51 protein-coding genes and 2 tRNA genes (1 of these 53 cut by a window edge) are annotated in these 56,386 nt (G+C 65.4%); 23 read left to right on the top strand and 30 right to left on the bottom strand.

The window, feature by feature from the left end:
• A protein-coding gene (locus QX135_RS16440; protein ID WP_316176404.1) for a metallophosphoesterase crosses the window boundary here: on the top strand, positions 1 to 458 show its 3' portion. The gene continues 370 nt to the left of window position 1, outside the view; the window shows 458 of its 828 coding nt (coding positions 371-828); the start codon falls outside the window, past its left edge; its stop codon occupies positions 456 to 458.
• On the opposite strand, the gene QX135_RS16435 is transcribed toward QX135_RS16440, so the two are convergent.
• The 7 genes from QX135_RS16435 to QX135_RS16405 form a co-directional block, all read right to left on the bottom strand.
• Complete coding sequence (locus QX135_RS16435) at positions 397 to 882, bottom strand: cyclic nucleotide-binding domain-containing protein (RefSeq protein ID WP_315780256.1); 486 nt, start codon at positions 880 to 882, stop codon at positions 397 to 399. The genes QX135_RS16440 and QX135_RS16435 overlap by 62 nt on opposite strands.
• Positions 883 to 1,219: 337 nt before the next feature.
• Positions 1,220 to 1,296: transfer RNA gene (locus QX135_RS16430), tRNA-Val, on the bottom strand.
• Between the two features lie 185 nt (positions 1,297 to 1,481).
• Positions 1,482 to 3,905 (bottom strand): endopeptidase La, encoded by a 2,424-nt coding sequence (gene lon, locus QX135_RS16425; protein WP_315738279.1) that lies wholly within the window; start codon positions 3,903 to 3,905, stop codon positions 1,482 to 1,484.
• A 328-nt stretch (positions 3,906 to 4,233) separates the two neighbouring features.
• On the bottom strand, positions 4,234 to 5,508 hold the full coding sequence (clpX, locus tag QX135_RS16420) for an ATP-dependent Clp protease ATP-binding subunit ClpX (RefSeq protein WP_012044595.1): 1,275 nt from the start codon (positions 5,506 to 5,508) through the stop codon (positions 4,234 to 4,236).
• 443 nt (positions 5,509 to 5,951) lie between these two features.
• Positions 5,952 to 6,584: an ATP-dependent Clp protease proteolytic subunit gene (locus QX135_RS16415; protein WP_315738280.1), complete on the bottom strand. Its 633-nt coding sequence runs from the start codon at positions 6,582 to 6,584 to the stop codon at positions 5,952 to 5,954.
• A gap of 298 nt (positions 6,585 to 6,882) precedes the next feature.
• Positions 6,883 to 8,241 carry a trigger factor gene (gene tig, locus QX135_RS16410; RefSeq protein WP_315759189.1) on the bottom strand — a complete coding sequence of 453 codons (1,359 nt, stop codon included), beginning with the start codon at positions 8,239 to 8,241 and terminating at the stop codon, positions 6,883 to 6,885.
• 171 nt (positions 8,242 to 8,412) lie between these two features.
• Positions 8,413 to 8,497, bottom strand: a tRNA-Leu gene (locus QX135_RS16405).
• Between the two features lie 186 nt (positions 8,498 to 8,683).
• Between QX135_RS16405 and QX135_RS16400 the strand changes: the two genes are divergently transcribed.
• Both QX135_RS16400 and QX135_RS16395 read left to right on the top strand, forming a co-directional pair.
• The gene (locus QX135_RS16400) at positions 8,684 to 9,976 is read left to right on the top strand and encodes a multicopper oxidase family protein (protein WP_316176405.1); all 1,293 of its coding nucleotides are present in this window, start codon (positions 8,684 to 8,686) and stop codon (positions 9,974 to 9,976) included.
• Positions 9,977 to 10,003: 27 nt separating this feature from the next.
• Positions 10,004 to 11,086, top strand: coding sequence for an enolase C-terminal domain-like protein (locus QX135_RS16395; RefSeq protein WP_316176406.1), 1,083 nt, complete (start codon positions 10,004 to 10,006; stop codon positions 11,084 to 11,086).
• A gap of 14 nt (positions 11,087 to 11,100) precedes the next feature.
• On the opposite strand, the gene QX135_RS16390 is transcribed toward QX135_RS16395, so the two are convergent.
• A complete protein-coding gene (locus QX135_RS16390) occupies positions 11,101 to 11,961 on the bottom strand; it encodes a LysR family transcriptional regulator (protein ID WP_315738283.1) in 861 nt (286 codons plus the stop codon).
• 104 nt (positions 11,962 to 12,065) lie between these two features.
• On the opposite strand from QX135_RS16390, the gene QX135_RS16385 reads away from it, so the two are divergent.
• Positions 12,066 to 13,058 carry a zinc-dependent alcohol dehydrogenase family protein gene (locus tag QX135_RS16385; RefSeq protein ID WP_315810857.1) on the top strand — a complete coding sequence of 331 codons (993 nt, stop codon included), beginning with the start codon at positions 12,066 to 12,068 and terminating at the stop codon, positions 13,056 to 13,058.
• 10 nt (positions 13,059 to 13,068) lie between these two features.
• Here QX135_RS16385 and QX135_RS16380 read toward each other — a convergent pair whose 3' ends face one another.
• A complete protein-coding gene (locus QX135_RS16380; protein WP_316176407.1) occupies positions 13,069 to 14,568 on the bottom strand; it encodes an NAD(P)H-hydrate dehydratase in 1,500 nt (499 codons plus the stop codon).
• 539 nt (positions 14,569 to 15,107) lie between these two features.
• Between QX135_RS16380 and QX135_RS16375 the strand changes: the two genes are divergently transcribed.
• The 3 genes from QX135_RS16375 (at position 15,108) to QX135_RS16365 (ending at position 17,690) form a co-directional block, all read left to right on the top strand.
• Positions 15,108 to 15,446, top strand: a complete 339-nt coding sequence (locus QX135_RS16375; protein WP_009027873.1) for a P-II family nitrogen regulator — start codon at positions 15,108 to 15,110, stop codon at positions 15,444 to 15,446.
• Positions 15,447 to 15,668: 222 nt separating this feature from the next.
• Positions 15,669 to 17,078 (top strand): type I glutamate--ammonia ligase, encoded by a 1,410-nt coding sequence (gene glnA / locus QX135_RS16370; RefSeq protein WP_315738286.1) that lies wholly within the window; start codon positions 15,669 to 15,671, stop codon positions 17,076 to 17,078.
• Positions 17,079 to 17,297: 219 nt separating this feature from the next.
• The gene (locus QX135_RS16365; RefSeq protein ID WP_315738287.1) at positions 17,298 to 17,690 is read left to right on the top strand and encodes a hypothetical protein; all 393 of its coding nucleotides are present in this window, start codon (positions 17,298 to 17,300) and stop codon (positions 17,688 to 17,690) included.
• Between the two features lie 299 nt (positions 17,691 to 17,989).
• On the opposite strand, the gene QX135_RS16360 is transcribed toward QX135_RS16365, so the two are convergent.
• Both QX135_RS16360 and QX135_RS16355 read right to left on the bottom strand, forming a co-directional pair.
• Positions 17,990 to 18,550, bottom strand: coding sequence for a hypothetical protein (locus QX135_RS16360; protein ID WP_315810855.1), 561 nt, complete (start codon positions 18,548 to 18,550; stop codon positions 17,990 to 17,992).
• 124 nt (positions 18,551 to 18,674) lie between these two features.
• A complete protein-coding gene (locus QX135_RS16355; RefSeq protein WP_316176408.1) occupies positions 18,675 to 19,445 on the bottom strand; it encodes a gamma-glutamyl-gamma-aminobutyrate hydrolase family protein in 771 nt (256 codons plus the stop codon).
• 234 nt (positions 19,446 to 19,679) lie between these two features.
• Here QX135_RS16355 and QX135_RS16350 point away from each other — a divergent pair, with 234 nt between their 5' ends.
• Complete coding sequence (locus QX135_RS16350) at positions 19,680 to 20,828, top strand: AI-2E family transporter (protein ID WP_315711522.1); 1,149 nt, start codon at positions 19,680 to 19,682, stop codon at positions 20,826 to 20,828.
• Between the two features lie 18 nt (positions 20,829 to 20,846).
• On the opposite strand, the gene QX135_RS16345 is transcribed toward QX135_RS16350, so the two are convergent.
• From QX135_RS16345 to QX135_RS16330, 4 genes are all read right to left on the bottom strand, one after another.
• Positions 20,847 to 22,016 (bottom strand): M20 aminoacylase family protein, encoded by a 1,170-nt coding sequence (locus tag QX135_RS16345; protein WP_316176409.1) that lies wholly within the window; start codon positions 22,014 to 22,016, stop codon positions 20,847 to 20,849.
• Positions 22,017 to 22,177: 161 nt separating this feature from the next.
• Positions 22,178 to 22,726: a phosphohydrolase gene (locus QX135_RS16340; RefSeq protein ID WP_315775084.1), complete on the bottom strand. Its 549-nt coding sequence runs from the start codon at positions 22,724 to 22,726 to the stop codon at positions 22,178 to 22,180.
• Positions 22,727 to 22,761: 35 nt separating this feature from the next.
• Positions 22,762 to 23,064: an antibiotic biosynthesis monooxygenase family protein gene (locus QX135_RS16335; protein WP_006611040.1), complete on the bottom strand. Its 303-nt coding sequence runs from the start codon at positions 23,062 to 23,064 to the stop codon at positions 22,762 to 22,764.
• Positions 23,065 to 23,132: 68 nt separating this feature from the next.
• Entirely contained in the window at positions 23,133 to 24,350 is a 1,218-nt protein-coding gene (locus QX135_RS16330; RefSeq protein WP_315738293.1) for a GGDEF domain-containing protein, read from the bottom strand.
• 390 nt (positions 24,351 to 24,740) lie between these two features.
• Between QX135_RS16330 and QX135_RS16325 the strand changes: the two genes are divergently transcribed.
• Positions 24,741 to 26,840: a LamG-like jellyroll fold domain-containing protein gene (locus QX135_RS16325; RefSeq protein WP_316176410.1), complete on the top strand. Its 2,100-nt coding sequence runs from the start codon at positions 24,741 to 24,743 to the stop codon at positions 26,838 to 26,840.
• A gap of 96 nt (positions 26,841 to 26,936) precedes the next feature.
• Here QX135_RS16325 and rpsI read toward each other — a convergent pair whose 3' ends face one another.
• The 3 genes from rpsI to QX135_RS16310 all read right to left on the bottom strand — a co-directional run bounded on the left by rpsI (position 26,937) and on the right by QX135_RS16310 (position 28,472).
• Positions 26,937 to 27,419 carry a 30S ribosomal protein S9 gene (gene rpsI, locus QX135_RS16320; RefSeq protein ID WP_172109671.1) on the bottom strand — a complete coding sequence of 161 codons (483 nt, stop codon included), beginning with the start codon at positions 27,417 to 27,419 and terminating at the stop codon, positions 26,937 to 26,939.
• A gap of 1 nt (position 27,420) precedes the next feature.
• Positions 27,421 to 27,885 (bottom strand): 50S ribosomal protein L13, encoded by a 465-nt coding sequence (gene rplM / locus QX135_RS16315; protein WP_315711511.1) that lies wholly within the window; start codon positions 27,883 to 27,885, stop codon positions 27,421 to 27,423.
• Between the two features lie 158 nt (positions 27,886 to 28,043).
• The gene (locus QX135_RS16310) at positions 28,044 to 28,472 is read right to left on the bottom strand and encodes a PaaI family thioesterase (protein ID WP_315738295.1); all 429 of its coding nucleotides are present in this window, start codon (positions 28,470 to 28,472) and stop codon (positions 28,044 to 28,046) included.
• Positions 28,473 to 28,556: 84 nt separating this feature from the next.
• On the opposite strand from QX135_RS16310, the gene QX135_RS16305 reads away from it, so the two are divergent.
• The 3 genes from QX135_RS16305 to QX135_RS16295 all read left to right on the top strand — a co-directional run bounded on the left by QX135_RS16305 (position 28,557) and on the right by QX135_RS16295 (position 31,788).
• Positions 28,557 to 29,378, top strand: a complete 822-nt coding sequence (locus QX135_RS16305) for an enoyl-CoA hydratase (protein WP_316176411.1) — start codon at positions 28,557 to 28,559, stop codon at positions 29,376 to 29,378.
• Positions 29,379 to 29,693: 315 nt separating this feature from the next.
• On the top strand, positions 29,694 to 30,278 hold the full coding sequence (locus QX135_RS16300; protein WP_315738297.1) for a CoA-binding protein: 585 nt from the start codon (positions 29,694 to 29,696) through the stop codon (positions 30,276 to 30,278).
• 226 nt (positions 30,279 to 30,504) lie between these two features.
• The gene (locus QX135_RS16295; RefSeq protein ID WP_315775089.1) at positions 30,505 to 31,788 is read left to right on the top strand and encodes an O-acetylhomoserine aminocarboxypropyltransferase; all 1,284 of its coding nucleotides are present in this window, start codon (positions 30,505 to 30,507) and stop codon (positions 31,786 to 31,788) included.
• Positions 31,789 to 32,117: 329 nt separating this feature from the next.
• Here QX135_RS16295 and QX135_RS16290 read toward each other — a convergent pair whose 3' ends face one another.
• Positions 32,118 to 32,390, bottom strand: coding sequence for a hypothetical protein (locus QX135_RS16290; RefSeq protein WP_316234164.1), 273 nt, complete (start codon positions 32,388 to 32,390; stop codon positions 32,118 to 32,120).
• Positions 32,391 to 32,631: 241 nt separating this feature from the next.
• Here QX135_RS16290 and QX135_RS16285 point away from each other — a divergent pair, with 241 nt between their 5' ends.
• Together QX135_RS16285 and QX135_RS16280 are read left to right on the top strand one after the other, a co-directional pair.
• Positions 32,632 to 32,970 (top strand): hypothetical protein, encoded by a 339-nt coding sequence (locus QX135_RS16285; RefSeq protein ID WP_316176412.1) that lies wholly within the window; start codon positions 32,632 to 32,634, stop codon positions 32,968 to 32,970.
• Positions 32,971 to 33,183: 213 nt separating this feature from the next.
• Positions 33,184 to 34,092 carry an amino acid ABC transporter substrate-binding protein gene (locus tag QX135_RS16280; protein WP_315738303.1) on the top strand — a complete coding sequence of 303 codons (909 nt, stop codon included), beginning with the start codon at positions 33,184 to 33,186 and terminating at the stop codon, positions 34,090 to 34,092.
• A gap of 267 nt (positions 34,093 to 34,359) precedes the next feature.
• Here the strand turns inward: QX135_RS16280 and QX135_RS16275 are convergent, their stop codons facing one another.
• The 4 genes from QX135_RS16275 to QX135_RS16260 form a co-directional block, all read right to left on the bottom strand.
• Positions 34,360 to 34,512, bottom strand: a complete 153-nt coding sequence (locus QX135_RS16275; RefSeq protein ID WP_315738304.1) for a hypothetical protein — start codon at positions 34,510 to 34,512, stop codon at positions 34,360 to 34,362.
• A 200-nt stretch (positions 34,513 to 34,712) separates the two neighbouring features.
• Entirely contained in the window at positions 34,713 to 34,913 is a 201-nt protein-coding gene (locus QX135_RS16270; RefSeq protein WP_315738305.1) for a hypothetical protein, read from the bottom strand.
• 4 nt (positions 34,914 to 34,917) lie between these two features.
• Positions 34,918 to 35,211 (bottom strand): BrnT family toxin, encoded by a 294-nt coding sequence (locus QX135_RS16265; RefSeq protein WP_315738306.1) that lies wholly within the window; start codon positions 35,209 to 35,211, stop codon positions 34,918 to 34,920.
• A gap of 821 nt (positions 35,212 to 36,032) precedes the next feature.
• Complete coding sequence (locus tag QX135_RS16260; RefSeq protein WP_316176413.1) at positions 36,033 to 37,118, bottom strand: COX15/CtaA family protein; 1,086 nt, start codon at positions 37,116 to 37,118, stop codon at positions 36,033 to 36,035.
• Between the two features lie 102 nt (positions 37,119 to 37,220).
• Between QX135_RS16260 and QX135_RS16255 the strand changes: the two genes are divergently transcribed.
• Positions 37,221 to 37,442 (top strand): DUF2842 domain-containing protein, encoded by a 222-nt coding sequence (locus QX135_RS16255; RefSeq protein ID WP_315711497.1) that lies wholly within the window; start codon positions 37,221 to 37,223, stop codon positions 37,440 to 37,442.
• Here the strand turns inward: QX135_RS16255 and QX135_RS16250 are convergent, their stop codons facing one another.
• Positions 37,443 to 38,504: a polysaccharide deacetylase family protein gene (locus QX135_RS16250; protein WP_316176414.1), complete on the bottom strand. Its 1,062-nt coding sequence runs from the start codon at positions 38,502 to 38,504 to the stop codon at positions 37,443 to 37,445.
• Positions 38,505 to 38,779: 275 nt separating this feature from the next.
• On the opposite strand from QX135_RS16250, the gene QX135_RS16245 reads away from it, so the two are divergent.
• Positions 38,780 to 40,024 carry a GNAT family N-acetyltransferase gene (locus tag QX135_RS16245; RefSeq protein ID WP_316176415.1) on the top strand — a complete coding sequence of 415 codons (1,245 nt, stop codon included), beginning with the start codon at positions 38,780 to 38,782 and terminating at the stop codon, positions 40,022 to 40,024.
• Here the strand turns inward: QX135_RS16245 and QX135_RS16240 are convergent.
• Positions 40,021 to 42,291 (bottom strand): exopolysaccharide transport family protein, encoded by a 2,271-nt coding sequence (locus QX135_RS16240; RefSeq protein ID WP_316176416.1) that lies wholly within the window; start codon positions 42,289 to 42,291, stop codon positions 40,021 to 40,023. The genes QX135_RS16245 and QX135_RS16240 overlap by 4 nt on opposite strands.
• A gap of 364 nt (positions 42,292 to 42,655) precedes the next feature.
• On the opposite strand from QX135_RS16240, the gene QX135_RS16235 reads away from it, so the two are divergent.
• The 3 genes from QX135_RS16235 to QX135_RS16225 all read left to right on the top strand — a co-directional run bounded on the left by QX135_RS16235 (position 42,656) and on the right by QX135_RS16225 (position 46,831).
• Entirely contained in the window at positions 42,656 to 43,789 is a 1,134-nt protein-coding gene (locus QX135_RS16235) for a glycosyltransferase family 4 protein (RefSeq protein WP_316160232.1), read from the top strand.
• A gap of 153 nt (positions 43,790 to 43,942) precedes the next feature.
• A complete protein-coding gene (locus QX135_RS16230; protein WP_316176417.1) occupies positions 43,943 to 45,472 on the top strand; it encodes an undecaprenyl-phosphate glucose phosphotransferase in 1,530 nt (509 codons plus the stop codon).
• An 87-nt stretch (positions 45,473 to 45,559) separates the two neighbouring features.
• A complete protein-coding gene (locus QX135_RS16225; protein WP_316176418.1) occupies positions 45,560 to 46,831 on the top strand; it encodes an O-antigen ligase family protein in 1,272 nt (423 codons plus the stop codon).
• Here QX135_RS16225 and QX135_RS16220 read toward each other — a convergent pair.
• The 3 genes from QX135_RS16220 to QX135_RS16210 form a co-directional block, all read right to left on the bottom strand.
• Positions 46,828 to 48,006 (bottom strand): saccharopine dehydrogenase family protein, encoded by a 1,179-nt coding sequence (locus tag QX135_RS16220; RefSeq protein ID WP_316176419.1) that lies wholly within the window; start codon positions 48,004 to 48,006, stop codon positions 46,828 to 46,830. The two genes, QX135_RS16225 and QX135_RS16220, sit on opposite strands and share 4 nt — an antisense overlap.
• 48 nt (positions 48,007 to 48,054) lie before the next feature.
• The gene (locus QX135_RS16215; RefSeq protein ID WP_316234163.1) at positions 48,055 to 49,233 is read right to left on the bottom strand and encodes a saccharopine dehydrogenase family protein; all 1,179 of its coding nucleotides are present in this window, start codon (positions 49,231 to 49,233) and stop codon (positions 48,055 to 48,057) included.
• 127 nt (positions 49,234 to 49,360) lie between these two features.
• Positions 49,361 to 50,146: a DUF169 domain-containing protein gene (locus tag QX135_RS16210; RefSeq protein WP_316234162.1), complete on the bottom strand. Its 786-nt coding sequence runs from the start codon at positions 50,144 to 50,146 to the stop codon at positions 49,361 to 49,363.
• Positions 50,147 to 50,332: 186 nt separating this feature from the next.
• Here QX135_RS16210 and QX135_RS16205 point away from each other — a divergent pair, with 186 nt between their 5' ends.
• Positions 50,333 to 52,180 (top strand): tetratricopeptide repeat protein, encoded by a 1,848-nt coding sequence (locus QX135_RS16205; RefSeq protein ID WP_316234161.1) that lies wholly within the window; start codon positions 50,333 to 50,335, stop codon positions 52,178 to 52,180.
• Here QX135_RS16205 and QX135_RS16200 read toward each other — a convergent pair.
• Positions 52,177 to 52,965 carry a YdcF family protein gene (locus tag QX135_RS16200; protein ID WP_316160004.1) on the bottom strand — a complete coding sequence of 263 codons (789 nt, stop codon included), beginning with the start codon at positions 52,963 to 52,965 and terminating at the stop codon, positions 52,177 to 52,179. The genes QX135_RS16205 and QX135_RS16200 overlap by 4 nt on opposite strands.
• A 130-nt stretch (positions 52,966 to 53,095) precedes the next feature.
• Between QX135_RS16200 and QX135_RS16195 the strand changes: the two genes are divergently transcribed.
• The 3 genes from QX135_RS16195 to QX135_RS16185 all read left to right on the top strand — a co-directional run bounded on the left by QX135_RS16195 (position 53,096) and on the right by QX135_RS16185 (position 55,813).
• Complete coding sequence (locus QX135_RS16195; RefSeq protein WP_316160003.1) at positions 53,096 to 54,037, top strand: acetamidase/formamidase family protein; 942 nt, start codon at positions 53,096 to 53,098, stop codon at positions 54,035 to 54,037.
• Positions 54,038 to 55,051: 1,014 nt separating this feature from the next.
• The gene (locus tag QX135_RS16190) at positions 55,052 to 55,249 is read left to right on the top strand and encodes a hypothetical protein (RefSeq protein WP_006614936.1); all 198 of its coding nucleotides are present in this window, start codon (positions 55,052 to 55,054) and stop codon (positions 55,247 to 55,249) included.
• Between the two features lie 87 nt (positions 55,250 to 55,336).
• Positions 55,337 to 55,813 (top strand): GcrA family cell cycle regulator, encoded by a 477-nt coding sequence (locus QX135_RS16185; RefSeq protein WP_316234160.1) that lies wholly within the window; start codon positions 55,337 to 55,339, stop codon positions 55,811 to 55,813.
• A 17-nt stretch (positions 55,814 to 55,830) separates the two neighbouring features.
• Here QX135_RS16185 and QX135_RS16180 read toward each other — a convergent pair whose 3' ends face one another.
• Positions 55,831 to 56,277: an endonuclease domain-containing protein gene (locus tag QX135_RS16180; protein ID WP_316234159.1), complete on the bottom strand. Its 447-nt coding sequence runs from the start codon at positions 56,275 to 56,277 to the stop codon at positions 55,831 to 55,833.
• Between the last annotated feature and the right edge of the window lie 109 nt (positions 56,278 to 56,386).

Here is a 56,386-nt window from a genome sequence, read left to right as displayed (position 1 = left end):
TCGGACGCCAGCTCGATGCCGCCGCGACGCGCGACGCAGCCCGCTGGATCTGGGTGCATCATGCGCCGCCGGCCAACTCGCCGGTGAGCTGGGGCGGCAAGCGCTTCTTCGGCGACACCGAGCTCGAAGGCTTCATCGCGCGGCACCGCCCGGCGATGGTGATCTCCGGCCACGTCCACCAGTCGCCGTTCATCAAGGACGGGTCCTGGTTCGATCGCGTCGGTGAGACTTGGGTGTTCAACACCGGACGGCAGCCCGGGCGACCGCCGACCTACATGGTGCTCGACACCGATGAAGGGCGCGCCTTCTGGTTGGCGGCCGGGCAAGCCGAATGGATCGATCTCGCCGGCCCGCTGCAACGCCCGGCGCAACCCGTAACGGCGGCGCCGGACTGGCTCAGAGTCGTGGATCGGATTCCAGATCCGTTCCTGGCGAAACCTGCTGCGGCGGCAGGTTGATCATGCTCTGCAGCACCTCGCCGACCATCGAAAGATGGGTGCCATGGCCGGCATATTGCCGCTTCAGGTCGGCGAGATAGCTGTTGGCGACGTTCAGGCGCTGCGCCAGCATGCGCGCAATCGCGAGCGTCGCCTCGGGATTTTCAGCCAGGAAGCGCCGAGCGTCGGGAATTTCGTAGATCAGGCAATCCGCGGCGGCGCGCACGGTCGCCGTGTGAGGCTGCTCAAGCAGCAGCGACATTTCACCGAACAGCGCGCCCGGCTCCGACACGACCGCCACCGTGGCGCCGGCCTTGATCACCTCCAGCCGCCCCTCGAGCAGGATGTAGAGATGCCCGGTGCTATGCCCCTCCTCGAGCAGCATGGTGCCCGCCGGAATGGCACGCTCATGTCCGCCGGTGCAGTGGCGCAGGAAGTCGGTCATCGGTTCGCCCGCGATGTTTCACTCCGCGCGCCAAGCTAGCCGAAGAACGGTTCATCGCCACGCGAAATCGTCCGGGCGCTTCGCACCAGCTGTCGCAAAGGATTTTAAACCCCTGTCCGAATTGAGCACTCGGCGGCGCCATCATCGTGATCGGGACGTGGGTTTGGCTCAGCCGCCGAGGCTCGATGGCAAGGTGGCTCAGCTTTACGAGAGCAGCAGATCGATGAAACCCGACGCACAAACGCGCGTCTGGAGAGCATCGCCATCAGCTTGGAAAATCGACGCGCACGACAATAGCAGCGTCACCATTGCGAGGGTGCGTCCCAGCGGATGCTAATGGTAGGCGGCGAGAGATTCGAACTCCCGACCCTCTCGGTGTAAACGAGATGCTCTAACCAGCTGAGCTAGCCGCCCTCACGTCGCGCTTCTTTACCCCCTGCCCGATCCTCAATCAACGCCGGAACCACGCGGCGGCAGCGAGAAACCGCCCCAGCGAGAACGGTGGGGGCAGACCACGCACGCTCGAAGGGTCGGTGGTTCGATCTCCCAAACGAAAACGGCGCCCTTACGGGCGCCGTTTCCTTGGATCAGTTCGGACCTCAGTGGGCGGTCAGGCCGCCGGCGGCTTCGTCGCCGTCGGCCTTCACCGGCACCTTGGTGTCCTCTTCCCAGACGATCGGCACCGGCTTGCGGACCAGGGCCCGGGCGACGACGTCGTCTAGACGGGACACCGGGATGATGTCCATGCCGCCCTTGATCGCATCGGAGATCTCCGTGAGATCCTTGGCGTTGTCCTCGGGGATCAGCACCGTCTTGATGCCGCCGCGGGCCGCAGCCAGCAGCTTCTCCTTCAGACCGCCGATCGGCAGCACGCGACCACGCAAGGTGATCTCGCCGGTCATCGCGACGTCGTGACGGATCGGAATGCCCGTCATGACCGAGATGATTGCGGTTGCCATCGCGACGCCCGCCGACGGACCGTCCTTCGGGGTCGCCCCCTCCGGAACGTGGACGTGGATGTCGCGGCGGTCGAACATCGGCGGCTCGATGCCGTAGACGATCGCCCGCGAGCGGACGTAGGACGCCGCCGCCGAGATCGACTCTTTCATGACGTCGCGCAGATTGCCCGTCACCGTCATCTTGCCCTTGCCGGGCATCATGACGCCTTCAATGGTGAGCAGCTCACCGCCGACATCGGTCCATGCCAGACCCGTGACGATCCCGACCTGATCGTCGCTCTCGATCTCACCGAAGCGATACTTCGGCACACCCAAGAATTCCTCGACGGCCTTCTCGGTGACCTTCACCGACTTCTTCTTGGACATCATGAGCTCCTTCACGGCCTTGCGGGCCAGTGTGGAAATCTCACGCTCCAGGTTACGCACGCCCGCCTCGCGGGTGTAGCGCCGGATCACGAGCAGCAGCGCGTCATCGTCGATCGACCACTCCTTCGAATCCAGGCCGTGCTTCGACAGCGCGGACGGGATCAGATGCTTGCGGGCGATCTCGAGCTTTTCGGTCTCGGTGTAGCCCGCGATGCGGATGATCTCCATGCGGTCCATCAGCGGGCCGGGAATATTCAGCGTATTCGCGGTCGTGATGAACATCACGTTCGACAGGTCGTAGTCGACCTCCAGATAGTGGTCGTTGAACGTCGTGTTCTGCTCGGGGTCCAGAACCTCCAGCAGCGCCGACGACGGGTCACCCCGGAAGTCCGAGCCCATCTTGTCGATCTCGTCCAACAGGAAGAGCGGGTTCGAGGTCTTGGCCTTGCGCATCGACTGGATGATCTTGCCGGGCATCGAACCGATATAGGTCCGGCGATGACCGCGGATCTCCGCCTCGTCGCGCACGCCGCCTAGCGACACGCGAACGAACTCGCGGCCGGTGGCCTTCGCGATCGACTTGCCGAGCGAGGTCTTGCCGACGCCGGGAGGTCCGACCAAGCACAGGATCGGGCCGGTCAGCTTGTTGGCGCGCGACTGCACCGCCAGGTACTCGACGATGCGATCCTTGACCTTCTCCAGCCCATAGTGATCCGCATCCAGAACCGCCTGCGCGGCTTCCAGATCCTTCTTCACCTTGGACTTCTTGTTCCACGGGATCGACAGCAGCCAATCCAGATAGTTGCGCACGACGGTCGCTTCCGCAGACATCGGCGACATCTGGCGCAGCTTCTTCAGCTCGTGCTGCGCCTTCTCTCGTGCTTCCTTGGAGAGCTTGGTCTTGTTGATGCGCTCTTCCAGATCGGCGAGCTCGTCGCGGCCGTCCTCGTCACCCAGCTCCTTCTGAATGGCCTTCATCTGCTCATTCAGGTAGTACTCGCGCTGGGTCTTCTCCATCTGGCGCTTGACGCGCGAGCGGATGCGCTTCTCGACCTGCAGCACCGAGATCTCGCTCTCCATCAGGCCCAGCACCTTCTCCAGGCGCGTGGTGACGGACAGCGTCTCCAGGATGCCCTGGCGATCGGCGATCTTGACGGCGAGATGCGAGGCGACGGTGTCGGCCAGCTTGCCGAAATCGGTGATCGACTGAACGACGCCGACGACTTCGGCGGAGATCTTCTTGTTCAGCTTCACGTAGCTTTCGAAGTCCGACACGACGGACCGCCCGAGCGCTTCGGCCTCGACCGACTTCGCATCGGTATCCTCGAGCGCAACGGCAGTGGCTTCGTAGTAGTCGGCACGATCGGTGTACTTCTCGACGCGCGCGCGCTCCAGGCCCTCGACCAGCACCTTCACGGTGCCGTCGGGCAGCTTGAGGAGTTGCAGCACGCTGGCGAGCGTCCCGGTCTCGTAGATAGCATCCGCAGCTGGATCATCGTCGGACGCGTTCTTCTGCGTCGCCAGCATCACCAGCGCGTCGTTCTTCATCACCTCTTCGAGCGCGCGGATGGATTTCTCGCGGCCGACGAACAGCGGAACGATGTTGTGCGGGAAGACGACGATGTCGCGGAGCGGCAGAACCGGATACGCGTGGCTCTCGCCGTAGACGATGGTCGGCCGGGGTTTGGGGGTCGTCATGGCCTGTTCCTTTTGTTTAGCCCCCTTGCACGCAGTCCGCCATCGTGCGCAACCGCCACAAGGTGCGATCTGATCCGGACATCACTGACGCGTCGATATCGCCCGCTTGTTTCGGATCGTTTGTTGAGGCGAATCCCGGGATTGAGATTTGTATCGCCACGCGACATTAGGTGGCTATCGACCCGGGGGGTGTCAAGTATCGGTAAACACCCGCCAAAATTGGCTCTACGCGGCGGGACGCTGAAACACTGCGATGCCGCGGACATGATGTCCACAGCGATCGCCGATCTAACAAATCGAGGTCTTCTGTCTCTCGTGCCAGCGCGCCTCACGCGCTGGCGCTGCTTTCCACCGCACGATCGGACCGATCGGCGTAGATGTAGAGCGGACGGGCCGTGCCCTCGACCACTTCGCGCGAGATGACCACTTCCTCGACGCCCTCGAGACCCGGCAGGTCGAACATCGTCTCGAGCAGGATGCTCTCGAGGATCGACCGCAGGCCACGCGCGCCGGTCTTGCGCTCGATGGCCTTGCGCGCCACTGCGCCCAGCGCCTCGTCGGCGAAGGTAAGCTCGATGTTCTCCATCTCGAACAGCCGCTGATACTGCTTCACCAGCGCGTTCTTGGGCTCGGTCAGGATCTTCTTCAGCGAGTTCTCGTCGAGATCCTCGAGCGTCGCCACGACCGGCAGACGGCCGACGAACTCGGGGATCAGGCCGTACTTCAGGAGATCCTCAGGCTCGACGTGACGGAAGATCTCGCCGGTACGGCGGTCTTCCGGCGCCAGAACCTGGGCGGCGAAGCCGATCGAGGTCGACCGGCCGCGCGCCGAGATGATCTTCTCCAGTCCGGAGAACGCACCACCGCAGATGAAGAGGATGTTGGTGGTGTCGACCTGCAGGAACTCCTGCTGCGGGTGCTTGCGGCCGCCCTGCGGCGGAACCGACGCAACCGTGCCCTCCATGATCTTGAGCAGCGCCTGCTGGACGCCCTCGCCCGACACATCGCGGGTGATCGACGGATTGTCCGACTTGCGACTGATCTTGTCGATCTCGTCGATGTAGACAATGCCACGCTGCGCGCGCTCGACATTGTAGTCGGCCGCCTGCAACAGCTTCAGGATGATGTTCTCGACGTCCTCACCGACATAGCCGGCCTCGGTCAAGGTCGTCGCATCCGCCATCGTGAACGGCACGTCGAGAATGCGCGCCAGCGTCTGCGCCAGCAGCGTCTTGCCCGAGCCGGTCGGACCGATCAGCAGGATGTTCGACTTCGCCAGCTCGACGTCAGAGTGCTTGGTCTGGTGGTTCAACCGCTTGTAGTGATTGTGAACCGCGACCGACAGCACCTTCTTCGCATGGTTCTGACCGATCACGTAATCGTCCAGGACCTTGCAGATCTCCTTCGGGGTCGGAATCCCGTCGCGCGACTTCACCAGCGAGGACTTGTTCTCCTCGCGGATGATGTCCATGCAGAGTTCGACGCACTCGTCGCAGATGAAGACGGTTGGACCTGCGATCAGTTTGCGGACTTCGTGCTGGCTCTTGCCGCAGAACGAGCAATATAGCGTGTTCTTCGAGTCGCTCGTGCCGACCTTACTCATTCCTGTCTCCGTCCGCGGTTCGCTCTTGTCCGCTCGTTCGTTCCGATCCGGCACGGGCCGGACCAGACTGGTGAAAGAGCAAATTTCGTACCAAAATTAACACCTTGTTCTTCACCCGTCGTGCACCGACGACCTACGCGAATCCCCCACGATCCATAACTGGACACTCTAGCCAATCATGCTGTCATCCGACTATCAAGAATTCGCTAATCGGAGCACAGACCCTAGACCGTGACATTACCGTGATTTTGGGGCTTGACACGGTAAGAACACGCGAAATCAGCGAAGCGTTGCGTGTTTGCCACGCCTATTTGCCGGCCGCACGGCAGGGTTGCGGCCCTTTTGGGACCCCACCTTGGTACCTTTGCCGGCCCGAGCCGGCAAAGGCGATGCTGTTGCGTTCCGAGGCCCGTCAATCGGACCCCGCCTCGATCACGGACGGCTCACTTGCCCATCGCCGCCGGATCTTCCGGCCGCTTGTCGAGAACCTTGTCGATCAGGCCGAACTCCTGGGCCGCTTCCGCCGTGAGGAATTTGTCGCGCTCCAGGGCGTCCTCGATCGCCTTGTAAGACTGGCCGGTGTGCTTGACGTAGATCTCGTTCAGCCGCTTCTTCAGGTTCAGGATCTCCTGGGCGTGCAGCATGATGTCGGTCGCCTGGCCCTGGAACCCGCCGGACGGCTGATGCACCATGATGCGCGAGTTCGGCAGCGAGAAGCGCATATCCTTGTGGCCGGCACAGAGCAGCAGCGAGCCCATCGAAGCCGCCTGGCCGGTGCACAGCGTCGACACCGCCGGACGGATGAACTGCATCGTGTCGTAGATCGCGAGGCCCGACGTCACCACGCCACCGGGCGAGTTGATGTACATCGCGATTTCCTTCTTCGGATTCTCGGCCTCGAGGAACAGGAGCTGCGCGACGATCAGGGTCGCCATGCCGTCCTCCACCGGGCCGGTCACGAAGATGATGCGCTCCTTCAGGAGGCGCGAGAAGATGTCGTAGGCGCGCTCACCGCGGTTGGTCTGTTCGACCACCATGGGCACAAGGTTCATATAGGTTTCGACGGGATCGCGCATGAATCACCCAAGGGTTGGACCAGCAGTTGAGACGACCGGCCGCCGCAGGTGAGGCTCATTTCAACGAGCAGCGACGGACAGGTGTCCCGTGATGCAGAACTTCAAGACCGAACTCACAGATATGGACCAATTCGCCGGTGACAAGACCGGGTCCCCTGGCCAGCCGCGAGCAAGGTCGTTGCGCTGTTCAAGCTGATTCCCGCGGCGGCGGCCAGCGCCTGAACCGGGCCGACCGGCGCTTTCGCCGGTCAACCTTAATCACGCGCTTATGTCGCGAACCCTACGATGGGCGACCTGTTCAGGCCGCCTTGTCGCTGTCGTCGTCCTTGAACAGCTCGTCCTTGGAGACCTTCTTCTCGGTCACGTTGGCGAGCTCGAGGATGAAGTCGACGACCTTGTCCTCGTAGATCGGCGCGCGCAGCTGCGCGAGCGCCTGCGGGTTGTTGCGATAGAAGTCCCAGACCTCCTTCTCGCGGCCCGGCATCGAGCGCGCGCGCTCCATCACGGCGCGGCCGACCTCGTCGTCGGTCACGGTGATCTTGTTCTTCTCGCCGATCTCCGACAGCACGAGGCCGAGACGGACGCGGCGGTCGGCGATGGTGCGGTACTCCTCCTTCGCCTTGTCCTCGGTGGTGTTCTCGTCGGCGAAGGTCTTGCCGCTGGAGTCCATCTCGGCCTTGACCGAGTTCCACATCAGGTTGAACTCCTCGTCGATCAGCGACGGCGGCGCATCGAACTTGTGGGTCTCGTCGAGACGGTCGAGCAGCGCGCGCTTGACACGTTGGCGGGTCGCCTGGCTGAACTCGCCGGCGAGGCGGTCGCGCATCAGCTGCTTCAGCTTGTCGAGCGACTCGAGGCCGAGCGTCTTGGCGAACTCATCGTCCACCACCTTGTCCTCCGGAGCCTCGACCGCGGTCGCCGTGGTCTCGAACTCCGCGGCCTTCCCCGCGAGCTCGTTGTTGAGATAGTTGGTCGGGAACGTCACCTTGAGCGTACGGGTCTCACCGACGCCGATCCCGATCAGTTGGTCCTCGAAGCCGGGAATGAAGGTGTTCGAGCCGATCACGACATCGATGCCCTCGCCGGTGCCGCCCTCGAAGGCGACGCCATCGATCGTGCCCTTGAAGTTGATCTTCACCCGGTCGCCGCTCTCGGCCTTCGCGCCCTCCGCCTTCGCGGCGTAGCTGCGGTTGGCATCGGCCAGGCGCTTGATCGCCTCGTCGACATCGGCGTCGGTGATGTCGGCCACGGGCTTCTCGACCGAGAAGGTCTTGAAGTCGGCTAGCGCAATCGCCGGCACGACCTCGACGGCCACGGTGTAGGTCAGGTCGGACTGGCCAGCGAGGATCTTCTCGACCTCGGCCTCCTCCGTCGGCATCGTCACCTTCGGCTCGGTGGCGAGGCGGAACCCGCGCTCGGTGAAGATCTGCGTGTTGGTGTCGCGGATGGTCTGGTCGATGGTCTCGGCCATGACCGACTTGCCATAGATCTTCTTCAGATGCGCCACCGGCACCTTGCCGGGGCGGAAGCCGTTGATGCGGACCTTGTCCTTGAGATCGACCAGCTTGGCATCCGCCTTGGCGTCGAGATCCGCCGCCGGAACGCTGATCTGGAACTCGTGCTTCAAGCCTTCCGACAAGGTTTCTGTGACCTGCATGGCGTCAATCTTCTTCCGCTTCGGTCCGAACCCTTGCGATCCGGACACATCTGACTCAATTGTGGACGACGCGCGGCAAAGGCTTTGCGCCGGTGGGATCGGCGGCCCCGCTTCTCTTTGCGAGACAACGGGTTCGCCGGTAAAACTTGGGGCAAACGCCGGAGAAGCGCTTGGTGCGGGCGGAGGGACTCGAACCCCCACAACTTTCGTCACTGGAACCTAAATCCAGCGCGTCTACCAGTTCCGCCACGCCCGCGTGAACTGCATCGATAGCCCGGCCGCGGTGCCGCGGGCGGCGCGGCTTATACCACGCACGAAACCGTCCGCAGCAAAAAAATGGGCTGTCGAAAGCACCACCGGCAGGCCGATCGACCGTGTCGCACGCACAGATAAGGGAAAACAACATGATCCGCATCCCCCTCATCGCACGATGTTTTGTCGCATGACGGAACCGTCCGAGGGGCTCAGCCGCCGTGCCCTGCTCGGCGGCCTCGCCGCAGCCGGCGCGGCCTCGTTTGCTCGCCCGGCTCCGGCCGCTGGCCGAATCTCGGTTTCCTTGGACGCTCGCGGCGAATCTCTCGCGCTGGGCCCGGGACATTCACCGAGCCCGCTATGGCGGTTGGCTGCACCGGCTCCGGTGATCCGGCTCGCACGCGGCACGGCGCTCGATCTGGACCTTTCGAATGGCCTTTCGATCCCGGCCGCGCTGTCCAGCCGCGGCCTCACTTTACCCGCCCCGCTGCTGGCGCAGCCAGAGATCGGCCCCGGCGGCCGGGCCACCATTCCAGCCTTGGCGTCGCGCGCCGGGACCGGCCTGCTCGACCTGCGGCTGCTCGCCGACGCCGTGCCGATCCGGCCACTGCCTGTCATCGTCGACGAAGCCGAGACGGTAACTGTCGACCACGACGAAATTCTCTTGGTCGAGGACTTCAGGCTCGAGGCGGACGGAACCGCGGTTGCGCCACGAACCGAGGCGAGAGACGCCGCCCCCCTTTACACCGTCAATGGGCACATCCAGCCGGAGATCGCGCTGCGAACCCATGCGCGGGTCAGGTTGAGGTTCATCAATGGCTGTCAACGCGCTCTGATCGCGATCAAAATCGCCGACCTCGACGCCGTCCGCGTGATGGCCATCGACGGCCAGCCGGCCGAGCCTTTCCTGGCTCGAAACGGCGCGGTGGTGCTGCCGCCCGGCGGCCGCACCGACGTCTTCCTCGACATGCCCGCCGCCAAGACAACGCTGGCCGTGCTGCTGCACGACGGCAGCAATGCGCGTCCCCTCGCCCGGCTGGTGGCGTCGAGCGAGCCGCCGCTCCGTGCCGCCCCGTTGCCGCCGGCGCCGCCTTTGCCTTCGAACGGTTTGCCGGAAAAGCTGGACCTGAGGACCGCCGCTCGGGCCGAGCTCACGCTCGACGGCGCCGGCTGGCAACCGCCCGCCGCGTTCAACGCCGCCGGCGCCCCCACCTTCCAGGCCAAGGCCGGCCAAGCGGTCGTGCTGGCATTGGCAAACAAGACCGCCGGCACCCATGTGGTCCACCTTCATGGCCAGCCGTTCCGGCTGCTCGACCGGCTCGACGATGGCTGGAAGCCCTATTGGCTCGACACGCTGGCGCTGGAGGCCGGCCAGGCCCAGCGCATTGCATTCCTTGCCGAGCAGTCCGGCCGGTTCCTGGTCGAAGGCATGGCGACGAACTGGGCGGCGCCGCGCCTGCTGCGGTGGTATGAGATCCGGTGAGGAAACGAACCTGAGGGAACAGTCCCCATGATCACTGCCGCCATCACCGGGGTCACGGCGCGTGCCGTGATCACGCCCATGAAGCGTCCCCTGCGCAACGCGTTCGGGATCATCGACTCCGGACCGCTGGTGCTGATCGACGTCGCAACCGATCAGGGGGTTACCGGCCATTCCTACCTGTTCGCTTACACCAGGCTCGCGTTGAAACCGCTGCTGCATCTGGTCGAGGAGATCGGCCGCGAGCTCAAAGGCCAAGCCCTGGTCCCGTTCGACCTGATGAAACTCATGGACGCCAAATTCCGCCTGCTCGGCTGGCAGGGTCTCGTCGGCATGGCCGTCTCGGGCCTCGACATGGCGTTCTGGGACGCGCTCGGTCGGCTCGCGGGCAAGCCCGTGGTCGAGCTGCTCGGCGGCACGGCGCGACCAATTCCGGCCTATGACAGCTATGGCGTGCTCGATGCCAAAGACGACGAGCGCACCTTGCGCACCGCGCGCGACGAGCACGGCTTCCGCGCCATCAAGACCAAGGGCGGTCATGGCGATCTCGCCACCGACGAAACGATGATCAAGGGCCTGCGCGCCCTGCTCGGCCCGGACATGGCGCTGATGCTCGACTTCAACCAGTCGCTCGATCCCACTGAAGCCACGCGCAGAATCACGCGCCTTGCTGCCTACGACCTGACCTGGATCGAGGAGCCGGTGCCGCAGGAAAACCTCTCCGGCCATGCCCGGGTGCGCGAGCGCTCGGAGATCCCGATCCAGGCCGGCGAGAACTGGTGGTTTCCGCGCGGCTTTGCCGAGGCGATCGCCGCCGGCGCCTCGGACTTCATCATGCCCGATTTGATGAAGGTCGGCGGCATCACCGGCTGGCTCAACGTCGCCGGGCAAGCCGATGCGGCCTCGATCCCGATGTCGAGCCACATCCTGCCAGAAGCGAGCGCGCATGTGCTGGCGGTGACGCCGACCGCGCATTGGCTTGAGGTGCTGGACTTTGCCGGCGCCATCCTCGCCGAGCCGCTGCAGGTCATCGACGGCAAGGTGACCGCGCGAGGTCCGGGTCTCGGCCTCGCCTGGAACGAGAGCGCGGTCGCGAAGTATCAGGTGACGTGACGGCGCGCCCGCGCTCACATTGTGTCGCGGGCGAAGCGCGCCACGACGAGATCGAGCAGGGCGCGCAGCCGCGCCAGCCGCTTGAGATCGCGGTGGTAGCCGACGAACGTATCGCGTCCCGGCGGCTCTTCGCCGAGGTCGATGCGGGAAATGCCGGGGGTGGCATCGCCGAGCGGACGTGGCAGCACGGCGACGCCGCGGCCGAGCGCGCACAGGCGCGCCTGAACGTCGCGGCTGTTGCTTCGGATGCCGACGCGTGCCCCCGGCAGCACGCGTGAGAGCCAGACCGCGTCGGGCATCCCGCCAAAACCGCTGTCCATCGTGATCAGGTCGTGGCCTTCGCCATCGCCGGGACGAGGCTGCGGCCGACCGGTCTGGAGATAGACGCCGTAGCGGATGTGGGTGAGCCGGCGCACGATCACGTCGGGCTCGTCGAACGACGCGATCCGGAAGGCAATGTCGGCCTCGCGCCGTGCCAGGCTGTAGACCCGCGCATCCGTCAACATCTCGACCATGACGCGGGGATGCGATTGCGCGAACTCCGCGACCACCGGCGACAGCATGTGCAGGCCGAACCAGTCCGAGCAGGCGATGCGCAGGGTGCCGTCGAGGCCCTGATCGCCGCCGCCGAGGTTGCGCCCGATCGAAAGCGTCTCCTCCTCGATCCGCTCGGCGTGGGCCAGGACCATGGCGCCTTCATCGGTCAGGACGAAACCCGTGGTCGTGCGCTGGAACAGCGTCTGGCCGACACTCCGCTCCAGCGCCCGCAACCGACGGCCGACCGTCGGCTGGCTCTGCCCGATCCGCCGGCCGGCGGCGCCCAGGGTGCCCTCGCGCGCAACTGCCAGGAAGACCTGCAGATCGCTCCAATCCATCTCGGCACCACCCATTCATTTTTGAATGAGACAATATCAAATAACGCCATTTCCAAACACTTTCGACGTCGCCACACAAGACCCAACAGCAACGAGGTGTTGTGATGGCCTTCAATCAATCGATGCGCGCCGTGGTCTTGGACGAGGTGGACGGGCCGTTTCGGATCGCTGAGGTGCCGCGCCCCAGTCCCGGCCCGGGCGAGGTGCTGGTCCGCGTCGCGGCCAGCGGTCTCAATCCGCTCGACTTGAAGATTCGCGCAGGCAAAGCTGCGCATGCGAGGCATCCTCTGCCCGCCGTGCTCGGCATCGATCTCGCGGGAACGGTGGAGCGGGTCGGCTCCGGCGTCACCGGCTTCAAGGCCGGCGACGAGGTCTACGGCATGACCGGCGGTGTCGGCGGCATCCAGGGATCGCTCGCCGAATTCGCCGCCGTCGATGCCCGGCTGATTGCGCACAAGCCGACGCGGCTCGGCATGCGCGAGGCCGCCGCCCTGCCCCTGATCACCATCACGGCCTGGGAAGGACTGGTCGACCGCGCCGCCATAAGCCGCGGCCAGACGGTTCTGGTCCAGGGTGGCGGCGGCGTGGGACGTGTCGCGGCACAGCTTGCACGGGCGCGCGGCGCCGAGGTGTTCGTGGTCGCCTCGGCCGAACGGCGCGCGGAACTCAGCGCGCTCGGCGTCACCCCGATCGACCGTCACACGACGAGCGTCGATCAGTATGTCCGAGAGTATGCGGCCGGACGCGGCTTCGACGTCGTCTATGACACCGCTGGCGGTGCGGCGCTCGACGCCTCGTTCCATGCGGTCGCCCGCTTCGGCCATGTCGTGAGCGCCCTCGGCTGGGGCAGTCATGCGCTGGCGCCCCTGTCATTCAAGGCCGCCAGCTATTCGGGCGTGTTCACGCTGTTGCCGCTGTTGACCGGTGAAGGCCGCGAGCATCACGGCTTCATCCTCGCCCAGGCCGCCAAGCTCGCGGACGCGGGTCACCTCGCACCACGCATGGACGAGCGCCGCTTCTCACGCTCCGAGGTCGACGCCGCCTATGCCGCGCTCGCGGGCGGCGCGACCGGCAAGATCGTCGTCGAGCTCGAGTGACGGCGCGGCATCAGTAGTCGACGCCGAACCGATCGAAGAGGCGCCTGAACACGGCCGGCAGGGTCTCGGTGAGATCCTCCGCGATCAGGCCGGGGCCGGCCTCGTTGCCGGCCTCGCCATGCATCCAGACGCCGATGGTGGCGGCTTCGAACGCCGGCACGCCTTGCCCCAATAGCCCCGCGATGATGCCGGCGAGCACGTCGCCGGCGCCGGCGGTGGCGAGCCAGGGCGGCGCATTGGCGGCGATCGCGGCGCGGCCGTCGGGCGCGGCCACCGTTGTGTCGGCGCCCTTCAATAGCACCACGGCGCCACAGCGCGCGGCGGCCGCGCGGACGCGCTCCAGCTTGGAGCGGCCGGGATGCTTGTTGCTGAGATCCGAGAACAGGCGCGGGAATTCGCCCTCGTGCGGCGTCAGCACGATCTGCGCGTCGGCCATCGCCCTGATCTGCTCGAACAGCCGCTCCGGCGCATCGGCGAAGCTCGTCAATGCGTCTGCATCGAGCACGAGATGACGCTGCGCCGACAGCGCGGTGAAGACGAGGTCGCGCGTGCGCTCATTGACGCCCGTTCCGGGCCCGATGATGCAGGTGTTGTAACGCTTGTCGCCGAGCAGCTCGCCGAACTCGATCGCGGTGTCGGCGGCGCGCACCATCACCGCCGTCAGCGCCGCCGCATTGACCGCGAGCGCATCGCGCGGCGAGGCCAGCGTGACCAGACCGGCGCCGGCCCGCAACGCGGCGCGCGCGGCCATCCGCGCCGCGCCTGTCGCGGCGACGTCGCCAGACATCGCGAGCACATGGCCACGCGCGTATTTGTGGCCGTCGATAACAGGCACGGGAAAGCGGCCCTGCCAGAGTTCGGGTTCGTTCTCGAAGGCCTGCGGCCTGATCTCAGCGAGCACCTGGGGATCGATGCCGATGTCGGCGAGCCGGACGCGCCCGCAATGCTGGCGGCCCGGCAGCAGCAGGTGCGCTGGCTTCTTGCGGAAGAAGGTCACCGTCTCGGTGGCGCGGACCGCAATGCCCATCACCGCAGCCGTGGTGCCGTTGATGCCGCTCGGCAGGTCGACGGCGAGCACCGGCGCGCCATTGCCGTTGATCGCTGCGATGACGTCATGGGGCTCGCCGGTGACGGGCCGGCTAAGACCGGCGCCGAATAGCGCGTCGATGATCAGCGCCGGCTTGCCGATCGCCTGCGGCGTGAACGGCAGCACCGGAAACTTCCAGCCCTTGGCGGCGGAGGCCGCATCGCCATGCAGCGCGTCGCGCTCGCACATCAGGATGACCGACACGTCCCTGCCCTGCGCGGCGAGCTCGGCCGCGGCAACGAAGCCGTCGCCGCCATTGTTGCCCGGCCCGCACACGACCACGATCGGCCCGGTCTCGACCAGGTCCATGGCCGCCTCGGCCACCGCCTGTCCGGCACTCAGCATCAGCGAAAAGCCCGGCGTGCCGGCCGCGATCGTCAGCCGGTCGGCGCGCTCCATTTCGCTCGTGGTCAAGATTTCCATAAACCGCTCTCGTCTCCAGCCGCCGTCTTGCGCCGGCAGCCTGATGTCGTCCCCATGGCCTCGCAGGGGACGTCGGCGCCCCGTTCCTCGGAGCCGGTGCGCGCGAATCCCGCGCTTCCTATTGCCGCGCCGGCCCGCAACTTCCAAGGGCGCTGCACATCTGGCAAGGCGCGACGAAACCCGGCACGTCGCCTTTTCCCTGGGCATTTCGGACAGCGCCCGGCTCCGCCGTCAAGACCTGCACAACGTTTGATCTGTTTGCCTAATCTCAAGGCTCCGGTATTCTAGACGTTCCTTGAGGGAATCGTCGGGTGCTCGTGAAATGCCTGATTATCGGCTCGATTTGGGCCCGTTAACGACTTGGCATAGACCCTGCTTTTGTGGAGCCACTTCGGCACGGGGCAAGTCGGGCAGTCAATCACCGGGCCTCCGCCGGAGAGTGTCGGGCCCGGTAACGAAATGATCGAACGACCTGCGCGTGCGCGCAGCCTGACGATGACCCACCTGTTGTTTATAGCGGAATGCCCGGGAGGCGCTCAGTGAAGAAGATCGAAGCCATCATCAAGCCGTTCAAGCTCGACGAGGTGAAGGAGGCGCTTCAGGAAGTGGGACTTCAGGGCATCACCGTCACCGAAGCGAAGGGTTTCGGCCGGCAAAAAGGCCATGCCGAGCTCTACCGGGGCGCCGAATACATCGTCGATTTCCTGCCCAAGGTGAAGATCGAGATCGTGATCGGCGACGACCTGGTCGAGCGCGCGATCGAGGCAATCCGCCGCGCTGCCCAGACCGGCCGCATCGGCGACGGCAAGATCTTCGTGTCCAACATCGAGGAAGCCATCCGCATCCGAACCGGAGAATCCGGGCTGGACGCGATCTAGCCCGACCGCAGGCCTGGAACGGACCGTCCGCTCCAGGCCCCGCACGGAACGTTTGCTGCGCCAGCAGCCCCTATGGCAGCTCAAGTGTCCTCTGCGAGGCGCTTGCACGCGGCCGTTTTGCCGTTTCCGATGTTGTCTTGGCCCCCGCACGAGGCTATGGAGCATGACCCGCGGACGCCGTCCCGCGCCGGGCCGTGACGTTATAAGCCAAGAGGGGTATTCATGAAGACCGCCAAGGACGTCTTGAAAGCAATCAAAGACAACGACGTCAAATACGTCGACCTCCGCTTCACCGACCCGCGGGGCAAGTGGCAGCACGTCACCTTCGACGTCAGCATGATCGACGAAGACATTTTTGCCGAAGGCACGATGTTCGACGGCTCCTCGATCGCCGGCTGGAAGGCGATCAATGAATCCGACATGTGCCTGATGCCCGACCCGGTGACCGCGACGATCGATCCGTTCTTCGCCGAAACGACCATGATCATCACCTGCGACGTGCTCGAGCCGACCACCGGCGAGCCGTACAACCGTGATCCCCGCGGCATCGCCAAGAAGGCCGAGGCGATGGTGAAGTCGATGGGCGTGGGCGACAGCGTGTTCGTCGGTCCCGAAGCCGAGTTCTTCGTGTTCGACGACGTGCGCTACAGCTCCTCGCCCTACAACACCGGCTTCCGCCTCGACTCCTCGGAGCTGCCGACCAATTCCGACACCGAGTATGAGGGCGGCAATCTCGGCCACCGCATCCGCACCAAGGCCGGCTACTTCCCGGTGCCGCCGCAGGACTCGGTGCAGGACATGCGCTCGGAGATGCTCGGCGCCATGGCCCGCATGGGCGTCAAGGTCGAGAAGCACCACCACGAGGTCGCTTCCGCCCAGCACGAGCTCGGCATGAAGTTCGACACGCTGACGCTGATGGCCGACCAGATGCAGATCTACAAGTACTGCATCCACCAGGTCGCGCACATCTACGGCAAGACCGCCACCTTCATGCCGAAGCCGGTCTATGGCGACAACGGTTCGGGCATGCACGTCCACCAGTCGATCTGGAAGGACGGCAAGCCGGTGTTCGCGGGCAACAAGTATTCCGACCTGTCGGAGACCTGCCTGTCCTACATCGCCGGCATCATCAAGCACGCCAAGGCCATCAACGCCTTCACCAACCCGTCGACCAACTCCTACAAGCGTCTGGTCCCGGGCTATGAGGCGCCGGTGCTGCTCGCCTACTCCGCGCGCAACCGCTCGGCGTCCTGCCGCATCCCCTACACCTCCTCGCCGAAGGCCAAGCGCGTCGAGGTCCGCTTCCCCGATCCGCTCGCCAACCCCTATCTCGGCTTTGCCGCGATGCTGATGGCCGGCCTCGACGGCATCAAGAACAAGCTCGATCCGGGCCCGGCGATGGACAAGGACCTCTACGACCTGCCGAAGGAAGAGCTGAAGCAGATCCCGACCGTCTGCGGCTCGCTCCGTGAGGCGCTCGAGAACCTCGACAAGGACCGCGCCTTCCTGAAGGCCGGCGGCGTGTTCGACGACGACTTCATCGACAGCTACATCGCGCTGAAGATGACCGAGGTCGAGCGCTTCGAAATGACCCCGCACCCGGTCGAGTTCGACATGTACTACTCGGGCTAAGGCCCGATAAGATCGGCGGATGACGACACCAGGGCGCCCCTTGCGGGGCGGCCTTTTCGTTGGTGTCGCAGTGCCGTGCTGGCGAATGCCAAGGCCGGCATGAGCGCCAGAACGGCGGTACGACATTCCGCCCAATGACGAATAGGGACAGGCGCAAGGAATAGATCGGGCCGGAATGAGTTTCTATCCCTGTGATCCACATGCATTGGGAGATTTCGAATGACCAAGCTTTCGATCTCGCGCCTCTTCCTGACCGCCGCAATCTCACTCGCGGCGATCTCGTCCGCCAGCGCGGCGCCTCCAACCAAGAGCGGCAGCAGCACGAAGGGCGACATCCTCACCGACAACAAGGGCATGACGCTCTACACGTTCGACAAGGACGTCGACGGCAAATCAGCCTGCAACGGTCCCTGCGCGACCAACTGGCCGGTCCTGAAAGCCGAAGCCAGCGACAAGGCCGACGCCAACTACACCATCATCACCCGGGACGACGGCTCCAGGCAGTGGGCTTACAAGGGCAAGCCGCTCTACACCTTCGCCAAGGATCAGAAGCCCGGCGACATCACAGGCGACGGCTTCCTGAACAACGCCTGGCATCTCGCAAAGCCCTGATCGCAGCCGCGCTCTCGCCACGCTTGGCCTGCGCCATCTGCTATGCTTCAGCGTGCTTCAGAATGACTCGCCCGAAAACCGCGGCCGGTCTCATAGATGAGGCACGCGAGGCGTATTGAGGCGCACTTGCGCGGCGCAGCAGGCTCTTGGCGGAGTCCTCGACAAACACCGGCGAGGCGCAGGTGATCGGCCCGTCGGCCGTCGTTGCCGTTTGCGCCGAAGCCGGCGTGGCGAGCAGCATCCACAAAATGATCGTTCGACGCATGCTCGTCTTCACCAAGCCTGCACCCGTAGAGACATCACTTCGCAGCGAAATTGACGACGATCTCGGTGACGACGGGTGCGAGCTTCTTGAGCGCCGGATTTTCGGAAGAGATCTTCACGCCCTCACCCAGAAGCGCCCTGGGCACGAGTTTGTCGGTGCTGAAACGCAGCGTCACAGAGCAGCCGCCCGGCAGCTTGCGGCCCAATGCACCATTCTTGAAGTCGGTGACGTAGCCGCCATAGTCCCAGTCGAATCCTAAGATCACGAACGGCTTGCCGTTGGCCTTCTGGACCGCTGCGAGGCTCGCACCGATGGTGACGCCGGCCACGCTCCAGCGGCTCGTCTTGGCCACATCGCGCAAGCTGAGCCCGGACACCGTCGCGGTCTTGTCCTGGATGAAGCCGACCTCGATGCGCCGGTCCATCGCCCGCGGAAACAGCACGAGGCCCCTATATGTCTCGCCCTCGGCGCCGGGCAGGTCCTGCACCACCGCCTCGCCGCCATAGCGCTGCTGAATGCTCTTCGCGGTGTCGGTCGCCGCCACCGGCAGCGTGCAGGTGATTGGCCCCTCGATGGGCGGCGCGGTCTGAGCCAAAACAGGAGTGCCGACCAGCAGTCGTGATCAGGACGTGGCGCATCCAGGACCCTTCATCAGGAGACATCGCGAGGTGACCCAACAGCTTGGTCTGGCCCTGCCCGACCCAGGTTCAGCTCCCTGGTCAGGAGGACAGTTGCCGCTTCCTCACCGCCTCCCCGAAAGCCTCGAACAGTTTGCGGTTGATCGGGTTCTTCTGCGGGTCATATTCGGCGTGCCATTGCACGCCCAGCGCAAAGCTCGGCGCGTCGGCGATGCGAATGGCCTCGATGGTGCCGTCCTCGGCGATGCCCTCGATCACGACGCGGGCGCCCGGCTCCAGGATGCCCTGACCATGCAGCGAATTGACCTTGATAATGTCGCAGCCGAGGATGCCGGCGAAGGCGCCGCCCGGCGTCAGCTTGACCTCGTGGCGATCGGCGAAGATGACGGTCGGATCGGGATGGATCTCGCCGTTCTCCAGCCGGGGCATGCGATGATTCATGCGGCCGGGAATCTCGCGGATCTCCGGATGCAGCGAGCCGCCGAAGGCGACGTTCATCTCCTGGAGGCCGCGGCAGATGCCGAACAGCGGAATGCCTCTGGAGACGCAGGCCTCCGACAGCTGCAGCGCGACCTCGTCGCGGTGGATGTCGTAGGGCTCGTGCTTGAGGCTCGGCTCGGTGTTGAAACGGGTCGGATGCACGTTGGCGCGGGCGCCGGTCAGCACCACGCCATCGACGACATCGAGCAGCGCGGCGATGTCGGTGATCTCGGGAACGCCGGCAAACATCAGCGGCAGCGCGCCCGCGACCTCGGCCACGGCGCTCAGGTTGCGCTCGCCCACCATCTGCACGGTGAACCTATTCTCGACGCGATGGCTGTTGCCGATCACGCCGACCACCGGACGTTTCATTGCTTTCGTTTCTCTCCCTTTTGTCCGGCCTTCGGCTGCCGCATCCGCCAGTCCGGCAGGCACAAATCATGCCTGCGTCGCACGGCAGGATCAACATATGGCCACGCGGGTCCCCAATGCCAATTCCGGACACCCCCGCAAGCGTCCTGCAGCGCCCCGCTTCCTCAAGCCTGCGCTTGATCCGCCAGCCGTTTTCGCCAATGTGTGGGGGCCGATCAGCACAGAGGACGCCTCATGACCGCCCCCGCCGACCCGCGCCTCCAGGCCCGCAGCGACCTGGCCTGGGCCATTGCCGTGGGCGGCATCGGGGTAACCCTGTTCATGGCCGGCATGGCCTTCACCTGGTATTACGCGGCTGCGATCTTCCTGTTGTTCGCGGGCATGCTGCTCGGCGTCGCGCTCAACGCGATGACCAGCCTGCTCGGCCGCGTCCTGCCCTGGCCGCATCCGGCGCGGCTCGTCATCGTCTGCTTGGCCCTCGCGGCCGTGCTCGTCGGCATCGTCTTCCTCGGCGGCACCACCATCGCGGACCAGGCCAAGGTGCTGAGCGATACGATCAAGTCGCAGCTCGGCAACATCAAGGGCTTCCTCGACCGCAACGGCATCGACACCAGCTTCTTCGACTTCAACGCCGCGAGCACGGCCACTGCCGCGCCTGATGGCGGCTCGACCACACCGACCCAGACGCCGTCCCATGGCCTGCCGGGCGGCCTGCCCTCGCCGAGCGCGCTGGCCTCCTCCGGCGGCGCCATCGTCAGCCAGACCTTCAAGCTGCTGCTGGGCACCGTCAGCGCCGTCGGCAACTTCTTCATCGTCCTGTTCCTGGGACTCGCCTTCGCGGCCCAGCCGGCCGTCTACCGCAGCGGATTGCTTTTCCTGGCGCCGGCGAAGTACCGCGACCAGGCCACCGTGATCGTGGACCGCATCAGCTATACGCTGGAGCGCTGGCTGATCGCCCAGATCACGACGATGTTCGCGGTCTTCCTCGTCACCTGGATCGGCCTCGCCATCATCGGCGTGCAGAGCTCGTTCATCCTGGGCATCCAGGCCGGCCTGTTGGCCTTCATTCCGACCGTCGGCGCGATCATCGCCGGCGTCATCGTGGTGCTGGCGAGCCTCGCCTCGGGCTGGGTCGCGGCCGTCTCTGCCTTCGTGCTGTTCCTCGGCGTGCACGCGATGGAGAGCTATGTGCTGACGCCCTTGATCCAGCGCCAGGCGCTGGACATCCCGCCGGCCACGCTGTTTGCGTTCCAGATCCTGCTCGGCATCGTGTTCGGCGTCTGGGGCCTGACCCTGGCGCTGCCGCTGATGGCGATCGCCAAGGTCATGATCGACTATTTCAAGAGCGACCGCCGCACCGAGGACGCCGCGGCCGCGATCTGAGAGATCGGTTGTGGCGGTTCAGCCGGCCGGCATCGCGGTCTCGACGAGCTTGGCCCAATAGCTGATCCCGTGCGGGATCACGTCGTCGTTGAAATCATACTCGGGGTGATGCACGCCGGCCCCATCGCCGATGCCCATGAAGACGAACGCGCCGGGCCGCGCCTGCAGCATGTAGGCGAAATCCTCGCCGCCGAGCCGGGGCGGCATATCGGTGATGACCTTTTCCGGCCCGACGACGCTGCGCGCCACGTCGGCTGCGAACGCGGTCTGCTCCGCGTGATTGATGACGACCGGATAGCCCCATTCATAGTCGATCTCCGCCTCGACGCCCATCCCGCTCGCGAGCGCCGTCACGAGGCCCTTGAAGCGCTCGTCCATCAAGCGGCGGATGTCCTCGTCGAGCGTGCGCACGGTGCCGCCGATGATTGCGGTCTGCGGAATGATGTTGTCGGCGGTCGTCCCCGCGTGAAAGCGCGTGATCGACAGCACCGCGCTTTCGACCGGATCGACGTTGCGCGCCACGATCGTCTGCAGCGCGGTCACGATCTGCGCGCCGGCGATGATCGGATCGACGCATTTGTTCGGCCGCGCGGCATGGCCGCCGAGGCCCTTCAGGCGCACCTCGAAGGTGTCGGCGGCGGCCATCACGGCGCCGGTGCGCGTCGCGACAGTCCCGAGCGGCAGACCCGGCGCGTTGTGCAGGCCGTAGACCTCCTCGATGCCGAAGCGCTCCATCAGGCCGTCCTCGACCATGGCACGGCCACCGGCCCCGCCCTCCTCGGCCGGCTGAAAGATGACGATGGCCGTGCCGGCGAAGTTGCGCGTCTCGGCGAGATAGCGCGCCGCGCCCAGCAGCATCGCGGTGTGGCCGTCATGGCCGCAGGCGTGCATCCGGCCCGGAATGGTGGACTTGTGCGGGACGTCGCTGATCTCCTGCAGCGGCAGCGCGTCCATGTCGGCACGCAGGCCGATCACACGCTGCGACGGCTCGCGCCCGCGGATGACGCCGACGACGCCGGTCCTGCCGATACCGCTGACGACCTCGTCGACACCGAACGAGGCCAGCAGCTCGGCGACACGCGCGGCCGTCCGATGCACCTCGTAGAGCAGCTCGGGATGCTGGTGGAAATCGCGGCGCCAGACCTTGGCGTCTTCCGCCAGCTCGGCGGCGCGGTTGATGATCGGCATGACGGAGTTCCAGAAAATGAGGAGCGCGCCATGGCGACGCGCATGTCATCTCATTGCATGTCGAGCCGCAGCAAAAGACAAGCCACATTCGCTCATGCGATGCTGCGCAGGCTGCATTGCCGCAGCGATGCGGCCGCTCGAAATGCCTGAGCTGATCCTGCCTATGATCGAAGACCGCTCAGCTCGCGCGCGAGGTTGGCCCGCGCCTTCTGGTCGAGGGCAGCGGCAAAGCCCGCATCCGGATAGATCACGGGGCGCCCCGCGAACCGCTCCAGCACGGCCGCGCGCCCGGCGCGGTAGGCGTCGTCCGGCACGTGCGCATATTCGCGCCGGATCGCATCCGCATAGGCGTCGTAGCCGGCCTCATCGGTGCCGAGAATGGCCAGATCGATCGAGACGAGCAGCGCGCCCAGCCGATCGCCGGGCGCGACATCGTGCGTCCGGGTCAGCCGGATCAGGCGTCCGACCTCGTCGCGCAGCTCGGGCGCGACGTGACGCTCGGCAAGGATGGCGCTCTGCTCCTCGTTGTCGGAGCGCGTGGGATCATACACGACGTCGTGCCACCAGATCGCGAGGGTCAGGATCTCGCGGTCGCGGACGCTGAGGTCCGCGACGCGATCGAGCTGGGCCAGGCAGTCCCGGACGTGGCGAAGATCATGGTAGTGCCGTCCGGCGGCAGCGTAGGCTTCGACCAGATCGTCATGCGTCATGATGGTGTTCCGCGGCGAGCAGCGCTGGCGCGGCCTCAGCCGGCCGAAGTCAGCACCGTCTCGGTGTGCTCGACATCCGGAGGACTGGCGAAATACTGCCCGACCAGGCCGCGCCATTCGGTGAAGTTCTCCGAGCCGCGGAAATCGACCGTGTGGTTTTCGAGCGTCTCCCACTTCACCATCAGGCGGTAGCGCTGCGGCTTCTCGATCGATTTGTGCAGCTCGAAGCCGTGAAAGCCCTTGGAGCGGCCGAAAGCAGCGCGTGCTTTCGCGACCGCGGCCTCGAAATCCTTCTCCGTGCCCGGCTTGACGTCGATCTGGGCGATTTCCGTGATCATGTTCTGTCGGCCTCCCCTGGTGTGGGCCGCTTGTCTAGCCCAGACATCGGGAGAGCGAAAGCCGCGCCTCAGCTGGACAACACCGCCTGTCCCGACTGCGGCAGGCTGGCAGCGGCGCGCTGGCGGCGGTAGCGGTCGAGAGACAGTGGCAGCTCCGCCGACGCTTCGACCCGGTTGCGCCCGGAACGCTTGGCCTTGTAGAGCGCGGTATCGGCGGCCGCGAGCAGCACGTCGAGATCGGTCCCGCCCGGCCCGCCGGCGACGCCGATGCTGACGGTGGTGTCCACCGGCTTGTCCTCGCACACCACGCCGGAGGCCGCGAACGCCTCACGGACACGCTCGGCGGCGACCATGGCCTCTTCGATCGAACAGGGCAAAAGTGCTGCGAACTCCTCGCCACCGATCCGCCCCGAGAGATCGGTGAGGCGCAGATTGTTGACCACGACGTTTGCGAACAGCTTCAGGACCTCGTCGCCCTCGGCGTGGCCGAAGCGGTCGTTGATCGACTTGAAATGATCGATGTCGAAGATCAGCACGCTGACCGGGCGCTGCTCGCGCGCCTCGCGCTCGATGAGCTGCGCGGAGGACTCGGCAAAGCCGCGGCGGTTGAGCAGGCCCGTCAGCGGGTCGGTGGTCGCCGCGCGCTTGTGGGCGCTGACGATGCGCTCTGACACCAGCATGAAGATCACGAACACGGTGCCGACCGCATAGAGCACGAGCTCGATCGAAAAGATCGTGACCCAGGCCGCGGCGAAGGCGCCGTCGGAATCGCGCAGCATGTTGCCGAGCAGGATCGGCAGCATCAGGACGAAGCCGTGCATCACCGGCACGATCAGCGCCGGCCAGCGCTTGTGCAAGGTCCGCCGCCGCTCCTGCCACAGCTCGGCCGCGGTCAGCATGGCGTAGATCACGACGATCGCGGCGCCGATCGTCAGCCGCAGCGCCTGCGCCGACGCATCGAGCAGCATGCCGCTGGCGATCCAGACCGTCGCGCCGAGCACGAGCCCAAGCACGCTCGGCGGCTTGCCGTGGAACACGCGCGCGGCATTCCACACCATGGCGGTGGCGATCAGACCGATGGAGCTCAGGAACAGCGACACCACCTCACCATAGAGCTCGCCGATCAGCGTCCACAGCGCGATCGCGACGGCGCCGAGAATATAGGCCGCCCCCCACCAGCGCAGCGCCGGCGTGTTCTCCTGTCGACCGAAATGGAGCAACATGGCGCCAAGCAGCGCCGCGACCATGGTCGCTACGATGTCGAGCGTCATGCTATCAAGCGCCATCGATCACCTCGGTTGCTGCGGCGGCGCGGGAAGTCAGGGTTAGCGCGGCCTTATCGCGATCAACCTAGCGGGCGGTTTGTTGGAAAGAGGTTTGCCTGGGATGCCAAGTTTTCTCGAAAAGCCCGGCGCAACTCGTCAACAAATTGTTGCGCAAGAAATCTGCAAACAGGATTCAAAAATGCCGAGGCAATCCGCGCGACCGCCCGCCCAGATTGCACACGGCACACACCCCTTCATTGATAGTTGTGCGCCCTCGCGTGCGGAATCAATGGTTTCCCGTCCTGCGGCGAACACTCATCGAAACGATAAGAAACCTTCTCAAATTTGAGATCATCTCTCCCTAACACGTCCCGACCGCGGCGCGATCCGCCGCTCGAGGTGGGGACGAGGATGTCTTTCGACGACGATTCATCGAACAACAAGCCGGCCGCAGGCCATCATCCGTCGCGCGGTCCGGAGCCGGTGCAGGGCGTGGACCGCCGCACGCTGCTGCGCAACGCGATGGGCGTTTCGGCGCTCGGCCTCGGCGCCAGCCTGCTGCCCGGCCAGGCGGCGCACGCGCATTGGCGCATGCATCATCACCACCATCACGTCACGACCAGTTTCGCGCTCGCCGTCCTTCCCGATACGCAGTTCTACTCGCGCTATGCAACGTCGGAAGAAGGCCAGGCCTATCAGCGCCAGTATGGCAGCACGCCCTATCCGGCGCAGACGCAGTTCATCGTCGACAACGCCGCGAAGTATCACATCCCGTTCACGATCCATCTCGGCGACGTCGTCGACCAGTCCAAGCATCCGCAGCAATGGGCGGTCGCCGACGCCGCGATGAAGCTGCTCGAGAACGCCGGCCGGCCCTATTCGGTGCTCGCCGGCAATCACGACGTGCTGTCGGCGCTGGAGTTCGAAAGCGCGACAAGCCAGAGCGCGGGCACAGATGCGCAGCGCGGCTCATCCGAGCCCTATCTCTCATGGTTTCCGACCAGCCGCGCGGCGAAGCAGCGGACCTTCCTGGAGCGCCATCCGAGCGGCTGGCACGAGGCGCATGTGTTCCACGCCTGCGGCGTCAGCTTCATGGTGCTGTCGCTGTCCTGGCGCGCCTCGGATGATGCCATCGCCTGGGCGCGCAGCATGATCGCGCGCCATCCGATGCTGCCGGTCATCCTCGCCAATCACCAGTTGCTCAACATCGCCAATGACGGCACGAGCCCGCTCGAGGTCGCCTACGGCCAGTATCTCTGGGACAAGCTGATCCGCAGCAACGACCAGATCTTCATGACCCTCAACGGCCATTATCATGGCGGCGCGCTGCTGACGAAGATCAACGACTTCCACAATCCGGTCCACCAGATGGTGGTCGACTATCAGATGGCCTATCAGGGCGGCAACGGCCTGATGCGGCTCTACGAGTTCGACTTCACCCGCAACAAGATCGACGTCGCCTCGTTCTCACCGTGGGTGGTCGCGAAGCCGAAGGACAGCCTCAAGCAGTTCGACCGCGCCTGGCTGACCGAGGACAATCACGAGTTCACCATTCCCATCGACTTCCGCCGCCGCTTCGCCCGCTTCACCAATTTCTGCCATCTGCCGGCCTTCGCCGGCACGCCGATCCTGCCGCGCGTCAAGCAGGATCTCTACGCCAACTACACCGAGGCGCCCGAGCCGGTGGTGGTGCCGCCGGCGAACGAGCAGGACTATCCGCTGATCGCCGAGACGGTTGCGCATTGGCGGATCGCCTCGTCGGCGATCGGCAGGGCGGTGGCCGCCGGCACTGCACTGCCGGACCTCACCGCCGCCAACCCGATGCAGCGCGCCTCGCTCGCGGGCGCCGCCCAGGTCGCCGACGTCGTCTTCACCGCCGACAAGCATCGCCTGTCCTCGGCGCCGGGCAGCATGCAGTTCCTCAACACGACCAAGCAGGGCGCCGGCCGCTTCAGCTGGTTCACGACCGCGGCCAACGCGCCGATCAACGCGGCAACGTTCGCATCCGGCTATACCGTCGAAGCCTTCATCAAGATCGATCCGAACTGGAAAGCCAGCGACCACGCCTGGTGCAACATCCTCACCCGCTTCGGCAACCGCGGCTGGCTGCCCGGCTATGCCGGCGGCGACCCGGAATCGCCGCCGATCCTGTTTGCGATCTCGAACCTGCGCGAGGTGCAGTGGGAGATCGCGCCGTCGAGTTCGACCCAGCAGCCGCAGACCGATTGGTCCGGCGAGATCATGCTGAACACCTGGTACCACCTCGCGATCGTCAACGATCCCAAGGACAATTCGACCGTGCTCTACATCGAGGGCGCGCCGGTCGTGCGCAGCGTCATCGGCGGCAACGGCCTCGCGAGCGTTGCGGCGAGCCAGCCCTGGGCACTCGGCTGCGGCTGGTGGGATCGCGCACCGTCGGACGGCTTCATCGGCAGCATCGGCGAGGTCCGCGTGGTGTCGAAGCCGCTGGCACCGAACCAATGGCTGACGGCGCGCCGCGCCAGCGCCTGATCCGCACAGGCTTCACGCAAAGCAAAACGGGCGCCCGCGAGGGCGCCCGTTCGTATTGGAGAGCAAGGGATCCGGCCGCAGCCGGAACCCGAGAGATCAGCGCTTCGAGAACTGGAAGGAGCGGCGGGCCTTGGCCTTGCCGTACTTCTTACGCTCGACGACGCGCGAGTCGCGGGTCAGGAAGCCGCCCTTCTTGAGGACGCCGCGCAGCTCCGGCTCGAAGTTCGTCAGCGCCTTGGACAGGCCGTGACGGACCGCACCGGCCTGGCCGGACAGGCCGCCGCCGGCGACCGTGCAGATCACGTCGTACTGGCCCTTGCGGGCGGCGACGACCATCGGCTGCTCGATCATCATACGCAGCACCGGACGAGCGAAGTAGACCTCGATGTCGCGGGTGTTGACGGTGACCTTGCCGGAGCCCGGCTTGATCCAGACGCGGGCGACCGCGTCCTTGCGCTTGCCGGTGGCATAGGCGCGGCCGAACTTGTCGACCTTCTTCTCATACTTCGGAGCGTCCGGAGCCGTGACGGCGCCCTTGAGCTGCGACAGCTGATCGAGAGACTGGATGCTTTCGGCCATCTTATGCGGCCCTCGTGTTCTTGCGGTTCAACTTGGCGATGTCGATCTTCTCGGGGTTCTGCGCCTCGTGCGGATGATCGGGTCCGCCATAAACACGCAGATTGCCCATCTGCACGCGGCCGAGCGGCCCGCGCGGGATCATGCGCTCGATGGCCTTCTCGATCACGCGCTCGGGGAAGCGACCCTCGAGGATCTGGCGCGCGGTGCGCTCCTTGACGTGACCGACATAGCCGGTGTGCTTGTAGTACACCTTCTGCTCGCGCTTGCGGCCGGTCAGGACGGCGTGCGCGGCATTGACGATGATGACGTTGTCGCCGCAGTCGACGTGCGGCGTGTAGATCGGGAGGTGCTTGCCGCGCAGCCGCATGGCGACCAGCGTAGCGAGACGGCCGACGACCAGACCCTTGGCGTCGATCACGACCCACTTCTTCTGGACCTCGGCCGGCTTTGCCGAAAAGGTTTTCATGAGAGATATCCGTGACAGGGAGAATGCGGCGCGGATGACGCGCCGGACTGGTCGCAGCTTCTAGAGAAGCGCCCCGCATTCGTCAACGCCATCGGCGCAAAATTACGCCAACGAAAACATGAGGTTATAAATATGGTGCAATAATACCCTCGAAAACCTCACGCATTCGGAATGGAATAGGTGGCCGTGACGTGGGCGATCGGATCAGGCGATTCCCCTGACAATAGCGTGACTTCGCCGACCGCCAGCCGCTTGCCGAGCTTGAGCAGCCGCGCCTCGGCCAGCACGTCGGCGCCGGCCGCGCCCTTGCGCAGGAAGTTGATGTTGAGATTCGTGGTCACGGCAAGACCGACCGGGCCGATCGCCGACAACAGCACCACGTACATCGCGAAGTCGGCCAGCGCCATCAGGGTGGGCCCGGAGACCGTGCCGCCAGGACGCAGCATGCGCTCGTTGAAGCGCTGGCGCATCCGGCAGCTCCGGCCGTCGGCGCTCTCGATGCTGATGTCGCCGCCGGTGCGGAAGGCCTGGGGAAATTCCGCGTGCAGGAACGCTTCGAGTTCCGCGATGCTCATCTTCGCCGTCATGTCTCCCCCTGCTCTGTCGCGTTGCCTTCTGTTACATTAGCCGCGATCCAGCGCCCAAACGGAAATCGCCAACCGGAAATCGCAATGTCCGCCCCTGCCCTCGCCAATGCTGCCGACGCGCCGATCCTTATGCGCGAGATGGTCGGCCCCGTTGCCGTGCTGACGCTGAACCGCCCGGCGCAGCGTAACAGCCTGTCGGAGCCGCTGATCGCGGAGCTGCATCAGGCGCTGGCCGAGATCGGTGCCGACAAGGCCGTGCGCGCGGTGGTGATCGCGGCCAATGGTCCGGCATTCTGCGCAGGTCACGACCTCAAGGAGCTCACCGCCCGTCGCGGCGATGCCGACCGCGGCCGCGCCTTCTTCGCCAAGCTCATGAACGCCTGCAGCGCGATGATGCAGGCCATCGTGCATCTGCCGAAACCCGTCGTCGCCTCCGTGCAGGGCATCGCCACCGCAGCCGGCTGCCAGCTGGTCGCGAGCTGCGATCTCGCCGTCGCCTCCGAGCGCGCGTCGTTCGCGACGCCCGGCGTCGACATCGGCCTGTTCTGCTCGACGCCGATGGTGGCGCTGTCGCGCAACGTGCCGCGCAAGCAGGCGATGGAGATGCTGCTGACCGGCGAGCCGGTTCCAGCTGTGCGTGCCCGCGACATCGGCCTGATCAATCGCGTGGTCACGGCCGGAACGGAACGCGACACGGCGATTGCGCTGGCACAACAAGTCGCGCGCAAATCCGCCTATACAATCAAGCTCGGCAAGGAAGCATTCTACCGCCAGGCTGAGATGAGCCTTGCCGACGCCTATCGTTATGCGGCAGAGGTGATGACGCAGAACATGCTCGCCCGCGACGCGGAAGAAGGCATCGGCGCCTTCATCGAGAAGCGGACTCCGACCTGGCGGGATGAGTGACGCCCGCCGCTCTCTCCTCCGTCATTGCGAGCGCAGCGGCGTGTCCGCCGAAGCCTGCAAGGCGAAGGCGGACGCAATCCAGAGTTCCACCCGAGCCCCTGGATTGCTTCGTCGCGGAGCCTGTCATCGGGCCGCGCGTTCGCGCGGACCCGTTGGCTCCTCGCAATGACGGCATCAATAACTTCGTCATTTCGGGACGATGCGAAGCATCGAACCCGGAATCTCGAGATTGCTGACCTCAGCTCGGGATTCCGGGTTCGCCCTTCGGGCGCCCGGAATGACGATGCCCGATATAACTAATAGAAACGTGCCCCCATGAATCACGACACCTATCCCGACGACTACATCCGCGGCATCCTCAACGGCGTGAAGGTGATCGCGATGGTCGGCGCCTCGCCGTCCGAGATCAGGCCGAGCTTCTTCGCCTTCAAATATCTGGTGCAGCGCGGCTACGACATGATCCCAGTCAACCCCGGCCATGTCGGCAAGAGCCTGATGGGCCGGCCCTTCGTCGCCTCGCTCGCCGACATCGGCCGTCCCATCGACATGGTCGACATCTTCCGCAGCTCGCAGCACATCATGCCCGTGGTCGATGAGGCGCTGAAGCTGCAGCCCTTGCCGAAGGTGATCTGGATGCAGCTCGGCGCGCGTGACGATGCGGCGGCCGAAAAGGCCGAGGCCGCTGGGCTGAAGGTCGTCATGAACCGCTGCCCCAAGATCGAATATGGCCGGCTGTCGTCGGAGATCTCCTGGATGGGTGTCAACTCGCGCACCATCAGCGCCAAGCGCGCGCCGATCCCGACCCAGGGCATGCGGCTGTCGCTGAACCGCACCAGCGTCGGCGGCGGCACGACGGCAGCGGCCGACCGCGCCGCGAAGGACAGAAGCGATCCCTCCTGACGCATCTGCGAAAGGATCGTGTCGCGACGGCGGCGCGACACAGCAACGCATTTCAAATCCGACTGATTATCGCCGCCAGCCTTGACGGCATCTTGCCCGGTGGCAAATGTCCTCCGCCGGGATGACGCGGAGGCGCACGACGGCGCGCTATCGACACCGTCTCCCATCATCGATCCCTGCATCAGCCGGCGCCGCTGCGTGAGGGATCAAGCCAAGAGGAAACATCATGACCGACCGTGCCCCGGGATTTGCCACCCTCGCCATTCACGCCGGCGCCCAGCCTGACCCCACCACCGGCGCGCGGGCGACGCCGATCTATCAGACCACATCATTCGTGTTCAACGATGCCGACCACGCCGCCTCGCTGTTCGGGCTGCAGGCGTTCGGCAACATCTATACCCGCATCGGCAACCCCACCAACGCCGTGCTCGAGGAGCGCGTCGCAGCTCTCGAGGGCGGCACCGCCGCGCTGGCCGTGGCCTCTGGCCATGCCGCGCAGGTCGTGGCGCTGCAGCAGCTGCTGTCCCCCGGCGACGAGTTCATCGCCGCGCGAAAACTCTACGGCGGCTCGATCAACCAGTTCACGCATGCGTTCAAGAGCTTTGGCTGGAACGTGGTGTGGGCCGACACCGATGACGTCGCGAGCTTCGAGGCGGCGGTGAGCCCACGCACCAAGGCTGTATTCATCGAGTCGATCGCCAATCCCGGCGGCACCATCACCGACATCGAGGCGGTCGCGCAGGTGGCGCGCAAGGCGGGCGTGCCGCTGATCGTCGACAACACGCTGGCCTCGCCCTATCTGATCCGCCCGATCGATCACGGCGCCGACATCGTGCTGCACTCGCTGACCAAGTTCTTAGGCGGCCACGGCAACTCGATCGGCGGCGTCATCGTCGATGCCGGCACCTTCGACTGGGCCGGCAGCGGCGACAAATATCCGATGCTGACGCAGCCGCGTCCCGAATATCACGGCATCCGGCTCCACGAGACGTTCGGCAATTTCGCCTTCGCCATTGCCTGCCGCGTGCTGGGCTTGCGTGATCTCGGACCGGCGCTGTCGCCATTCAACGCCTTCATGATCCTGACCGGCATCGAAACCCTGCCGCTGCGCATGCAGAAGCACTGCGACAACGCCAAGGCGGTCGCAGAATTTCTCAACCGCCATCCGGCGGTCGCCGCGGTGAACTATGCCGGCCTGCCCGAGAATAGATATCACACGCTCGCCCGCAAATACTGCCCGAAGGGCGCCGGCGCCGTGTTCACCTTCTCGCTCAAGGGCGGCTACGACGCCGGCGTCAAGCTGGTGTCGAACCTGAAGCTGTTCTCGCATCTCGCCAATGTCGGCGACACCCGCTCGCTGGTCATCCACCCGGCCTCGACCACGCACAGCCAGCTCGACGACGCCGCCAAGATCAAGGCCGGCGCCGGCCCCGACATCGTCCGCATCTCCGTCGGCATCGAGGACAAGGAAGACCTGATCGCCGACCTCGAGCAGGCGCTGAGCGCGTAAGGCGCGTTTCGCTCTACGGATCGCGCCGCGCATCGGCGTGCGGCGTGACGAGCGCATCTCTCACCACGTCATGGCCGGGCTTGTCCCGGCCATCCACGTCTTCGCCCCGGCAATGACGACGTGGCTGCGCGGGCCGTCGCCGCGCCGAAGGGGCTTCGGCCCCGCAGGCGGGACAAGCCCGCGCATGACGAACAACTGACGGCTGAGGCAGCAAGCGGCCCCGAAAACAAAGAGAGCGCGGGCGGCCCCATGGGCTTCCGCGCTCTCCTTCGTCCCACGGCCGGGCCGTTGCCGGCTTCTCGGACCGCGCCCTCGTTAACTCCAGGTGATCATCTCATCAGCTGCAACAGGCGCGCGTGCATCTGGCGGGCCAGAGGCAGCGCGGAGGCCGCGATCAGCCGGCTTGCCGACAGCGCCTGCAGTCCTGCGGCGCCCTCGTCGATGGCAGCGAGTTCAGCGTTGACTGAGCCGGTCCGTGATTGGAGATTTTGGCGCGCCGACGCCGAAAACATGATCACCGACATGCTCGAAACCTTCTGGTCTGAGACTCTGATGAAATGCAGCAGAGATTTTCGCGCCCGGACGCAGCGGCCGGGCTGCATTCGGCCGACCTTCAAAATCGCCGGCAGCAGTAAGCTTGCACCCGCAGAACTTAACAAAAGCTGAAAATGCCCGTCCTTCTACGGATGATTGCAGCCAACTGTCGGACGCCGGAAGGATTTCGTTAACCATACCCGGCTCATCCTGCCGCCCGTGGAATCGCCTTCCGGACCCGCGTGAAAAGCAGCGGTGGATGTATCGCGAAGCGCCGACGCCACCCGAACAGAAGTCGAGGAGAGCAGGATGCGAACGTTGGTGATCATGATGCTGCTGGCGGCCATCGCGGCGAACGGCGTCGTGCTCGCAGCCGACCTGCCGGCCGTCCACGACAAGATCGTCCACATCAAGGCCCGCCGCGCCATGAGAGCGCCGCCGCCGACGGTCGTCGTCGTCAGGGACCAGGACTCGCTGATCTCCCCGATGTGGCCCTCGACGCCGCTGCTGTTCGGCCGCCAGGAGCTGCCCGGCTATTACGGCCGCGCCTTCTCCTACGACTACCAGGGCCCCTATTACGGCGGCGAAGGCTACACCAACTACATGTTCCGCCTGCCCTACGCGTGCGGCGTGTACGGGTATTGCTGAGCGGGGTGCCGTTGGCATGCAAGTAGTCCGGATGAGCGAAGCGACATCCGGGACGACAAGAACGAGGTCCCGCATACCGCCAAGGCTCGTACGGATGACCGCAATAGAAGCGGTTTTATCCCTTTTCATCCAGGCCGGACGCAGCGAGGCTGCATCGCCGCTGCGCGTGCAACGCTGCACGCGCAAAGAGGATTGCTGCGAGGAGAGGCTTTGATGCGCATTTGGGGACTTCTGCTGACGGCAGCGCTCGCTGCAAACGCCGCCGGCGCCGAGGAACTGACGGGCACGCTCCAGAAGGTCAAGGAGACGAACAGGATATCGATCGGCTTCCAGGAATCGTCGGTGCCGTTCAGCTATCTCGACGGCAACCAGAAGCCGGTGGGCTACGCGCTCGACATCTGCGCCCGGATCGCGGATGCGGTCAAAAAGGAGCTTGGGCTTCCTAACCTCACGATCGAAACCGTTCCGGTGACGTCATCCAATCGCATACCGCTGATGACGAATGGCACGATCGACCTCTTGTGCGCCTCCACTACCAACAACGCCGAACGCCAGAAACTCGTGACCTTTGCCAATACGCACTTTCTCAGCGCCACACGCTTTGCGGCCAAGAAGTCGCTCTCGCTCCAGACGATCGACGACCTCAGGGGAAAGACGGCCGTCGCGATCGCTGGATCGACCAACATCGCACAGCTGAACAAGGTCAATGTCGAACGCAAGCTCGGCATCAACATCGTGCCGGCCAAGGACCAGGCCGAAGCGTTCCTGATGCTGGAGACCGACCGGGCTCAGGCCTATGTGCTCGATGACGTCCAGCTCGCGGTCGCCATCGCGCGGTCGAAGGACCCGGCGGCGTACATGATCAGCAGCGACGCATTCTCCAAGCCCGAACCTTTCGGCATCATGCTGCGCAAGGACGATGCGCCGTTCAAGGCCATCGCCGATCGCGTCACGGCCGAGCTCTATCAGAGCCCCGCCATCGAGGCGCTCTACAAGAAGTGGTTCGAGTCACCCGTGCCGCCGACCGGGATCAACTTCAACTACCCGATGCCGGCCCCCTTACGCGCCGCGTTCAAGTCGCCCAGCAGCAGTCCCGACCCGGACGCGTATGCGCCCGATTGAAGCTCGCGATATCCGTGCCAACAGCAACGGCGGAGATAGCCTCATCCGCCGCAGTCGCCTGCGACGGACGGCCCTCGGCTATTGCCAAGATCAGCGGCGGCGGCGCTCCTGATATCTATTTCGCCGCCTTGATCCGCGCGATCTCCTCCTTGAGGAGCGTCGCGACCAGTTCGTCCAACGACGAGCCGCACTCGGCGTTCGAGAAGTCGTATTCGTTCTTCATTGGTTGAGAGCAGCTGTGATCTTGTTGATCCGCGCGCCCGTAACTCACTCCGCGGCCACGACGCGCACGTCGAGCTGCACGCCTGTCTCTGCCTGCAACACGCCGATCACGCCAAGCAGGTTCTCGGCCGTGGGATTGCCGGATGGCCCTAACATGCGCATCAGGCTCTTCGACGGCCGCCCGAGCGCGTTGCTCAACGCCTCGAAGCCGATCGTTGCGTCGATTTACGCACGCAGGCCGGCGCGGCCGTCATCGGCCTCTCCGCGCAGCAGCGCACTCACGGCTTCCTGGAACAACGCCTCGCGAACGCCGGATCACGGTCCGCGCGCGCCCGAACCGTGTCGCGGAAGTCTGGTCGCGAAGGCATCACGAGGTGCTCGCAGAAGCTCCCAAAGAGCTATTTCGCAGCCTCGATCCGCTCAATATCCTCCTTGAGAAGCGTGTTGACCAATTCGGTCAACGATACGCCCCGCGCGCTGGCCAGCCCGGTCAGGTGATCGAGCACATCAGGCTCGAGATGCACCGGAGGCAGCATTCGCGCGCCCTTGCGAAAGAACTTGCCGCGTTCGGCGTTCGAGAAATCGTATTCATCCTTCATCGGATCACCCATTCTCGTAGGAGCGGATTTCGCGCCGGGTCGGGCGACGGACAGAAATGATGCGGATCGCTGCGCGGTCTGCCGATAGCTCCGTGTACGTATGCACGACCAGCAGTAGCTCGTGCGCAATATTGCGTCCCATCGTAACCCATCGTTCCTCGCCTGCGCCAGATCCGTCATCGAGACGCGAGAGCGCCAACGGATCGCTGAAGATGCTCATCGCCCGCTCAAAGGCAACGCCATGCTTGCGCAGATTGCTCTCTGCCTTGGCCGGATCCCAATCGAACTCGAATTGCATGGTCCGCCCCACCCGGCGATGTCCGCGACACGCCACGCTTGCCAAACGACGCAAATCAGTTTATGTTCTCTTTTTGTTCCTGTCCAGCCGAGGGGCGCTTCCGGATCGTCCAGTTGCGTAGGGCAGGAATGCGGTGGACGTGGCGGGCCGTGCGCGGACGAAAGTTCGCGCGGACGAGCGACCTGTCACGGACGGCGAAGTCGCGTGGTCCTGGCGCCCCGACGCTGGCGCTAAGTCTCGTGTCGGTGCTCAACGCATCGCGCGAGATGACGGGGGCAAGACAGCCCGGTCCCCGGGGAGATCGCGTATAAGCGTTAAAACCATCGCGCGGGGAAGGCCGGGTGCTTTCGGCCGTACCTGTGGTGACCGCCGCGTGCTTTTTTCTTTGCACGCGGGCCATGGGTGCCGGCCAGGCATCCGGCCTTCCCCGCACCCTCGCGTGTTTTCGAGGGTGAAACGATCGGCAAAGCTCGGCGCGATGGCGCGCGAGGATGAGAGCGTTTGTCTTCTGGATATCTTCTGAGAGGGCCAATGGCCGCACGTCAAACTCAGTTGTCATCCCCGCGCAGGCGGGGATCCAGTACGCCGCGGCCCATCGAGGAATCACTCCCGTCTCTGGAATACTGGATCGCCCGGTCAAGCCGGGCGACGACAGCGGAGATTGACGGACGAGCGCAACAGGACGGGGTGCAATGATGCAAACCGACGTCTCCACGTCATTGCGAGGAGCGAAGCGACGAAGCAATCCAGAGTCGCGGGCGGGACTCTGGATTGCTTCGTCGCCTTCGGCTCCTCGCAATGACGGAGGAGAGGCCGTGCCCCTACCCCACCTGCCCTGCCACCACCGCCTGCGGCACGGGGACCACACCGACACGCCGCGGCGACAGGCGCTCGGCCTGCAGCACGGCGAGCGTCAGCACGATGATGGCCGTGCCCTGATGCAGCAGCGCCAGCGAGATCGGCACCAGCGCCAGCAGGGTCAAGATCCCAAGCACGGCCTGCACCAGGATCGCGGCGAGCAGGCGGTGCGCGCCGCGCACGACGGCCCGTCCGGCGCCGGCGCGCATCACGTCGAAGGCGTGCCACGCGGCCAGCGCCAGCAGCGTGTAGGCGGTCATGCGATGCATGAACTGCACCGTCAGATCGTTCTCGAACAGATTGATCCACCACGGCGAATGGATCCACAGATTGGCCGCCTTCGGGATCAGGCCGCCGTCGATTTCCGGCCAGGTGTTGTAGACGAGGCCGGCGCGCAGGCCGGCGACCAGCGCGCCGAGATAGAGCTGCACGAAGGTGACGCCGACCAGCATCCACGCGGTGAGCCGCAGCCGCGCCGGTGCCGCGGTTTCCTCACGCGACGCAAGCCGGCGCAGGGTCCAGACGATCGACGCATAGATCAACAGCGCCAGCGAGAGGTGCGTCGCGAGACGGACCGGCGCCACCTCAGTGCGCTCCGTGAGGCCGGAGGCCACCATCCACCAGCCGACCGCGCCCTGCAGCGCGCCGAGGCTGAAGATCAGCCACAGCCTGCGGCCGAGCGGCCCGGAGACGGCGCCGCGCCACAGGAACCACAGGAAGGGCAGCAGGTAGACCATGCCGATGACGCGGCCGAGCAGCCGGTGGCTCCACTCCCACCAGAAGATGGTCTTGAATTGGTGCAGGGACATGCCGGCGTTCATCTGCCGGTACTGCGGAATGGTCTTGTAGGCCTCGAAGGCGTCGGTCCAGGCCTGCTCCGACAGCGGCGGCAGGGTGCCGGTGACCGGCTTCCATTCGACGATCGACAGCCCGGATTCGGTCAGCCGCGTGGCGCCGCCGACCAGCACCATCAGCGCGATCAGGCCGGCCACGACGAGCAGCCAGATGCGGATCGCGGCGAGATCTGTGGTGCGGGGAACCGTGGTCATGGACGTTGAACGCTCGATTGAACCGGGGCTGACAGGCCCTTATAATCCCGAGGAAATCGCGCGCAAGCCGTGCCGCCCCCAGCCGAGGCTGACAATCCCGTCATGACGATCCGCACCCGCAAACTGATCGGCGCCGTCGCGCTGCTCCTGCTCGCTTTCGCCTGGTCGATGATGGGCATGGTGATGGCGCAATTCCCTCTGATCGCCAATTCCGGCTGGCTGCAGGCGGTGTATTACGTCGTGGTCGGCATGGGCTGGGTGCTGCCGGCGATGCCGATCGTGAGCTGGATGCTGCGCCCGGATCCGGAGCGGCAGCAGGGCTGATCAGCCGAGATCGAGTTTCGGCTGCGGCGCGGATTTTTCCCGCGGCAGGGTGATGCCGGCCATCAGCACCTTCAAAGCGCGCAGCGAGCGCGAGCGGCCGTCCCAGGCGATCCGCGGCAGCATGTGCAGATGGGTGCGGCCCTCGCTCTGCACGACGCCTGGCATCGTCGAGGCCGCGCTGACGAAGCCCGCCTGCTCGGCGAGCACAACGTCGCTGCGGCGGAACGAATAGCGGTCGCCGAACGGATACGCCATGTGCCGGACCGGGCGGCGCAGCGCCGTCTCCAGCACCGCCTTGCCCATCGTGATCTCGCGCTGGGCGTCGGCATCCCTGAGATTGGCGAGCACGGGATAATGCACGGTGGCGCTGCCGATCGTGACGTTGGGGTCGGCGGCGAGCCGGGCGATGTCGGCCCAATCCATCGAGGACTCGCGGCTCAGGGCGGCGAGATCGACCGAATGGCGCGAGCAGAGGTCGCGGATCGCGATCGACAGCTCGGCCGGCGGCAGCTTGCGCAGCCAGCCCGCGAGATAGGCGAACAGCTCGTATTTTTCAGCCGGCGTGACCACGTTGAAGCGCTGCTCCCGATGGTCGATCACGAGGCTGATGCGGGCCTCGCGCCCAATCACGGCCTCCAGCGCCAGCCACCAGGCTTCGCCGAGACCATCGGGGAAGGCCGAGGGCACGTAAACGGTGAATGGCACGCCGTGGCGGGCGAGCACAGGATAGGCATGCGTGATCACGTCCTTGGAGGCGCCGTCGAAGCTCAGGCAGGCGAAGCGACGGCTTTCGGGCAGCCGGACCGACCGGTGGCAGGCCTCGTCGAGCGAGACGATCTCATAGCCCCAGCGCTTCAGCGCCCGGATCACCTTGTCGAGGAAGACGGGCGTGATCTCCGCGCACTTCAGCGGCTGGAACGCGCCCTTGCGCCGCGGCCGCACCCGCTCGAACCGCAGCACGGCACCGGCGCCGGCTGTGGCTCGCGACGCGAGCAGCGTGCGACCGCTGAAATAGGCCAGCTCGAGCCGGGCGCTGCGCAGCCACCTGTTGTCCGACGACAATTCCCGCGCCCCTTCCCCGAATCCCACTTGAAACCAGACCGTCCGCGCCCACCTGATGCTGTCAGACCATGGCGCGATCGCGTCATGATCACCGCCATCCGATGATAGCGATCGTCCGCCGTCAAGATCGCGTGGCCGCTGCCGATTTGAACAGGTCTTTGTTTGTGCCATTCCCGATTTGGGACGAAGTCATTGCCATTACCTTTTGTTGAGACTTCTTTGCGAGGGTCTCCCGACGTCAAGCAACAAAATTCCACGACAACGCGAGCTGCGCGATGACCATGGCCGCCGTGATCGAGAGCCGGACGGCGCAGGCGCCCGCGCGGCGACTGCCGTCGGGGCTCGCGCGGGTCGACATCGTGTCCGATCTGGCTGCCGCCGAGCCGGTCTGGCGCGCGCTCGAAGTCCCCGAACATGTCTCGACGCCCTACCAACGCTTCGACCTGCTCGGCGCATGGCAGCGCGACGTCGGCGCGCGCGAGCATGCGACGCCTTTCATCGTCATCGGGCGTGATGCCGAGCAACGCCCGCTGCTGCTGCTGCCGCTGACGTTGCGGCACGCCTGCGGCGTGCGCATCGCCACCTTCATGGGCGGCAAGCATACGACCTTCAACATGCCGCTGATGGATCGCGAATTCGCCACGCGCGCCAGCGCCGGCGATCTCGACGTCCTGCTCGCAGGGTTGCGCGACCGCGGCGGTGTCGACGTGCTCGCCTTGACACAGCAGCCGCTGCACTGGCGCGATCTCGCCAATCCGCTGGCGCAATGGCCGCACCAGTCGTCGGTGAACGACTGTCCGGTACTGCTGATGCCGCCGGGGGCCGCACCGACGGCGCTGTTGTCGAATTCGTTCCGAAAGCGGCTGAAGAGCAAGGAAAAGAAGCTGCAGGCGCTGCCCGGCTATCGCTACATGGTTGCGAGCAGCGACGCCGAGATCGCCGAGCTGCTCGACTGGTTCTTCCGCACCAAGCCGGTCCGCATGGCCGAGCAGAGGCTGCCGAACGTATTTGCCGAGCCCGGCGTCGCGGCCTTCGTGCGAAGCGCCTGCATGGCAAAACTCGACTGCGGGCATCGCGCCATCGATATCCACGCGCTGCGCTGCGATGCCGAGATCATCGCATTGTTTGCCGGCGTCGCCGACGGGGCGCGCTTCTCGATGATGTTCAACACCTACACGCTATCGGAGAATGCGCGCTGGAGCCCCGGGCTGATCCTGATGCGCTCGATCATCGATCATTACGCGCGAGAGGATTTTCGCGCCCTCGATCTCGGCATCGGATCTGACGACTACAAGCGGATGTTCTGCAAGGATGACGAGCCGATCTTCGACAGCTTCATGCCGTTGACCGCGCGGGGCCGCGTCGCCGCAACGACGATGGCTGCGGTCGGACGGGCCAAGCATGCCGTCAAGCACAGCCCTGCCCTGTTCCGTCTGGCACAGCAGCTGCGCGGCGCGCTGCGAGCGCGTGGCGGCGCCGCCCAGGTGGACGAAAAGGCCGACGAGAAGGCCGGAGATTAGGCGGCGACGCCGCGCGGCCCCGGCTGGTTGCGGTTGGCGCCTCCGGCCGGTGCCTTCAGCATGGTGACGGCGCCGAAGCCGACCTCGCGCAGCTGCTCGCTCATCTGGCTGCGCGCCTCGGCAGGCATGTTGGGATCGGGCACGACGATGGCGCGCGCGCCCGCGGTCAGCAGCTCGGCCGGCAGGTCGGAGGCGTTGCCGGCGTCGAGCAGCACGTGGTCGTAGACTCGCAGCAGCGCATCGATCGCGAGCGCGAGCCGCGGCGATTGCAGTTGGCTGCGGTCGGCGCCGGGGCGGCCGGCGTTGACCAGATGCAGCCGCGAGGCCTGGTCCTTGGTGATGATGGACGCAAACGATGCCTCACCCAGCATCAGCTCGATGAGGCCGGGCGCGGCCGGATCGACCGACACGCCTGCAAGCAGTTGCGGGCTGCCGGCGAGGTCGACCAGCACCACGCGCGTCTGCGCTGCCATGGTGCGGGCGATCGCGAGCGCGGTGGACGTGACGGCCTCGCCGCCGGCCGTACCGAGCACGGTGACCTTGCGGGCGCCCTCGCCCGCGGCGAGCAGATCGGATGCGAGCTGCTCGAACTCGTTCATCGGCGGCGGCTTGACCGGTTCGGGCGCGACGGCGGCCACCGCTGGCGGCACGACCGCGGCGGGACGCGCCGCTGCAGTCGTTGCCGACGCGGCAACGGCCGGCGCTGCGGCGACCATGGGCGCCGCGATCATCGGCTCGACCCGGGCCGCGAGCACCATGACATCCGGCATCGCGCTCGCCGCTGGGATCTGGCTCGCTGGGCGCGGCGCGGTCAGACGCAGCAGCTCGCCGGTGATGACCACGCCCGAGGTCAGCATCAAGGTCGCCAATGTGGCGATCAGCACGATCGGCAGCTTCTTCGGGTACGCCGGCGTGTTGGACAGCACCGCCCGCGAGATGATCCGCCCATCCGCGGGCGGGGTGTCGAGCGACTCACGGGTGTTCGCCTCGCGGTACTTGGCGAGATACGATTCCAGCAGGTCGCGCTGCGACTTCGCATCGCGCTCCAGCGCCCGCAGCTGGACATCGAGGCCATTGGTGGAGGTGGCCTGCTTCTTGGCCTGATCGAGGCTCTGGCTCAGCATCTGCACGCGCCCGTCGGCGATTCGCGCGTCGCTGTCGAGCGAACGCGAGATCTTGCCGGCCTCGTCGCGGATCTGGCGGTCGAGATCAGCCAGTTGCGCTTTCAGCTCCTTGATGCGCGGGTGATTGTCGAGCAGCGTCGACGACTGCTCCGCGAGCTGCGCGCGCAGATTCACGCGCTGCTCGGACAGCCGGCGCATCAGCTCGGAGTTGACGACCTCGGACGCCTCGATCGGCTGGCCGCTCTGCAGCATCTCCCGGATCAGCCGTGCCTTGGTCTCGGCATCCGATTTCAAGGCGCGCGCATTGTTGAGCTGGGTGTTGACCTCGCCCATCTGCTGGTTGGACAGCGACGTGTTGTTGGTCCCCATGAACGAATTCGACTTGGCGCGGAACTCCTCGACCCGCGACTCCGCCTCCTCGACCTTCTTGCGCAGCCCCTGGATCTCCCCAGAGAGCCATTGGCTGGCCGATTTCGCCTGCGCCTGGCGGGCATTCTGCTGAACTACGAGATAGCCATCCGCGATCGAATTCGCGACTTGCGCCGCAAGCGCCGGATCCTGCGACTGGAACTCGACGACGAGCACCCGCGATTTGTCCACGGCGTAGACGGTCAAGCGCTCGTAATAGGCGTCCATGACGCGCTCGTCCGGCGTCATGGCGAGCGGATCTTTCACGAGGCCGATCATCGCCGCGACCGACTTCAGCGGCGACACGCCCCGCAGCACGGGATCGAACTCCGGCAGCTCGCCCAGCTTGTTCTTCCTGATGATGTCGCGGGCCAGATCACGCGACAGGACCAGTTGCACCTGGCTCGTGACCGCCTCGGCATCGAGTGCCGTCCGCTCTTCGGTGCGCTCCCCGTTCGGCCGCACGAATACGTTCTCGCGGCCGTCGATCAGAATCCGCGCTTCGGACTTGTAGCGCGGTGTGATCATGTTGACTGCGGCAATCGACAGAACGAGAGCGAGCAGCGTGGGCAGAAGGATGAAGCCACGCTTTCGCGCCAGGGCACGACCGACCAGCCGGATGTCGAGATCGCCGGCCGGGCCGGGCTCCGCCGACGACGGCGAGCCTGTCACAGGTCGGGCGGAGGCTCCGTCAACCTGTGTCTTCTTGCCGGCACGCCAGAACGCCAACCGCATCATCCACTCCCGCGAGACCCGCGCCACGCCGCCACCATACGTGGTACAATTACACTCTATTAAGGTTGCTGACGGGTTAACCGGAGCGCCTGCAACCTCGCCCTATCGAACAATCGTCATCCTTCGCCATATGCTGCTCGCAACACGTGAGCTTGCGCCAGATCGTCACAATGCTGGTGCGAGCTTGCCTGGTAGTGACGACAAGTGAGACTTTGTTAACCATCAAGCCTCTATCGAGGTTGGAGCTATCGATATTCAGCGACGAGAGGCGCCCGTGCTTCCTCTATCCGCCAGTCGTCAGATCAGTTCGCGCAGCGGCGCCTGGCAACACCAAGCGCAAGCCGAGGGCGCGGGCGAGTTCGACATGGCACCGTCGCAGAACAAACCTCTCAAAATCCTTCACGCGGTCAGAGCTCCCGTCGGCGGCATCTTTCGGCATATCCTCGACCTTGCCAACGGTCAGGTCGATCACGGGCACGACGTGGGCATCATCGCGGACAGCCTGACCGGCGGCGAACGCGCCGATGCCGCGCTGGCCCAGATCGCGCCTCGCCTGACACTCGGCGTGCACCGCATCCCCATTCATCGGGAGCCTTGGCCGAGCGACATTCTGGCACTGAGACGGTTTTATCGACTCGCCCGTACACTCGCCCCGGACGTTCTGCACGGCCACGGCGCCAAGGCCGGCGCATTCGTCCGCCTGCTGCCGCACCGGCCAGGAACGATCCGCATCTACACGCCTCACGGCGGTTCGCTGCACTACCCACGCGACACGTTCAAAGGCGCGCTGTATGGCCGGCTTGAACGTGCGCTGATGAACCGGACCGACCTCTTCCTGTTCGAGAGCGTATTCGCCCGCGATACCTATGAGCGCATGATCGGCCATCCTCAGGGACTGGTGAATTGCGTCTTCAACGGTGTCACTGCAGGCGAGTTCGACCCGATCGCACCAGCCCGGGACCAGACCGACCTGGCGTATGTCGGCGAGTTCAGGCACATCAAGGGCACGGATCTGCTGATCGACGCCGTCGCGGAGCTGCGCTCCCGTGGCCGCCCGCTGACGCTGACTTTGGGCGGCGACGGCGAAGAGATGACGAAACTCAAGGCTCAGGTCGAACGCCTCGGTCTTGCGGCCGCGGTGCGTTTCATCGGCCATGTGAAGGCCCGCGACGGATTTTCCAAGGGACGACTGCTCGTCGTTCCCTCGCGTGGCGATTCCATGCCCTATGTCGTGATCGAGGCGGGAGCCGCCGGGGTTCCGATGATCGCGGCGAGGGTCGGCGGCATCCCTGAGATCTTCGGACCGCACGACGACGCGATGTTCATGCCGGGCAACGCGACCGCGCTGGCCGACGCCATTGCTGCCGCACTGGACGATCCGGCTACCACGCAACTGCGCGCCAAGGCGCTGCGCGAGCGGGTCTTCCAGCATTTCTCGCAGAAAGCGATGGTCGATGGCGTGCTCGACAGCTATCGCGAGGCGTTTACCAAGACCTGACGTCATTTACCATCGCTAACCGTTTCTTCCGATTTGGCCCTTAATCCCGCCGGTGGGGAATTTCCCCCGGCGCTATCAGCGCTTACATGACCACAAATACTAACAAACATAATCCGGGCTTGTACGACTGTGGAACCGATCAACGCTCGCTCGATGTTGGATGCTGCTGCGGCGACGGCCGCATCGACCGCCGCGGCCGGACGGCCGGCCGTTGAACGGCGTCGCCGCCTGTCGCCGGCGGCCCTCGCGGTCGCCAATCAGAAGGTTCACCGCGCCTACTCTCCGATCGTCCTCGCCGGCATCGTTCGCATCACCGATTTCGTGCTGCTGAGCGTCGTCGGCAGCGTCATCTATTTCGGCTACGTGGTTCCGCTCAGCGGCTTCCATTGGGAGTATCTCGTTGCCATTCTCGGCCTGGCCGTGACCACGGTGGTGTGCTTCCAGGCCGCCGACATCTACCAAATCCAGGTCTTCCGCGCCCAGGCGCGGCAGATGACCCGGATGATCTCGTCCTACTGCTTCGTCTTCCTGCTGTTCATCGGGCTCTCCTTCTTCGCCAAGATCGGCAACGAAGTCTCCCGTCTCTGGCTCGCCGCGTTCTTCTTCGTGGGGCTCGGCGCGTTGATCGCGAGCCGCGTCGTGCTGCGCAACCTCATCCGCAGTTGGGCCAGACAAGGACGCCTCGATCGCCGGACCATCATCGTCGGCGCTGACCAGAGCGGCGAGGACTTGGTGCGTGCCCTGAAGGCGCAGGACGACTCCGAGATCGAGATCCTCGGCGTGTTCGATGACCGCAACGACTCCCGCGCGCTCGAGACCTGCGCTGGCGCGCCGAAGCTCGGCAAGGTCGATGATATCGTCGAGTTCGCGCGCAGAACCCGCGTCGACCTGGTGCTGTTCGCGCTGCCGATCTCGGCGGAGACCCGCATCCTGGACATGCTGAAAAAGCTGTGGGTGCTGCCGGTCGACATTCGCCTTTCGGCCCATACCAACAAGCTGCGCTTCCGGCCGCGCTCCTACTCCTATCTGGGCGCGGTCCCGACGCTCGACGTGTTCGAGGCCCCCATCACCGACTGGGACCTGGTGATGAAGATGCTGTTCGACCGGCTGGTCGGCGGCCTCATCCTGCTGCTTGCGCTTCCGGTGATGGCGCTGGTCGCGCTCGCGATCAAGCTCGACAGCCCGGGGCCGGTGCTGTTCCGGCAGAAGCGGTTCGGCTTTAACAACGAGCGCATCGACGTCTTCAAGTTCCGGTCGCTCTATCACCACCAGGCCGACCCCACGGCGTCCAAGGTCGTCACCAAGAACGATCCGCGGGTGACCCGCGTCGGCCGCTTCATTCGCAAGACCAGCCTCGATGAGCTGCCGCAACTGTTCAACGTGGTGTTCAAGGGCAACCTCTCGCTGGTCGGTCCGCGGCCGCACGCCGTGCAGGGCAAATTGCAGAACCGGATGTTCGACGAGGCCGTCGACGGCTATTTCGCCCGCCACCGCGTCAAGCCCGGCATCACCGGCTGGGCGCAGATCAACGGCTGGCGCGGCGAGATCGACAACCAGGAGAAGATCCAGAAGCGCGTCGAGTTCGACCTCTACTACATCGAGAACTGGTCCGTGCTGTTCGACCTCTACATCCTGCTCAAGACGCCGCTGGCGCTGATGACCAAGAGCGAGAACGCCTATTGATATCGGGGATCCGGAGCGGGCAAACGGCCGCTTCGCGCGTGTGTCTGGCCGATCCCGCCATGCGTTGCGTATGAGTGTGAGTTCGCGATGGCCATGACGGCGGCAGCCGGAGAGTTCGCATCGAGGCCGATCGCCCCTCCGGGCGTCGTCGCCCTGCAGCGTGCGCTGGTCTGGCTGGTCGGGGTCTCCGGCGCCATCGTGTTCATCGAACCGAGCCCCTATGAACTCGTCACGCTCGCCTCCGCCGCGGTGTTCTTCGCGACCGGCATGAGGCTGCGCCTCGTCTTCCTGCCGCTCCTGCTGTTGCTGGTCCTGGTCAATCTCGGCTACACGATCAGCGCCATACCGCTGCTCGACGATTCCAAGATTGCGACCTGGATCGCCACCTCCTGGTACATGGCCTTCACGGCGATCTTCATCGCCATGCTGACGTCGGACGACACAGAAGCGCGGCTCGACATGCTCCGCCGCGGTCTCGTGATGGGCGGCGCGATCGCAGCCCTCGCGGGCGTCGCCGGCTATTTCCATCTGGTGCCGGGTGGATACGATCTCCTCACCCTGTATGGCCGTGCGCGCGGCACCTTCAAGGACCCGAACGTGCTCGGCGCGTTCCTGATCCTGCCGGCGCTGCTCGCGCTGCAGAACGCCGTGACCGCCCGCTTCGCCGCGACCTTGCGCGCCAGCTTTGCGCTCGGCGTGATGGCGCTCGCCATCCTGCTCGCCTTCTCGCGCGCGGCCTGGGGCGGCCTCGTCCTCACCGCCGCCTTCATGCTGGCGACGATGGTGCTCACCAGCCAGACGCGGGGCGAGCGCTCCCGCATCATCTTCATGACGTTGGCGGCCGCCGTGGCCGGCATCGTCCTGATCGGCGTTCTGCTCTCCATCGATTCCATCGCCGACATGTTCAAGCAGCGGGCAAGCTTCGACCAGAGCTATGACGAGGGCCGGTTCGGACGCTTCGGACGCCACATTCTCGGCGCCGACATGGCGCTCGACCTGCCGTTCGGGATCGGGCCGCTGCAGTTCCACAATTACTTCCCCGAGGACACCCACAACTCCTATCTGAACGCCTTCATGTCGGGCGGCTGGCTGTCCGGCATCTGCTATCCCGCTCTGGTCTTCACCACCGTCATTCTCGGCTTCCGCTATCTGTTCGCGCGCGTGCCCTGGCAGCGCACCTACATCGCGGTGTTCTCGGCGTTCCTCGGCACGGTCGGCGAAAGCTTCATCATCGACACCGACCACTGGCGGCACTTCTTCCTGATGCTCGGCACGATGTGGGGCATGATCACCGCCACGCGCGCCCATCAGGCCAAAGCGAACCGATCCGCAGGGACCGGTGCGCACATCACCTCTTAGTCCTCCACCGCAAACGTCAGCCCGGCATTATCCACCAGCCGCTTGATCAGGCTGTCGCCCAGCGCAGCGCCCGGGGTCCAGAACCCACCTTTCACGCCGGCGCCGTCGCGTAGCAGGCTGACGGCGCATTCACTGATCATCTTCGCCGTCAGGCCATAACCGGGATCGCCCTTCCCCTTCACCGACGTGCGAACGCGCCGTCCGTCGGGAGACACTGCGACGCACAGCAGGTCGAAATATCCGTTGTCCCGCATCTCCTTCGGGGGCCCCTCGCCGACCTTGGGCGCATTCGGGCCGGTCTTCTCGGCATTTGCCGCCATCACCAACTTGGCGTTGGCCTGGCCCTGCTCGCCGTCGCCGGTCAATACCATCTCGTCGTAGACGAAGTCCTGGCCATAGGGAAAACCCATCAGCATGTTGGAACGATGGACGTTTCGCGTGTTGACCAGCGCCATCGCAAACGGCGCGGCCCAGGACTGGAAATCCTCCTCAAAGAGCGGACGGTTGGCCGGCGGCTGCTTCGGGCCCTTGAATCCTGGCGTCAGCGCGAACGGGTCCTTCATGATTGCCACAAGGCTCAAATCGGCGGTCAATACGGCCGCTGTCGCCTTTGCGCTCGCCGCGGTGCCGCCCGACAGCGAGCCGCTCATGCCACGAATGCGGCCCTTGACGCGGGGTGCAGCAGAGCCAAGCGCGCGCCTGGCATGCTCCTGCAAGAACAGTACGCCGAGTTCGAACGGCACCGAGTCGAAGCCGCAGGAAAACAGCAGACGCGCACCGCTTTTCTCGGCCTCGGCTTGATACTGTCCGATCATCTGGTGCATCCACACCGGCTCGCCGCAGAGATCGACATAGTCGGCCCCCGCGGCGACGCAGGCGGCGAGCAAATCACCTCCGTAAAGCTGATAAGGACCGACCGTCGTCAGCACGAGTTTCGCCTGATCGACCATCGCGCGAATGGAGGCGGGATCGCTGGAATCGGCCACGATCAGCGGCAGGTCGTCCGACGCTCCGATCGTATCGCGCACCGCGGCGAGCTTATCTTTGCTGCGTCCGGCCATCGCCCAGCGCAGCGATGCGTCGCCGCGATATTGCAATTCCAGATACTCGGCCACGAGTTGGCCGGTGAAGCCGGTCGCACCATAGACGACGATGTCGAATTTCGGTGACGTCATTCTCGTTCCTGGATCGATGCGGATCAGTTGCGCCGTCGCCCCCGCGTCCTAATCCTCCACCGCAAACGTCAGCCCGGCATTATCCACCAGCCGCTTGATCAGGCTGTCGCGGAGCGCAGCGCCCGGCGTCCAGAATCCACCTTTCACGCCGGCGCCGTCGCGTAGCAGGCCGACGGCGCATTCGCTGATCATCTTCGAGGTCGAGCCGTAGCCGGGATCGCGGTTGCCCTTCACGGACGCGCGGACCTGGCGGCCGTCGGAGGCGATCGCGACGAAGAGAAGATTGTAGTAGCCGTTCTCGCGCTCCTCCTTCGAGGGACCCTCGCCCGGTTTCGGCGCATTCGGCCCGGTCTTCTCGGCATTTGCCGCCATCACCTTCCTGGCGTTGGCCTCGCCCTTCTCGCCCGCACCGGTCAGCACCATCTCGTCGTAGACGAAGTCCTGACCATACGGAAAACCCATCAGCATGTTGGAGCGGTGGACGTTGCGGGTGTTGATCAACGCCATCATGAACGGTGCCGTCCAGGACTGCAGATCCTCCTCATAGACGGGCTTGTTGCCCGACGGCTGCTTCGGGCCCTTGAAGCCGGGTGTCAGGGCGAACGAGTCCTTGAGGATCGATACCAGGCTCAGATCCTTGGCGACCGCATCGAAGGTCGCCTTGGCGCTCGCCGCGGTGCCGCCCGAGAGCGTGCCGCTCATGCCGCGGACGCGGCCCTTCACGCGCGACGCTGCGGCGCCGAGCACCTTCTTGGCCTGCTGCTGCACGAAATAGACGCCGAGCTCGAACGGCACGGAATCAAAGCCGCAGGAGAACACGATGCGCGCGCCGCTCTTCTCGGCGGTGGCCTGATGCTTGTCGATCATCTGCCGCATCCACACCGGCTCGCCGCACAGATCGACATAGTCGGTGCCGGTTTCGGCGCAGGCCGCGACGAGCTCGTTGCCATAAAGCTGATAGGGACCGACGGTGGTCAGCACCAGCCTGGCCTGCGCCACCATCGCCTGCAGTGACGCGGGATCGGAGGCATCGGCCGCAATCAGCGGCGTCTCCGCGGGCGCGCCGATCGCATCGCGCACGGCCGCGAGCTTGTCGAGGCTGCGGCCGGCCATCGCCCAGCGTAGCGAGCTGTCGCCGCGATATTGCGTGGTCAGGTATTCGGCGACGAGCTGACCGGTGAAGCCGGTGGCGCCATAGACGATGATGTCGAATTTGGATGACGTCATTCTTGTTCCCTAGATCTGCTGCAAATGAGTTGCTCCGTCATTGCGAGGAGCGCTTGCGACGAAGCAATCCAGACTGTCTCTGCTGAAGGACTCTGGATTGCTTCGCTGCGCTCGCAATGACGATCACCTATTTCTTCCCATACGACACGCTCATGCCGGCGCGGACGTCGTTCTGGATGCCGTAGGGCGCGATCGGATAGCGCAGACCGTTCCTGGCGAGCTGTCTCATGCCGGCGATCGCCTTGGCGAGATCGGCGGGCTTCAGCGCCATCAGCATCTCCTCATCCGGCACGCCGCCATAGCGGCGCTCGGCGAAGCACGGCAGCGACAGGCTCGGCTCGCCGGTCTTCAGCGCGCGGCCCCAGGAGTCGGCGCAGGCGGTCTCGCCGACGACGCCCCATTCGAACTTCTTGTAGCCTGTATATTGCAGGCCGTTGATCAGGATGATCATCTGTCCCGGCGTCGCATAAACGAGGCAGATGTCCGGCGGATCGAGCCGGCCGCTCGAAAGCGGGCTGACCGCCATGGCCTGGTAGCGGCCGAACGGCACGACGTCGAGCGCCTCCTGCCGCTTGCGCGCATCCTCGGCCGTGCCGTGCCAGACTCCGACATAGTTCTCGCCCTTGAGCCAGGTCTCGTCCTGCGGGCCGAGCCCGATCACGGCCCGGCATTGCGCGCCGACGAGATCGTCGCCGGTGATGCCGACGGTCCAGCCGAGCCGTGCGGCCATGCTGACGATCTGGTCGGTCGTGTGCACGGCGTTGGGACGGCGGATCTTCTCCACCGCCTCCATGTCGGCGACGCGGGCGAACATCTTGATGCCGATGACGGTCGTCTTCAGCCGCAGCAGGTTGTTGAGATCGGCGACCATGGCAACCAGATCCAGCCTGTCCGGCGCGCTCGGCTGTTGCATGTGGCGTTCCCCTCTGCCGCACCCATCGGATGGCGCGATCCGTGCGTTCGATGTCGGGCGCTTGTTAATGCCTTGCGCCGGCCGAGGCCAGTATTTCTGCGCGACGCGCTCGCACGCCATACCATGATCCTTCTCGATGTCCCTAGAATCACTTATGAATTTTTGATCCTCGGACAGGGCCCCGCGATGAGCCAGCGCGACCGGAAAGATGGCGCGACAAGCGCGAAGGCCGGCCCCGGCGGAGCGCCGGTGCTGTCGCCGGCCGCGCTCTACGAGGCCGGGCTGCATCACCTCGGCGCCGGCCAGCTGCTCGATGCGCAGATGTGCTGCGAGCAGGCGCTGGCGGCCGACCCGAACCACGCCGACAGCCTCGCGCTACTGGGCATCGTCGCGCTGCAGACCGGGCAGCACGACCACGCCGTGGCGTGGTTCTCGCGGGCCATCCGACAAACGCCGAAGATCGACTATCTCACCAGCCTCGGCTTCACCTTGAAGCAGATGGGCCGGCTCGACGATGCGCTCGCGGTGTTCGACAAGGCGATCCAGCTCAAGCCCGACGAGGCCGAATTGTGGAAGCATATGGGCGGCGTACTGCTGGCGCTCGACCGCGGCGCCGAGGCGCTGCTGAGCTATGAGCACGCGCTGACGATCGATCCCGCCCACCGTGAGGCTGCGTTCCAGAGCGGCCTGCTGCTGCATCAGCAGCAGCGCTATGAGGAAGCCGCCCGAGCCTTCACGATATGCCTGACGCAGCGGCCGGACGACCTGCAGTCGCTGCAGATGCGCGCCCGGTGCCTCCGCGAGCTCAGACGCTACGACGCGTATCTGGCCGATTGCGAACGCGCGCATGCGCTGGCGCCGACAGAGCCGATGGTCTGCAACAATCTCGGTGATGCCTTTGTCTGTCTCGGCCGCAGCGCGGAGGCGCTGCCGTGGTTCGATCAGGCTCTGGCGTTGCGGCCGGACTTCGTCGAGGTGCTGCTCAACAAGGGTTTTGCGCTGCTGCAGCTGCTGCGTTTCGAGGATGCTGCTGCCGTCTACCGGCAGATTCTCGCGCTCGTCCCCGATCATCCCAAGGCGGCGTGGCAGCTCGCGCATATCGAGCTGCAGTGCGGCGACTTCGTCTCCGGCTGGGCCCGGCGCGAGGCCCGCTGGGCCATGCCGGATTTCTCGATCGACTATCCGCGCTTTGCCGAGTCCAAATGGCTGGGCCACGAGGACATCGCCGGCAAGACCCTCCTCATCGAGGAGGACGAGGGTTTCGGCGACACCATCCAGTTCGCCCGCTACGTGCCGATGGTCGCCGCGCGCGGTGCCAAGGTGATCCTGGTGGTGCGGGAGGCGCTGCGGCCGCTGATGGCCGGCATCGACGGCGTGACGCAATGCCTCGCCTACGCACCGGACCTGAAGCGGCCGGTCTTCGACATGCACTGCCCGGTGATGAGCCTGCCGCTGGCCTTCGGCACCACGCTCGATACCATTCCACCGCCAAGCTATCTCCCGCCACTGCCGGCCGAGCGCATCGCGGCCTGGGAGCGGCGGCTCGGAGCGCATGACCGGCTGCGGGTCGGCTTGGTCTGGTCCGGCAACCCGCACCAGGGCAACGACCGCAACCGCTCGATGCCGCTTGCGACCCTGCTGCCGCTGCTCGATCTCGGGCCGGATTTCATCAGCCTGCAAAAAGAGCTGCGGCCAGCCGACAAGGCGGTGCTGGCGCAGCAGAGCGGAATCCGCGACCTCACCGTCGAGTTGACCGACTTCGTCGAGACCGCGGCGCTGATCTCCTGCCTCGACGTCGTGGTCACCGTCTGCACCAGCGTCGCGCATCTTGCCGCCACACTGGGACGTCCGACCTGGATCATGCTGCCCCATCTCGCCGACTGGCGCTGGCTGCGCGATCGCGACGACAGCGCGTGGTATCCGAGCGCGCGGCTGTTCCGGCAGGACGCGAGCTGCCGCTACGAGCCGGTCGTCGAGCGCGTGCGCGGCGAGCTGGCGGCAAAGGCGGCGGGCTTCAGCAAGACGATTGCCTAGGCCGGTCCCGGAAACAGATCGTCGATGCGGCCGCGCAGGCGGTAGGCCACGAGCCCGACCCATTCGCGCACGGCGATGTCGGCGCGGCGCAGTCCGAGCAGCGAGATGCCGTCGAAGTCGAGCACGCGGCCGACGCGCCAGTCCACCGGATAGGGCTCGACCGGGAAGCCGGCCTTGCGGAACAGCCCCACCGAGCGCGGCATATGATAGGCTGAGGTCACCAGCAGCCAGCGCTCGCCCGGCTTCGGAGAGATCATCGCCTTCGAGAAGATCGCATTCTCGTAGGTGTTGCGCGACTGCCGCTCCAGCAACAGCCGCTCCTTCGGCACGCCGAGGCTGAGCAGGATCTCGGCGCCGACATCGGCCTCCTTGGCCTCTGTCGCGATCAGGTTGGCGCTGCCGCCGGTGAACAGGATGCGCGCATTCGGGTAGCGCCGCGCCAGCGCGGCTGCCTGGATCACCCGGTCGGCGCCCGCCACCGTCACCGGCATGCCGTACATGACCGACAGGTCGGAATCGACGGGACCGCCAAGCACGATGATGCCGTCCGGCGCGCCGCTCGCCGGGTCCCATTTCGGAAACCGGCTCTCCAGCGGATAGAGCATGAGGCTGCCGAGCGGCGTCAGGCCCACGATCGCCAGCAGCAGCATGGCAGACACCACGAGCCTGCGCCCCAGCACGGAAAACCGGGTCAGCATCAGGATCGCGCCGACGAGGCCCAGCGCGATCATGAAATTGGTCGGCAGTGCCAGCAGGCCGAGCGTCTTCGACAGCACAAAGAACATTGCGAGCTCCGGCGCGGAGTGAGGTGCCACGGCCGCCCTCATACACGACAGCGGCCATGCGTCGCCATCTCTCTGCGGCGGCCGGCGGATGCGCTATGCTCGGTCCCGAACCGGTACGAATGAGAGGACCATGGCCCATCACCATCTGCACGCGAGCCCCGAGACCTGCCATTGGGGCTTCTTCGAATCCCGGCTGAAGCCGGTGCTCACGATCGACAGCGGTGACGAGGTCACGATCGATTCGATCAGCGGCGGGCCCGACGTGGTGCCCGACACTAGCAAATTCCATGTGCCGCCGGAATTGTTCGACGTCCACGCCCGCAGCGAGCGCATGGTGCCCGGCCACATCCTGACCGGCCCGATCGCGGTCAAGGGCGCCGAGGTCGGCGACGTGCTCGAGGTCGACATCCTCGACGTCCAGCTGCGGCAGGACTGGGGCTACAATTTCATCCGGCCGCTGGCGGGCACCCTGCCCGACGATTTCCACGAGAGCCGGCTGATGAACATCCCGCTCGACAAGGACCGGATGGTCGGCAAGCTGCCGTGGGGCCTGGAGCTGCCGCTGGCGCCGTTCTTCGGCGTGATGGGCGTGGCGCCGCCGCCGGCCTGGGGCCGGATCACATCGCTGATCCCGCGGGCGATGGGCGGCAATCTCGACAACAAGGAGCTTAGGCAGGGCGCCAAGCTGTATCTGCCGGTGTTCGTGCCAGGCGCGCTGTTCTCCTGCGGCGACGGCCATGGCGTGCAGGGCGACGGCGAGGTCTGCGTCACCGCGATCGAGACCGCGCTGCAGGGCCGTTTCCGTCTCACCGTGCGCAAGGATCTCAAATTCGACTATCCGCGCGCCGAGACGGCGACGCACTACATGACGATGGCGATGGACCCCGACCTCGACCAATGCGTGGTGCGGGCGCTGCGCGACATGATCGTGCTGCTGGGCGAGAAGCGCAATTTGTCGCGCGAGGACGCCTACACGCTGTGCAGCCTCGCCGCCGATCTGCGGGTGACCCAGACCGTCAATGGCTCCAAGGGCATTCATTGCATGATCGCGAAGGCCGTCGTGCACGGGTGAGAAGACAGGGCTGAGCGTCGGGCCAAACACACTGCTGTCGTCCCTGCGAACGCAGGGACCCATAACCACCGAGCCAAGTCCTGACGAGAGGTGGCTGGACTTGCGCAAGCCAACTGCTCCCTGGGGTTATGGGTCCCCGCGTTCGCGGGGACGACGCCATTGATGCCGCGCGAGGGAGCGCATCGAACGACGCGTGACGTCGCGCTGCCGCGGCAGATCCTGCCCGGGTCATGCTGCAGCATCTCACCCTCTGAAAGGTCGGAGGGCGCAGGGAAGGCCAGGCGTCGGCTGACGCCCGCGGCCCGCCTGCGAGAAAAAATGCAGGCGGCAGGTACCACAGGTGCAGCCGAGAAACGCCCGGCCTTCCCTGCGCGATGGTCTTCACGCTTATACGCAGTCTGCCTGGTGCGCCGGGCTTGTTGGCCACCATGCGCGATGATGCGCTTTCGCGCACCACCGCGGGGACACCAGCATCGGGGTGTCAGCACGCTGCGACTTCACGTCCGCGCCGAGCCGTTCGTCCGCGCGTCCATAAGGACACGCTGCGGCTCCATCGCGGCCATCGCTCCCCGCCTCGCGTGTCGTGACGATCGCGCGCAACGCCCCTCCGGCTGAGACGGGATGGCGGCACTAAAGCACAATTTCCGGAAAAACGAAAGAACAATTTCTGGAATGACGAATTTTTTTCGCAGTGACCGCGATGGCCGCCGCCTGCTCTGCGGAAATTTCAGCCAGGGTTCCCCAACCAGGCACCGTGGCACGACGGTGGTTGAAGAGACCATCGGACACCGCGGCTCACGCGAATCTTCTCGACCCGTGCTTCGCCGTCGGATTCCGGCCCCGGACTCGCCGAGCGGGCGGAGAGTCACCGTCGCGACCGGTCAGGTCCGTCATATTTCCATAAAATTCAATGCCTTAACCAGTTATCCCCAAGCCGCTGTACAACCTATTGGATTCCTAATAGAGTCTAAAAAGTTACTTTTCTGTACACCGGTTACGGACTAGCTTTTAGGCATGGCGACGGAAAAAGCCGAAACTGACCGCATCCCCGTAACCCTAGCCCTGGCAACCATCGGCTATCTCGAAAAGCTCGTGAAACAGGGAACCCATGGCACCAGCGTTCCGGGTGTCTGCAGAACGTTGATTGAAGAAGGCATCCGGCTCGCCATCAAGGATGGGCTGCTGTCGATTCGCGACAACGGACGGGCGTAAGCTAGGGACACGCAACGCGGACAACAGTTTTCGGTGCAGCCGTCGGCCAGGACGATCCAGGACGGATCAAACTTGGAAGCGACAACAATGCCCGCCGAACGACAGACACTCCCCACCTGGACCGAGGAACGGCTCCAGGCCCTGAAGCAGCACTTTGAGGCCGGGCTGACCTGCCGAGAGATTGCCGCCGAGCTCGGCGTCAGCCGCAACGCCGTGATCGGCAAGATCTCCCGCCTGGCACTGACGCGCGACAATGGCGGCGATTCCAGGCGCGTGGTCCGCGCCGAGACGACACGCGATGGCGCACACCGTCCCGTGCCAAAGCTGCGCCGCCGCATCCTGCGCGCGGTGCAGAACGACCCGCCGCCTGTGATTGTCGAGGAGCCGGTCGGCACCGTCGTGAACGGCTGCTCGCTGTTCGAGCTCTCCAAGGAACGCTGCCGCTGGCCGATCTCGACGCCCGGCGCGGATGACTTCTGCTTCTGCGGGTCGAAGCCGATCGAGGGCTTGCCGTATTGCCCGAGCCATACGCGAATGGCGTATCGGGTGGCGTCGTCAAGGTAGAAAAAACGACGGAGTCGCTAGGGCCCCTTCACTCCTCCACCGTCACGCTTGGCCGTTCGCCGCGTTCTGCCAGGCTGGCGCGGCGATCTCGTCCCCCCTCCCCCTTGCGGGGAGGGGTCGGGGGTGGGGGTCCACGCGCGCTGAATTTCGTGAAGTACACCTTCGATGTTTCGCAGGACGTCGCTGTTCCAGAAGCGCATCACCCGATATCCCAACGCCTCGATCTGCCGCGTGCGGGCCGCGTCTTCCTCCTGCTGCCAATCATGTTGGCCGCCATCAACTTCGATAACTAATTTGGCCTTGCGGCTGACGAAGTCGACGATGAAGGGCCCAATCTGGGCCTGACGGCGGAAGTGAGAACCGGCCAGATCGAGATCGTGGCGAAGACGTTGCCAGAGTATCCGCTCGGCCTCGGTGGGCTCGGCGCGCATCCGGCGGGCGAATGTTTGCTGGCGATCATCCATGGCGGAAAATCTCATCACACGCAGCGCGACTCTGACCGACCGGGTTGATCCCTGACATTTTGGACCGGGCTGATCCCTGACACTATTCGATCACTGCTGTGTTGTCTCC

It is taken from the genome of Bradyrhizobium sp. SZCCHNR1098 (assembly GCF_032489375.1).
Classification (GTDB): domain Bacteria; phylum Pseudomonadota; class Alphaproteobacteria; order Rhizobiales; family Xanthobacteraceae; genus Bradyrhizobium.
This window is presented reverse-complemented; position numbering and strand designations above follow the sequence as displayed.

Bases quoted from the DNA above. Each gene is read 5' to 3' on its own strand.
- QX135_RS16435 (WP_315780256.1), bottom strand. From the start codon at position 882: ATGACCGACTTCCTGCGCCACTGCACCGGCGGACATGAGCGTGCCATT.
- lon (WP_315738279.1), bottom strand. From the start codon at position 3,905: ATGACGACCCCCAAACCCCGGCCGACCATCGTCTACGGCGAGAGCCAC.
- clpX (WP_012044595.1), bottom strand. From the start codon at position 5,508: ATGAGTAAGGTCGGCACGAGCGACTCGAAGAACACGCTATATTGCTCG.
- QX135_RS16415 (WP_315738280.1), bottom strand. From the start codon at position 6,584: ATGCGCGATCCCGTCGAAACCTATATGAACCTTGTGCCCATGGTGGTC.
- tig (WP_315759189.1), bottom strand. From the start codon at position 8,241: ATGCAGGTCACAGAAACCTTGTCGGAAGGCTTGAAGCACGAGTTCCAG.
- QX135_RS16400 (WP_316176405.1), top strand. From the start codon at position 8,684: ATGACGGAACCGTCCGAGGGGCTCAGCCGCCGTGCCCTGCTCGGCGGC.
- QX135_RS16395 (WP_316176406.1), top strand. From the start codon at position 10,004: ATGATCACTGCCGCCATCACCGGGGTCACGGCGCGTGCCGTGATCACG.
- QX135_RS16390 (WP_315738283.1), bottom strand. From the start codon at position 11,961: ATGGATTGGAGCGATCTGCAGGTCTTCCTGGCAGTTGCGCGCGAGGGC.
- QX135_RS16385 (WP_315810857.1), top strand. From the start codon at position 12,066: ATGGCCTTCAATCAATCGATGCGCGCCGTGGTCTTGGACGAGGTGGAC.
- QX135_RS16380 (WP_316176407.1), bottom strand. From the start codon at position 14,568: ATGGAAATCTTGACCACGAGCGAAATGGAGCGCGCCGACCGGCTGACG.
- glnA (WP_315738286.1), top strand. From the start codon at position 15,669: ATGAAGACCGCCAAGGACGTCTTGAAAGCAATCAAAGACAACGACGTC.
- QX135_RS16365 (WP_315738287.1), top strand. From the start codon at position 17,298: ATGACCAAGCTTTCGATCTCGCGCCTCTTCCTGACCGCCGCAATCTCA.
- QX135_RS16355 (WP_316176408.1), bottom strand. From the start codon at position 19,445: ATGAAACGTCCGGTGGTCGGCGTGATCGGCAACAGCCATCGCGTCGAG.
- QX135_RS16350 (WP_315711522.1), top strand. From the start codon at position 19,680: ATGACCGCCCCCGCCGACCCGCGCCTCCAGGCCCGCAGCGACCTGGCC.
- QX135_RS16345 (WP_316176409.1), bottom strand. From the start codon at position 22,016: ATGCCGATCATCAACCGCGCCGCCGAGCTGGCGGAAGACGCCAAGGTC.
- QX135_RS16340 (WP_315775084.1), bottom strand. From the start codon at position 22,726: ATGACGCATGACGATCTGGTCGAAGCCTACGCTGCCGCCGGACGGCAC.
- QX135_RS16335 (WP_006611040.1), bottom strand. From the start codon at position 23,064: ATGATCACGGAAATCGCCCAGATCGACGTCAAGCCGGGCACGGAGAAG.
- QX135_RS16330 (WP_315738293.1), bottom strand. From the start codon at position 24,350: ATGGCGCTTGATAGCATGACGCTCGACATCGTAGCGACCATGGTCGCG.
- QX135_RS16325 (WP_316176410.1), top strand. From the start codon at position 24,741: ATGTCTTTCGACGACGATTCATCGAACAACAAGCCGGCCGCAGGCCAT.
- rpsI (WP_172109671.1), bottom strand. From the start codon at position 27,419: ATGGCCGAAAGCATCCAGTCTCTCGATCAGCTGTCGCAGCTCAAGGGC.
- rplM (WP_315711511.1), bottom strand. From the start codon at position 27,885: ATGAAAACCTTTTCGGCAAAGCCGGCCGAGGTCCAGAAGAAGTGGGTC.
- QX135_RS16310 (WP_315738295.1), bottom strand. From the start codon at position 28,472: ATGACGGCGAAGATGAGCATCGCGGAACTCGAAGCGTTCCTGCACGCG.
- QX135_RS16305 (WP_316176411.1), top strand. From the start codon at position 28,557: ATGTCCGCCCCTGCCCTCGCCAATGCTGCCGACGCGCCGATCCTTATG.
- QX135_RS16300 (WP_315738297.1), top strand. From the start codon at position 29,694: ATGAATCACGACACCTATCCCGACGACTACATCCGCGGCATCCTCAAC.
- QX135_RS16295 (WP_315775089.1), top strand. From the start codon at position 30,505: ATGACCGACCGTGCCCCGGGATTTGCCACCCTCGCCATTCACGCCGGC.
- QX135_RS16290 (WP_316234164.1), bottom strand. From the start codon at position 32,390: ATGCAGCCCGGCCGCTGCGTCCGGGCGCGAAAATCTCTGCTGCATTTC.
- QX135_RS16285 (WP_316176412.1), top strand. From the start codon at position 32,632: ATGCGAACGTTGGTGATCATGATGCTGCTGGCGGCCATCGCGGCGAAC.
- QX135_RS16280 (WP_315738303.1), top strand. From the start codon at position 33,184: ATGCGCATTTGGGGACTTCTGCTGACGGCAGCGCTCGCTGCAAACGCC.
- QX135_RS16270 (WP_315738305.1), bottom strand. From the start codon at position 34,913: ATGAAGGATGAATACGATTTCTCGAACGCCGAACGCGGCAAGTTCTTT.
- QX135_RS16265 (WP_315738306.1), bottom strand. From the start codon at position 35,211: ATGCAATTCGAGTTCGATTGGGATCCGGCCAAGGCAGAGAGCAATCTG.
- QX135_RS16260 (WP_316176413.1), bottom strand. From the start codon at position 37,118: ATGACCACGGTTCCCCGCACCACAGATCTCGCCGCGATCCGCATCTGG.
- QX135_RS16255 (WP_315711497.1), top strand. From the start codon at position 37,221: ATGACGATCCGCACCCGCAAACTGATCGGCGCCGTCGCGCTGCTCCTG.
- QX135_RS16245 (WP_316176415.1), top strand. From the start codon at position 38,780: ATGACCATGGCCGCCGTGATCGAGAGCCGGACGGCGCAGGCGCCCGCG.
- QX135_RS16240 (WP_316176416.1), bottom strand. From the start codon at position 42,291: ATGCGGTTGGCGTTCTGGCGTGCCGGCAAGAAGACACAGGTTGACGGA.
- QX135_RS16235 (WP_316160232.1), top strand. From the start codon at position 42,656: ATGGCACCGTCGCAGAACAAACCTCTCAAAATCCTTCACGCGGTCAGA.
- QX135_RS16230 (WP_316176417.1), top strand. From the start codon at position 43,943: ATGTTGGATGCTGCTGCGGCGACGGCCGCATCGACCGCCGCGGCCGGA.
- QX135_RS16225 (WP_316176418.1), top strand. From the start codon at position 45,560: ATGGCCATGACGGCGGCAGCCGGAGAGTTCGCATCGAGGCCGATCGCC.
- QX135_RS16220 (WP_316176419.1), bottom strand. From the start codon at position 48,006: ATGACGTCACCGAAATTCGACATCGTCGTCTATGGTGCGACCGGCTTC.
- QX135_RS16215 (WP_316234163.1), bottom strand. From the start codon at position 49,233: ATGACGTCATCCAAATTCGACATCATCGTCTATGGCGCCACCGGCTTC.
- QX135_RS16210 (WP_316234162.1), bottom strand. From the start codon at position 50,146: ATGCAACAGCCGAGCGCGCCGGACAGGCTGGATCTGGTTGCCATGGTC.
- QX135_RS16205 (WP_316234161.1), top strand. From the start codon at position 50,333: ATGAGCCAGCGCGACCGGAAAGATGGCGCGACAAGCGCGAAGGCCGGC.
- QX135_RS16200 (WP_316160004.1), bottom strand. From the start codon at position 52,965: ATGTTCTTTGTGCTGTCGAAGACGCTCGGCCTGCTGGCACTGCCGACC.
- QX135_RS16195 (WP_316160003.1), top strand. From the start codon at position 53,096: ATGGCCCATCACCATCTGCACGCGAGCCCCGAGACCTGCCATTGGGGC.
- QX135_RS16190 (WP_006614936.1), top strand. From the start codon at position 55,052: ATGGCGACGGAAAAAGCCGAAACTGACCGCATCCCCGTAACCCTAGCC.
- QX135_RS16185 (WP_316234160.1), top strand. From the start codon at position 55,337: ATGCCCGCCGAACGACAGACACTCCCCACCTGGACCGAGGAACGGCTC.
- QX135_RS16180 (WP_316234159.1), bottom strand. From the start codon at position 56,277: ATGGATGATCGCCAGCAAACATTCGCCCGCCGGATGCGCGCCGAGCCC.